The 57,671-nt window shown below is 37.2% G+C and carries 35 protein-coding genes (2 of these 35 cut by a window edge); 17 read left to right on the top strand and 18 right to left on the bottom strand.

Features of this window, described 5'->3' with window-relative positions:
* The 9 genes from MMF97_RS01965 to MMF97_RS01925 all read left to right on the top strand — a co-directional run.
* Window positions 1–1,690: the 3' portion of an NADP-dependent malic enzyme gene (locus MMF97_RS01965; protein ID WP_243358270.1), read on the top strand. Its footprint begins 608 nt before the window's first position; 1,690 of the gene's 2,298 nt are visible here — the last part of the coding sequence; its start codon lies beyond the left edge, outside the window; it ends in the stop codon at window positions 1,688–1,690.
* 13 nt (window positions 1,691–1,703) lie between these two features.
* Window positions 1,704–2,288, top strand: coding sequence for a Holliday junction branch migration protein RuvA (gene ruvA, locus MMF97_RS01960; protein WP_243358268.1), 585 nt, complete (start codon window positions 1,704–1,706; stop codon window positions 2,286–2,288).
* 11 nt (window positions 2,289–2,299) lie between these two features.
* Window positions 2,300–9,460, top strand: a complete 7,161-nt coding sequence (gene sov / locus MMF97_RS01955; protein WP_243358267.1) for a T9SS outer membrane translocon Sov/SprA — start codon at window positions 2,300–2,302, stop codon at window positions 9,458–9,460.
* A 67-nt stretch (window positions 9,461–9,527) separates the two neighbouring features.
* A complete protein-coding gene (gene gcvH / locus MMF97_RS01950) occupies window positions 9,528–9,908 on the top strand; it encodes a glycine cleavage system protein GcvH (RefSeq protein WP_243358266.1) in 381 nt (126 codons plus the stop codon).
* A gap of 7 nt (window positions 9,909–9,915) precedes the next feature.
* Window positions 9,916–10,311, top strand: coding sequence for a VanZ family protein (locus MMF97_RS01945; protein ID WP_243358255.1), 396 nt, complete (start codon window positions 9,916–9,918; stop codon window positions 10,309–10,311).
* 288 nt (window positions 10,312–10,599) lie between these two features.
* Entirely contained in the window at window positions 10,600–13,410 is a 2,811-nt protein-coding gene (locus tag MMF97_RS01940; RefSeq protein WP_243358246.1) for an outer membrane beta-barrel family protein, read from the top strand.
* A gap of 183 nt (window positions 13,411–13,593) precedes the next feature.
* Complete coding sequence (locus MMF97_RS01935) at window positions 13,594–13,809, top strand: FeoA family protein (protein ID WP_243358244.1); 216 nt, start codon at window positions 13,594–13,596, stop codon at window positions 13,807–13,809.
* A gap of 12 nt (window positions 13,810–13,821) precedes the next feature.
* Window positions 13,822–15,936 (top strand): ferrous iron transport protein B, encoded by a 2,115-nt coding sequence (gene feoB / locus MMF97_RS01930; protein WP_243358235.1) that lies wholly within the window; start codon window positions 13,822–13,824, stop codon window positions 15,934–15,936.
* Window positions 15,937–16,013: 77 nt separating this feature from the next.
* On the top strand, window positions 16,014–16,685 hold the full coding sequence (locus tag MMF97_RS01925) for a SprT-like domain-containing protein (protein ID WP_243358234.1): 672 nt from the start codon (window positions 16,014–16,016) through the stop codon (window positions 16,683–16,685).
* A gap of 61 nt (window positions 16,686–16,746) precedes the next feature.
* On the opposite strand, the gene MMF97_RS01920 is transcribed toward MMF97_RS01925, so the two are convergent.
* The 13 genes from MMF97_RS01920 to MMF97_RS01860 form a co-directional block, all read right to left on the bottom strand.
* Window positions 16,747–18,723, bottom strand: coding sequence for an alpha-ketoacid dehydrogenase subunit alpha/beta (locus MMF97_RS01920; RefSeq protein WP_243358232.1), 1,977 nt, complete (start codon window positions 18,721–18,723; stop codon window positions 16,747–16,749).
* Between the two features lie 26 nt (window positions 18,724–18,749).
* Window positions 18,750–20,147, bottom strand: coding sequence for a LutB/LldF family L-lactate oxidation iron-sulfur protein (locus MMF97_RS01915; protein WP_394801150.1), 1,398 nt, complete (start codon window positions 20,145–20,147; stop codon window positions 18,750–18,752).
* A gap of 118 nt (window positions 20,148–20,265) precedes the next feature.
* Window positions 20,266–20,760 (bottom strand): SRPBCC family protein, encoded by a 495-nt coding sequence (locus tag MMF97_RS01910; RefSeq protein ID WP_243358217.1) that lies wholly within the window; start codon window positions 20,758–20,760, stop codon window positions 20,266–20,268.
* Window positions 20,741–21,070 (bottom strand): ArsR/SmtB family transcription factor, encoded by a 330-nt coding sequence (locus MMF97_RS01905; RefSeq protein ID WP_243358215.1) that lies wholly within the window; start codon window positions 21,068–21,070, stop codon window positions 20,741–20,743. Before MMF97_RS01905 ends, MMF97_RS01910 begins: the two co-directional genes overlap by 20 nt.
* Window positions 21,071–21,241: 171 nt before the next feature.
* Window positions 21,242–22,897: a M28 family peptidase gene (locus MMF97_RS01900; RefSeq protein ID WP_243358203.1), complete on the bottom strand. Its 1,656-nt coding sequence runs from the start codon at window positions 22,895–22,897 to the stop codon at window positions 21,242–21,244.
* A 34-nt stretch (window positions 22,898–22,931) separates the two neighbouring features.
* A complete protein-coding gene (gene rpiB, locus MMF97_RS01895) occupies window positions 22,932–23,372 on the bottom strand; it encodes a ribose 5-phosphate isomerase B (RefSeq protein WP_243358185.1) in 441 nt (146 codons plus the stop codon).
* 63 nt (window positions 23,373–23,435) lie between these two features.
* Window positions 23,436–24,314 carry a twin-arginine translocase subunit TatC gene (gene tatC, locus MMF97_RS01890; RefSeq protein WP_243358183.1) on the bottom strand — a complete coding sequence of 293 codons (879 nt, stop codon included), beginning with the start codon at window positions 24,312–24,314 and terminating at the stop codon, window positions 23,436–23,438.
* A gap of 80 nt (window positions 24,315–24,394) precedes the next feature.
* Complete coding sequence (gene accC / locus MMF97_RS01885; RefSeq protein WP_243358180.1) at window positions 24,395–25,735, bottom strand: acetyl-CoA carboxylase biotin carboxylase subunit; 1,341 nt, start codon at window positions 25,733–25,735, stop codon at window positions 24,395–24,397.
* Window positions 25,736–25,863: 128 nt separating this feature from the next.
* Entirely contained in the window at window positions 25,864–26,349 is a 486-nt protein-coding gene (gene accB / locus MMF97_RS01880) for an acetyl-CoA carboxylase biotin carboxyl carrier protein (RefSeq protein WP_243358177.1), read from the bottom strand.
* Between the two features lie 99 nt (window positions 26,350–26,448).
* The gene (locus MMF97_RS01875) at window positions 26,449–27,444 is read right to left on the bottom strand and encodes a beta-ketoacyl-ACP synthase III (RefSeq protein WP_243358174.1); all 996 of its coding nucleotides are present in this window, start codon (window positions 27,442–27,444) and stop codon (window positions 26,449–26,451) included.
* Between the two features lie 15 nt (window positions 27,445–27,459).
* On the bottom strand, window positions 27,460–28,398 hold the full coding sequence (gene plsX / locus MMF97_RS01870) for a phosphate acyltransferase PlsX (protein ID WP_243358172.1): 939 nt from the start codon (window positions 28,396–28,398) through the stop codon (window positions 27,460–27,462).
* Between the two features lie 95 nt (window positions 28,399–28,493).
* Window positions 28,494–28,685, bottom strand: coding sequence for a 50S ribosomal protein L32 (gene rpmF / locus MMF97_RS01865; RefSeq protein WP_243358170.1), 192 nt, complete (start codon window positions 28,683–28,685; stop codon window positions 28,494–28,496).
* A gap of 20 nt (window positions 28,686–28,705) precedes the next feature.
* Window positions 28,706–29,233 carry a YceD family protein gene (locus tag MMF97_RS01860; RefSeq protein ID WP_243358168.1) on the bottom strand — a complete coding sequence of 176 codons (528 nt, stop codon included), beginning with the start codon at window positions 29,231–29,233 and terminating at the stop codon, window positions 28,706–28,708.
* A 176-nt stretch (window positions 29,234–29,409) separates the two neighbouring features.
* On the opposite strand from MMF97_RS01860, the gene MMF97_RS01855 reads away from it, so the two are divergent.
* The 6 genes from MMF97_RS01855 (at window position 29,410) to MMF97_RS01830 (ending at window position 46,866) form a co-directional block, all read left to right on the top strand.
* Window positions 29,410–30,279, top strand: coding sequence for an aldose 1-epimerase family protein (locus MMF97_RS01855; protein ID WP_243358166.1), 870 nt, complete (start codon window positions 29,410–29,412; stop codon window positions 30,277–30,279).
* A 27-nt stretch (window positions 30,280–30,306) separates the two neighbouring features.
* Window positions 30,307–32,646, top strand: coding sequence for a phosphocholine-specific phospholipase C (locus tag MMF97_RS01850; RefSeq protein WP_243358164.1), 2,340 nt, complete (start codon window positions 30,307–30,309; stop codon window positions 32,644–32,646).
* A 271-nt stretch (window positions 32,647–32,917) separates the two neighbouring features.
* Window positions 32,918–36,196, top strand: coding sequence for a fibronectin type III domain-containing protein (locus tag MMF97_RS01845; protein ID WP_243358162.1), 3,279 nt, complete (start codon window positions 32,918–32,920; stop codon window positions 36,194–36,196).
* A 281-nt stretch (window positions 36,197–36,477) separates the two neighbouring features.
* Window positions 36,478–40,452, top strand: coding sequence for a T9SS type A sorting domain-containing protein (locus MMF97_RS01840; RefSeq protein WP_243358160.1), 3,975 nt, complete (start codon window positions 36,478–36,480; stop codon window positions 40,450–40,452).
* Window positions 40,453–40,607: 155 nt separating this feature from the next.
* On the top strand, window positions 40,608–46,493 hold the full coding sequence (locus tag MMF97_RS01835; protein ID WP_243358158.1) for a T9SS type A sorting domain-containing protein: 5,886 nt from the start codon (window positions 40,608–40,610) through the stop codon (window positions 46,491–46,493).
* A gap of 136 nt (window positions 46,494–46,629) precedes the next feature.
* On the top strand, window positions 46,630–46,866 hold the full coding sequence (locus tag MMF97_RS01830; RefSeq protein WP_243358150.1) for a PID-CTERM protein-sorting domain-containing protein: 237 nt from the start codon (window positions 46,630–46,632) through the stop codon (window positions 46,864–46,866).
* A gap of 6 nt (window positions 46,867–46,872) precedes the next feature.
* On the opposite strand, the gene MMF97_RS01825 is transcribed toward MMF97_RS01830, so the two are convergent.
* The 4 genes from MMF97_RS01825 to MMF97_RS01810 are packed head-to-tail and all read right to left on the bottom strand — an operon-like array spanning window position 46,873 to window position 53,278.
* Window positions 46,873–47,739 (bottom strand): N-acetylglucosamine kinase, encoded by an 867-nt coding sequence (locus MMF97_RS01825; RefSeq protein ID WP_243358147.1) that lies wholly within the window; start codon window positions 47,737–47,739, stop codon window positions 46,873–46,875.
* A 17-nt stretch (window positions 47,740–47,756) separates the two neighbouring features.
* Window positions 47,757–49,073 (bottom strand): TolC family protein, encoded by a 1,317-nt coding sequence (locus tag MMF97_RS01820; protein ID WP_243358144.1) that lies wholly within the window; start codon window positions 49,071–49,073, stop codon window positions 47,757–47,759.
* Window positions 49,063–52,191, bottom strand: a complete 3,129-nt coding sequence (locus MMF97_RS01815; RefSeq protein ID WP_243358142.1) for an efflux RND transporter permease subunit — start codon at window positions 52,189–52,191, stop codon at window positions 49,063–49,065. The genes MMF97_RS01820 and MMF97_RS01815 overlap by 11 nt, the downstream gene beginning before the upstream one ends.
* A 10-nt stretch (window positions 52,192–52,201) precedes the next feature.
* On the bottom strand, window positions 52,202–53,278 hold the full coding sequence (locus MMF97_RS01810; protein ID WP_243358140.1) for an efflux RND transporter periplasmic adaptor subunit: 1,077 nt from the start codon (window positions 53,276–53,278) through the stop codon (window positions 52,202–52,204).
* A gap of 143 nt (window positions 53,279–53,421) precedes the next feature.
* Here MMF97_RS01810 and MMF97_RS01805 point away from each other — a divergent pair, with 143 nt between their 5' ends.
* Window positions 53,422–55,221, top strand: a complete 1,800-nt coding sequence (locus tag MMF97_RS01805) for a M61 family metallopeptidase (RefSeq protein WP_243358138.1) — start codon at window positions 53,422–53,424, stop codon at window positions 55,219–55,221.
* 71 nt (window positions 55,222–55,292) lie between these two features.
* Here the strand turns inward: MMF97_RS01805 and MMF97_RS01800 are convergent, their stop codons facing one another.
* The gene (locus tag MMF97_RS01800) at window positions 55,293–55,769 is read right to left on the bottom strand and encodes a hypothetical protein (RefSeq protein WP_243358121.1); all 477 of its coding nucleotides are present in this window, start codon (window positions 55,767–55,769) and stop codon (window positions 55,293–55,295) included.
* A 240-nt stretch (window positions 55,770–56,009) separates the two neighbouring features.
* On the opposite strand from MMF97_RS01800, the gene MMF97_RS01795 reads away from it, so the two are divergent.
* Window positions 56,010–57,671, top strand: the 5' portion of a protein-coding gene (locus MMF97_RS01795) for an AMP-dependent synthetase/ligase (RefSeq protein ID WP_243358100.1). 108 nt of this gene lie beyond the right edge of the window; only the first 1,662 of its 1,770 coding nucleotides appear in the window; the start codon lies at window positions 56,010–56,012; the stop codon falls past the right edge of the window.

The following is a 57,671-nucleotide window of genomic DNA, read 5'->3' as shown; positions in this document are numbered from 1 at the left end:
TTCTCGTTTATATGTTTCACTAGGCGCTAAAAAAGAAAATATTGTAATGTGCGACAGAAGCGGAGTAATTCGTGCTGATCGTGAGAATTTAGATCCTATTAAAGCAGAGTTTGTAACCAAACGCGATCTGCATACACTTGCTGATGCCATGAAAGATTCTGATGTTTTCATTGGTCTTTCTTCAGCAGATTGTGTAAGCGTTGAGATGTTAAACTCAATGGCCAAAAACCCTATTGTAATGGCCATGGCTAACCCTAATCCTGAAATTGCTTATGAAATTGCCATAAAATCACGTAAAGACATCATTATGGCAACCGGAAGATCTGATTATCCTAATCAGGTAAACAATGTTCTGGGTTTCCCTTATATTTTTAGAGGAGCTTTAGACGTACGGGCTACGGCTATTAATGAAGAAATGAAGATTGCTGCTGTTAGGGCTATTGCCGAGCTGGCTAAAAAGTCGGTTCCAGAAGCAGTAAACATGGCTTATAATGTAAAAAACCTGAAATTTGGTAAAGAATATATTATTCCTAAACCAACGGATTTCAGGCTGATGACCAATGTATCTATTGCAGTGGCTAAAGCGGCAATAGAAAGCGGTGTTGCACGTAAAGTAATTACAGACTGGGATGCTTACGCAGAAGAATTGAAAGCCCGTTTAGGCGGAGATGATGCTTTAATGCGTGCAGTAACCACTAAAGCTAAAACTGACCCTAAGCGTGTGGTTTTTGCGGAGGCTGATAATTACAAAATCTTAAAAGCAGCTCAAATTGTTAAAGATGACAATATTGCCATCCCTATTTTATTAGGTAATAAAGAAAGAATACAAAGCATTATCGATGAGAATGCCCTTGAACTTGAAGGTGTTCAAATCATAGATCCGTTGCAGGAAGCTGAGCGTATAAAAAAATATGCTCAGGCACTTTATGAAAAACGCCAGCGCAGAGGAGTTACCTTAATTGAAGCTACCAAGTTTATGCGCGATAGGAACTACTTTGGTGCATCAATGGTAGAGTTTGGTGAGGCTGATGCCATGATTTCGGGTCTTACTAAAAACTATGCATCGACCATTAAACCGGCTTTACATGTAATTGGAACCGAGCCAGGTGTAAACCGTGTTGCAGGTATGTACATGATGATGACCCAAAAAGGACCAGTATTCTTTGGTGATACCACCGTTAACGTAGATCCTACGGTTGAAGAATTGGTAGATATTACGTTGTTAATTGAGAAATCGGTTCGAAAATTCAATGTACATCCAAGAATAGCCATGCTTTCTTATTCTAACTTCGGCTCAAACCAAGGAGATATTCCAGAGAAGACCCGTAAGGCGGTAAAGATTTTGCATGAGAAATATCCTGAAATTATTGTAGATGGAGAAATGCAGGGAAATTTTGCGATTAACAATACCATGTTAAAAGACAACTTTCCTTTTAGCCGTTTAGCCGATGCGCCTGCAAATACTTTGGTATTCCCTAATCTTGAATCAGGTAACATTGCCTATAAATTGTTACAGGAATTAGGGGGAGCAGAAGCTGTTGGGCCAATCTTACTGGGAATGAAAAAACCTGTACATATTGTTCAGCTAGGCAGTTCGGTTAGAGAGATTGTGAATATGGTTACCATAGCTGTGGTTGATAGCCAGTCTAAAAGTGAGATTGATAACCAAAAGAAAAAAAGTAAACGCTAATACATAATATTATATGTACGATTATATTGATGGAAAACTAACCTTTAAAGGCCCTACTTATATTGTAATTGATGTAGGTGGCATAGGTTATCATATCAATATTTCGTTAAATACATACAGCGTTTTAGGAGATAAGGAGCGGTGTAAAATTTATACCTGGCTTCATATCAAAGAAGACGCCCATACAATTTACGGATTTGCAGATGAAGGAGAGCGCAGGCTCTTCTTACATCTGATTTCTGTATCGGGCATAGGCCCAACTACTGCAAGAATGATGTTGTCATCAATGTCGCCGGCAGAGATACAACAGGCAATAGTAAGCGCTAATGTTGCAGTTATCCAGAAAATAAAGGGTATAGGAGCAAAATCTGCACAGCGCATCATATTAGAATTACAAGATAAATTGAAAAAAGACGGCATAGAATCATTAATTTCAATGCCAATTCATAATACAATTAAAGATGAAGCGTTATCAGCTTTAGTCATGTTGGGCTTTGGTAAGCAAATTTCTGAAAAAGCATTGGATAACGTGATAAAAAAAGCTGAAGGAAGTTTGACGGTTGAGCAGATGATTAAAGAAGCATTAAAAAACCTATAAACAATTTACCTTTGATAAACCAAATTAAGCTTTGTGCGCTGTTCTTAACGCTCTTGCTATGTTCTCATTTATACGCTCAGGAGAACAAGCAGGTTAATGTTATTGATACTGCCAAGAACACCTTTAACCCTAAAGAGCTTAAGCAGATAGGCTTACCTGTACAAACCAATCCTTTTTTTATCCGGCCTCAAAATGTTAAAAAAGAAGTTCAGTACGATCCGGTTACAAATCTCTATATCATTAGTGAGCGTGTAGGAGGCAAGCTCATTTCATTGCCTCAGTATTTAACTGTAGAACAATACATGCGTTTGGTTAACAGTGAAATAAAGCGTGATAACTGGCGTATGCTGTCAAACCAGGAGGTGGCCGATATCAGGAAATCGGGTATTATTCCAGAAGTAAGAATAAATAGCAAAGCTTTCGAAAAAATATTTGGCAGTACTCTTATAGATATACAACCCAGCGGGGAAGCAGAACTTACTTTTTTAGGTAGGGTTAACAAAAACGAAAATCCTTTATTTAACGAACGACAACGCGTACAAACCAATTTTGATTTTAACCAGCGCATTCAGATGGATGTGGTAGGTAATATCGGTACAAAGATGAAAATCAAAATGAATTATAATACAGAAGCGCAGTTTGATTTTGAGAACCAGATTAAATTAGATTATACTGGCGGTGCAGACGATATTATAAAAAAGATTGAAGCCGGAAATGTGAGCTTGCCACTTAACACCTCATTGATTAAAGGAACACAGGCCCTTTTTGGGGTAAAAACCCAGTTTCAATTTGGTAAATTAGGCTTAACCACAGTTTTTTCGCAACAAAAATCGCAGTCTAAAGAAATACAGATCAGTAACGGTGCCCAGCAGAATGATTTCAGAATAAGTGGTAGCGATTACGAAGCGAATAAGCACTATTTTCTTGCACAATTTTTCAGAGATCGTTACAACCAGTCTTTGGCAAATCCGCCTACCATTTTATCAGGCATAAATATTACTAAAATAGAAGTGTGGCTTACCAATAAAACCGGAAGCACACAAGATTCAAGAGATGTTCTGGCATTTTTAGACTTAGGTGAAAATGCGCCTTACAATACTAACCTGTTAATTGGTGGAGGTTCTGTACAACCATCGGGCTTTTTAAATCCAACTTATCCTCAACAATCAAATAACTTATTAACAAGCCTATCTCCCGATGCCCGCCTTACCAATTCCAATGCAATTATAGGATTCTTTAACGGTAGTGGTGGTACAGATAACTTTGCCAAACTTACTTATGCCCGTAAGCTTACAGATCGTGATTTTACTTTACAACCTCAGTTAGGATACATCTCTCTGAATATGCAGCTCAATACCGACGAGGTTTTGGCAGTTGCTTATCGCTACACTTATAATGGCGTAGAATATCAGGTGGGCGAGTTTTCTACAGATGTACCTTTTGATCAGAATACGCCTAAGGTATTATATACCAAATTGTTGAAAAACGAAACCATCAAAACCAACTTACCTACCTGGAATTTGATGATGAAAAACATCTATAACATAGGTGGGTATCAGATCAGCAGTCAGAATTTTAAACTCGATATTTTCAGATTAGATGAAACTTCAGGGGTTGAAAGACCTATTATAACCGAAGGTGCAAATACCATTAACAAGCAATGGATCAATATAACAGGCTTAGACCGGTTAAATTTACAACGAGAACGTAAGCCAGATGGAGTATTTGATTTTATTGCAGAAAATAAACCTTTTGTAAATACCATTAACAATGCCAATGAGTTTGGAGGTGGGTTAAGCACAAACGGTAGCGGCAGTGCTGCTGTGCCAACCAATACCAGCAATGGCTATATTACTATAGAACCGGTAAATGGCAGGATTATTTTTCCAGTACTTGAGCCTTTTGGTAAAGATCTGGCTGCCCAGTTTAATCAGTCATCAGAACAAGTATTGATCAATAAATATACTTATCCGCAATTGTATGATTCGGTAAAAGTTTCTGCTCAGCAAAATTTTCCGGGCAAAGACAGGTATATTATTAAAGGAAGTTATCAGTCAGATATTTCATCTGAGTTTAACCTCAACGCTATTAATGTTCCTGAAGGATCGGTTAAAGTATTTTTAGGTACCATGCCTTTGGTAGAAGGAGCTGATTATACCGTAGATTATATGAGCGGCAGGGTTAAGATTTTAAATACTGCCTTATTGAGCTCCGGCCAGTCTATCAGGATCTCAACAGAGAATAATGAGTTGTTTGGGTTACAGCAACGGTCTTTATTTGGGGTTAGGGGCGATTACAGAGTAAACAATAAACTTAATATAGGCGGAACACTGATGAACCTTACAGAAAAACCTATTTCTGCAAAGGTAAATTTTGGTGAAGAACCTATTTCCAATACCATGTGGGGTTTTGATGTGAATTACACATCGCCTTCCAGGTTTTTAACTAAACTGGTAGATAAGATTCCCTTAATTTCTACCAAAGAAAAATCTACGGTTACTTTTTATGGTGAGTTTGCCCAGCTTATACCGGGGCATCCCTCGGCTTTAAATTTTGCCGGAACAAAAAGAGGAACCAGTTATCTGGATGATTTTGAGGCATCGAGATCTGTTATAGATCTGAAAGGCGCTATTTCGTGGCAGATATCAGGAACGCCACAATTGTTCTCTGAATCGCAATACTTGGATGATCTTCGTTATGGTTATAACCGAGCTAAAATAGCTTTCTACAATATAGATCCTACGTTCTATAATCGTGGCGGTTCATCACAAATACCGGCTTCGTTACGTAACAACAAAAACGAAATGTCTAACCATTACGTTAGAGAGATTACAGAAACCGAGGTTTTTCCTTATAAACAGATCAGTACCGGGCAACCCATTACATTACCTACTTTAGATCTGGCTTATTATCCTAATCTGCGAGGTCCTTATAATTATACCACAACAGGCGTAAATGCAGATGGTACATTGCAAAATCCTAAACAACGCTGGGGTGGTTTAATGCGTAAAATAGATATTAACGATTTTGAATCGCAGAATATAGAATATATTGAACTCTGGCTAATGGATCCATTTATCTATAAGCCAAATTCGCAAGGTGGAGATTTATATTTTAATCTGGGTAATATCTCTGAAGATATCCTGAAAGATGGCAAGAAATCGGCTGAAAATGCATTACCGGCAGATGACGACCCTTCAAAGTATGAAGAAACCAATTGGGGCAGAGTAGTTAAGCTCCAACCGGTAATTCAGGCTTTTGATAATGATCCTGAAGTACGTAAAAAGCAAGATGTAGGTTTAGATGGATTATCCAGTCAGAACGAAAGAGCAAAGTTTGCCAGTTTCCTTACCAGCATTAAAAATGTTTTAAATCCTGCAGCTGCGGCAGCTTTAGATAACGACCCTTCATCAGATGATTATAGTTATTTCAGAGGGCCTGAGTTAGACAAGATCAATGCTGGTATCTTAAAGCGTTATGAAAATTATAATGGTACCGAAGGTAACTCAAAAACACCTCAGCAGTCTATGGCCGAACTGGGCGTAGAGAACTCGGCTTCAACGTCTTTGCCTGATGGCGAAGATATTAACCGCGATAACAACATGTCGCAATCAGATGATTATTTTCAATACAAAATATCTATGCGTCCCGGAGATCTGGTTGTGGGGCAGAATTTTGTAACAGATAAGGTAGTTACTCCTGTTAAATTAGCTAACGGACAAACGCAAAATACCACCTGGTACCAGATCAGGATACCTATTGCTCAGGTTCAACAAACAGTGGGCAATATCCGTGATTTTAAGTCGATCAGATTTATCAGGATGTTCATGACCAATTTTGCTGATACGGCAGTATTGAGATTTGCTAAAATACAACTGGTGAGAGGCGAATGGAGACAGTACAATGCCAAAAATGAAAGTAACCAGGTTATTGTAGATCCATCTTTGATCCCTGCTCCGGCAGATAATTCAACAATGGAGCTATCAACTGTGAATATTGAAGAGAACGGTAAGCGTAGCCCAATACCTTATGTAGTACCGCCAGGTATAGAGCGTGAAAGAGATTTCAGTAATTACAGAGGAGATACCAGACAGAATGAGCAATCGCTGGCTATGACGGTTAAAAATCTGAAAGACGGCTATGGAAGAGCAGCCTTTAGAACAGCGCTTTCAGATTTCAGAGCATATAAAAGGTTAGAAATGTTTATTCACCTTGAAGCAGTAGGCAACAGCACTTTATCTGATAATGATTTGCAGGCTTTTATAAGAATTGGTACCGATCATAATGATAACTATTATGAATATAACCAGCCATTAAAAGTAACACTGCCTAATACCAGCGATCCCTATGCGATCTGGCCGGATGCCAATAAAATGGATTTAGATTTGGAATTGCTTCAACAGGCAAAGATTGCCAGAAATAATGCCCGTACAACAGGCGGAATGCCATGGCCTTTAAATATACCATTTACTTATGTTGTAGATGGTAAAACCATTGTAGTAAAAGGACAGCCTGATATGAGTAAGGTGAGAGTTTATATGCTGGGGGTAAAAAATCCTTTGCGTAATCCGGCTTCTCCTTCAGGCGATGACGGGTTAACAAAAGACGGAATGCTCTGGTTTAATGAATTGCGTTTAACCGGTTTTGATGAAAGAAGTGGTTGGGCTGCTACGGCTAGAATGAGTGCCAAGCTTGCCGATTTTGCCGATGTAAATATTTCGGGTACTAAATCTACTGTAGGTTTTGGTTCAATAGAAAGCAGAGTGAGTGAGCGTAAACGTACAGATGATGAAGCATTTGATATCTCATCTAATATAGAATTAGGCAAATTTTTGCCACAAAGAAGCGGCGTTAAAATACCTATGTTCGTAAGTTACTCAAAACAGATTGCCACACCACAATTTGACCCGCGGACACCAGATATCGAACTTTCAAAAGCTTTGAATAATGCCAATAAAGAGCAAAAAGATTCTATCTTAAACTTTGCTCAGGATTATACAACACGCAGTAGCATTGCTTTTACCAATGTGCATAAAGAACGTAAACAGGATGATAAGGTAAGGCTATGGGATATAGAAAACTTTAATGTTACCTATGCACAAACCAAACTTTCGCATCGTGATTTTGTAATCGAAAGAAATATTCAAAACACTTATCGGGCTTCATTGGCTTACAACTATGCCTATACGCCTAAAAGCTACCAACCTTTTGATAAAATTATCAAGTCTAACAGTCTTAAATTGCTAAAAGATTTTAATTTTAGTCTATTGCCTAACAGTATCAATTTCAGGGTAGATGTAGATCGCTATTATGCAGAAAATACCTTGCGTAATAATGATCCAAATAATTATCTCCCTATTCAGACTACTTACAGCAAGAATTTCTTAATGTCGCGTATTTATGGTATTGCATGGGATCTGACCAAATCTTTAAGTCTTGATTTTGATGCTACAAATTATTCTATAATTGATGAGCCAGATGGTAGAATAGAAGGTTTAAAACGCGATACTTTATGGAATAACCTGAAAAATTTAGGACGTACCACAGACTATAACCACAGTTTGAATGTACGCTATAGTGTACCGATAAATAAAATACCGGGTTTAGATTGGGTTAATGTAGCTACTACCTATGGAACTACTTTTAACTGGCAAACAGAACCATTGGCAACCCTGCGTGATCCGAATATCAATCTGGGAAATACCATTCAGAATTCAAGAACCATACAGGTAAATCCTACATTAAATTTTGTAAATCTCTATAATAAATTCGGTTTTTACAGGAGAGGCTCAAAAACCACAGATAGTACCTTTAACATAGGTAAACTGGCAACTGGTATTTTGACATCAATCAAAAGCATTAATGTGGCCTTTACACAAACAAAAGGTACATTCTTGCCAGGCTATTTACCACGAACAAAATTTTTTGGTATGGATGATGTAACCGGAGCACCAGGTTTAGGTTTTGTTTTCGGTAGCCAGAGAGATATCAGGATGATGGCCTTGAATAACGGCTGGTTAACCACAGATCCGTATCAGGAAAAACTTTATGTAAATACACTGCGGGAAGATTTTCAACTTACTTCAACCATAGAACCCATCAACGATTTAAAAATTACCTTGAATGCCGGCAGAAACAGGACATTAAATTATTCTACCAACTTCAGGTATGACAATGTTTCTAATTCGTTTAAAGATTTCAGCCCTAATACTACAGGTGATTATAGTATCTCTATCATCAGCTTAAGAACAGCTTTTAAAGAAAAAAACGGAAGTATTGTATCAGAAATATTTAACCAGTTTATGGCTAACCGTTCTGTGATATCTCAAAGACTGGGAAATCAGAATCCTAATTCAAATGGCGAGGCAAACGGTTACGCAGATGGTTACAATAAAGATGCGCATGATGTGGTAGTAGAAGCTTTTCTGGCAGCTTATACCGGTAAGAATGCAGGTACAATGAGGCTCAATACCCTGCCAAAAATTCCATTACCTAACTGGCGTTTAACCTATTCGGGTTTAACCAAAATTGCGTTTCTTGCCGAGCGTTTTTCCGAATTGAGCCTAAGGCATGGTTATCGCTCTACTTATAGTGTTAACGGTTTTAATACGCTGTTAAAATACCAGGAAACAGATGGATATGTAAGCAGTAGAGATGTTAACCAGAATTTCCTGCCTTATTATCAATTTGCACAGGTAAGTATCTCAGAACAGTTTGCGCCTTTAATAGGTATTGATGCCAGGTTAAAAAGTAATCTGACTGCTAATTTTGAAATTAACAGAACCCGTCTTCTTGGATTAAGTTTATCAAATAGCCAGCTGGCACATTTATCAGAGAATAACTTTGTATTTGGATTGGGTTACAGAACCAATAAATTCAGGTTTCCTTTTGGCTGGTTCAGCAATCTTCGTTTAGACAATAACATGGATTTTAAACTGGATGTAGCCGTAAGAGATAATAAGACGGTTATTTACCGGGCAGATATCAGCGAAGCAGAAGTGTCTTCAGGAGCAAAAAATATTACCCTGCGGCCAAGTGTAGATTATGTGCTAAATCAGCGGTTTAACTTAAAAATATTTTACGATTCTAATATTACTAAGCCTTATACCTCACAATCGTTCAATACATCTTTCAGCAATTTTGGGTTTAGCCTGCGTGCTACCTTAAATTAATACCATATAATTGCAACAAATGGTTAACTTTGTGGGCAAAAGAAACTTTAACTAAATTATTATAAAAATGAACTTTCCATCAGAATTAAAGTACACTAAAGACCATGAATGGGTAAAAGTAACAGGTGAAGAAGCTGTTGTGGGTATTACAGATTTCGCTCAGCGTGAGTTGGGAGATATCGTTTATGTAGATATCAACACTATTGGTAGCGATGTAAGTAAAGACGAAGTTTTTGGAACAGTAGAAGCAGTAAAAACTGTATCAGACTTGTTCATGCCAATTACTTCATCAGTACTTGAATTTAACGGTGCATTAGAAAGCAATCCTGAGCTGGTTAATACAGACCCTTACGGAGAAGGCTGGATGGTAAAAGTTAAAATCAATGATCCTTCAGAGTTGGATACTTTGTTAAGCGCTGAAGAATATAAAGCTTTAGTAGGAGCATAATCATAAGATGAGTTTCAAAGCACTAAAAAGTTATCGTTGGGCGTTTGTTTGGGCGGTATTTATTTTAGTGCTTTGTAATATTGATTTGTCTGGAGAGGGAAACTCAGGGTTTTTCTTTGCCGGATTTGATAAGCTGGTACACCTGGGCTTCTTTTTCGTATTAACCATCTTACTGTTTTACGGAAAAATAAAATACCAGCACAATTACAGCTTTCGCTCTTTAACCATATTTAAGATCATTCTTATTTCTGTTATTATTGGCGGTGGAATTGAATTGCTGCAATGGAAGGTATTTACCTACCGTTCTGCAGAGTGGTGGGATTTTGCCTGTGATATGATTGGAACCTTTATGGGCGTGTTCAGTTATGTATTGCTCCATAAATCCAATTTCAATAACAAATAATAAAATTTAGTTAACGCTTAATTAAACCAAAAACACAAGGTTTAAAATGTAAGGTATAAAATTGCTCCTGCACATTAAACCAATCTCCTTTTAACTTATCATTCCCTTTGTTTTAATTAAAATCTTTGTTTTTTGGCATGGGCTTTGGTTTATAAGTTGCTGATTTTTAGAAAGATGTTGGTTGTATTTAAAATGTTACCTGATTTTTTAAATCATCAATCAAACTTTTCTCAGACTTGCAAGTCTGATTAGGTATAAAATTTATAAGAAATATTATAATTAATAAACATGAAGAATAAGTTTTTACAAACTTCAATGATTTTTATCCTTACGTTAACCACGTTTTTTGCTTATGCGCAAAACAAAGGTTCGGTAAGTGGTAAAGTTGTGAACGCGAAAGATAAGAGCCCTGTAGATTATGCCTCTGTGGCAGTAAAAAAAATAAGTGATTCAACTACGGTTGGAGGTACAAATAGTGGCTCTAATGGAAGTTTTACCATTTCTAACCTGGCTGCAGGTAAATACAGATTATATGTTGCCTTTATAGGCTTAAAAACAGCTACCAAAGATTTTGAAATCACTGCCTCAAAAACAAGTGTAAACGTTGGCGAAATTTCAATGGAAAATACCGGGGTAAACTTAAATACCGTAGAAGTAAAAGCAGAAATACCTCCTGTGGTAGTTAAAAAAGATACTTTAGAGATCAGCGCCTCTACGCTTAAAGTAAAAGAGAATGCGGTTGTAGAAGACCTGCTTAAAAAGGTGCCTGGCGTAGAAGTATCTAAAGATGGAACAGTAACTACACAAGGCGAAACCATTAAAAAAGTACGTGTAGATGGTAAAGATTTCATGGGTAACGACCCGCTTTTAGCTACAAGAAACTTAGCTGCCGATATGGTAGATAAAATTCAGATCATCGATGATATGTCTGAGCAGTCTAAATTCTCGGGTGTAGATGATGGTAATCGTGAAAAGATCATTAACATCGTTACTAAAAACGGCGTAAAAAATAAAGGATACGTAGGAAATAACAGTGTGGGATATGGAACCGATGACAGATATGATGTAAACCTGAGTATCAGCCGTTTTGATAAAGCACAGCAATTGACCTTAATAGGCCAGTTTAACAATGTGAACAAACAAAACTTTGGCGGCGGTGTTGGTGGCGGCGGAGGCGGCATGCGTGGTATGATGGGTGGCATGGGTGGTGGTGCCCAGCAACAAGGTATCACAACTACCAATGCAGCTGGTTTTAACTTTGCCGATACTTATGATGATGGTACCCAAATCAGTGGAAGTTATTTCTTTAACAAAACCCAGTTAGATCTAAACACCAACTCATTTACGCAAAATTTTATTGGTGGTAATACCACAACCAATAGAAATGAAACGGAAAGTTTAACCAAACGTTTAAATCACCGTTTAAACTTTATGGTTGATACCAAGATAGATTCAAGTACCTCTATCAGAGTGCAGCCTAGTTTATCTTATACAGATAATACCGCTCAAAGTTTACAGAACTATACCAGAACAACTTTAGCAGGTACCTCTGTTGGTAAGCAAATACAAAATAGCAATACAACAACGCCGTCATTTAGCAATAGTATCTTAATCAGAAAGAAATTTGTGCGTCGTGGCCGTACATTATCACTAAACATCAATACAAATATTAATGATAGTGATGCAGATAATTATGTAAATAATCCTGAAACCCTTACACCTGTAACCGGACCTATAGAACAGAAAGGTTTCAATCAGCTAAATGACAACTCAACTTCGTCGTTAAGCAATACGGCACGTTTGGTTTATACTGAACCTTTGTCTAAAACCCTGAGTCTGGAGTTTAATTATCAGAATGGTTACACACGTGACAATAAAAAGCGTTTTGTTTATGATTTTAATAATGCTACAGGGCAATACGATCTTAAAAACATAGATTATAGTAATGAATTCCAAAATACTACATTGACCAATGCTTTAGGCTTTAGCTTTAATGGCAATGAGAAAAAATACAACTGGAATGTAGGTTTAGCAGTACAAAGAACCAATCGTGAGAATGATAACTTAAGTACAGGAAGAGAATTTAAACAAAACTTCACTAACCTAACACCTTCTGCACAATTCAGATATAACTTTAGCAATAGTAAACGTTTGTTCATCCGTTACGATGGCCGTACAAACCAACCTAGCATAGATCAGATACAACCAATCAGAGATAATACCAATACACAAAGTTTCCCAGTAGGTAACCCTGATTTAAAGCCATCATTCGCTAACAACTTAAGAATTATGTACAATAACTTTGATTTTGCAAGTTACAGAACATTATTCTTGGGAGCATTTATTACACAAACCTTTAACGATTTTGGCAATAGCCAACGTGTAATTACAGACTTAAGCTCGCCAGATGCGGGTAAGATAGAAAACAAATATGTTAACGTTGATGGTAACTTTAACGGTAGTGTATTTGGAACTTTAGGTCTCCCAATTATTAAAGGTAATAAGTTGAACTTACAAATTAACGCCGGAGGTTCTTACGGACAAAACACCTCTTTTACAACAGATAAAAATGATATTACAACTAAAAATATCACTACAAGTTACAGCTTAAATAATGGGTATAAATTGGTATCTAACTTAGATAAGCTGGATTTAATTGCAGGTATTTCAGGTCGCATGGACCGTTCTACAGTTACTTCTGGTAACAATACCCGTTATTATACTTTAGCGCCAAACATTGATATCAGCTATGTATTTCCTGGTAACATTCGTCTGCAAACAGATGTTACTTACAATAAATTAACCGGTGGAGGAACAGCAAATAGTAATCCTGATTACACCTTATGGAATGCTTATATCAGCCGTCAGTTCTTTAAAAACAGAGGTACATTTAAATTTGCTGTTAACGATTTATTGGATCAGAATACAGGTGTTTTACGTAACGCATCTGCTAATTCAATTTCTGAGCAAAACTTTAATGTGTTAAAACGTTATTACATGCTATCATTTACTTATTCTTTAAGCAATATTGCAGGTACACAAGGAAGAGGACAGCAAGGTCAGGGTAACTTTAGAATGGGTGGGCCAGGCAGATTTTAATAATTTCATGTTTTAATTATAACAAGAAGCGGCTGCTATATTTAGTAGTCGCTTTTTTTGTACCCGTTCTGTCATTCATTAAACTCTTATTTGGATTTGATATAAATAAGAATTAACTTGCACCTGTTTTAAAAATGGCCTCTTTAGGTTTAAACACAGATTAAAAATATACACATATACACCATGAAACTTTCGCAATTAACACCCGGGCAAAAAGGTACTATTGTTTCATTTACAGATTTAGAAATGTCTGTGAAGTTAATGGAAATGGGATGTTTACCGGGCGAAGAAGTGGAAGTAGAAAGATATGCACCTCTTGGCGATCCAATGGCTATACGCATATCAGGGTACCAGCTTTGTTTACGTAAAAGTGAGGCAGCAGTAATCGTAATACAATAAAACTCTTAGGATTTGAAAGTTGCTTTAGTTGGAAACCCAAACACTGGAAAATCTACTCTTTTTAATCTTTTAACAGGATTAAATCAAAAAATAGGAAACTTTCCGGGTATTACAGTAGATAAAAAAACAGGCTACTGTAAATTAAGTAACCATGTAACAGCAGAAATTGTTGATTTACCAGGTACTTATAGCCTATACCCAAAAAGTAAGGACGAACGGATCGTCTTTCAGGTTTTAGCTGATAAAACCAACCCGAATTATCCTGATCTTATTATACTTGTTGCAGACTCTACTAATCTTAGAAGGAACTTACTTCTTTACTCACAGGTAGCAGATTTAGGCCTGCCTATGCTGCTAGTGCTCAACATGAGCGATATGGCAAAAAAAGCGGGTTTAAAAATAAATACCGATAAACTTGCCGAGCGTTTGGGCGTACGGGTTGTGGCAATATCTGCCAGAAAAGGCGAAGGATTAAGCACCCTTAAAGAAGCTATTGCTCAATACACCCCTATAGCTACGCAAAACAGAACTATAGATGTAGATATTTTTGCGCCGGAAGCAATTAAACAGATCAGGCAAAAACTCAATACAGATAACAGTTATTACGCCCTGCAGGTGTTGCATCAGCATGAACATTTAGACCATTTTTCGCTGCAGGAACAGGAAGAAATTGAGCATATAGAGCAAGCTAACGGTTTTAAAACGCACCAGTTGCAAACTGCCGAAACCGTAGCCCGTTACAGACATCTGAATACCATCTTAAATGAGGTAGTTTTAGATACAGGTGCAGAAAAGAAATTTCAGATAACCGATAAGCTGGATTCTATACTAACACATAAATTTTGGGGTTTCCTTATCTTTTTTGCGATTCTGTTTTTCATATTTAATGCCATATTCTCCTGGTCATCGGTACCTATGGATATGATAGAAGGCAGTTTTGCCTGGCTTACAGAATATGGCCATCAGCATCTTCCGCCTGGTGTACTTACCGATTTGTTAATGGATGGTGTTGTGGCCGGATTGGGAGGCATTGTAATATTCATCCCGCAGATCGCTATTTTATTTGGTTTGATCTCCATTTTAGAAGATACAGGCTACATGGCCCGTGTTACGTTTATGATGGATAAAATTATGCGTAAATTTGGGTTAAGCGGAAAATCTGTGGTGCCTATGATTGGGGGAATTGCCTGTGCGGTTCCTTCTATTATGAGTGCCCGTAATATTGAGAACTGGAAAGACAGGATTATTACCATAATGATTACGCCTTTGGTAAGCTGTTCGGCCCGTTTACCTGTATATACCTTACTGATTTCGTTGATTATTCCTAATGAGCGGATATGGGGCATTTTTAGCCTGCAGGCTTTGGCTTTAATGACCATGTATATTATCAGTATTATTACGGCAGTTTTAGCCGCATGGGTTTTTAAATTCATTATTAAGGCCAGAGAGAAATCCTATTTCATTATGGAGCTACCGGTTTACCGTATGCCAAGATGGAAGAATGTGTTTTATACCATGTTCGAAAAATCAAAAACTTTTGTTTTTGAAGCAGGTAAGGTGATCATAGCCATTTCAATTGTATTGTGGGTAATGTCTAGTTACGGGCCTTCTAAACGATACGAGGCCATAGATCATAAATACGAAGCCTTGGAAACGAAATTAGCAGATAGCACACAAGTAGCTTCTTTGGAGAGAGATAAAGCAGCAGAACGCTTAGAAAACTCCTATGCAGGTATTCTTGGGCAAACTATTGAGCCGGTTATTAAGCCTTTAGGCTACGATTGGAAAATAGGGATAGCCCTGATTACATCTTTTGCAGCCCGTGAAGCTTTTGTAGGTACAATGGCCACAATATATAGTGTAGATAGTGCCGATGAAAATGCTGCCGAGCTCAGGTTAAGAGATAAGATTGCTGCAGCCAAAAATCCGGCTACAGGTTTACCAACGTTTACTTTTGCAACCGGCCTTTCTTTGATGTTATTTTATGCCTTTGCCATGCAATGTATGAGTACAGTAGCTGTTGTTTACAGGGAAACCAAATCATGGAAATGGCCGTTGATACAACTTACTTACATGACGGCTATGGCATATGTGGCCGCATTAATTGCCTATCAGTTGTTAAAATAAGAGCTGTGTTTAAACAGTTTTAATCGTTGTTGGTGTAAAGTGCAACTTGTAAAGCGAAAAATCGTAATTTGCAGCACATGAACAGGAATTCTGATAAAGCAGTTATTTTGGCTCAATACATGCCGCAAGAGGCAGCTCCTGTTATTTCCCGTTGGATAGATTATTTTCAGTGCGAATTCAAAATCTCTAAGAAACGAAATACAAAACTGGGAGATTATAGGCACCCATACCGAGGTGAAGGTCATAAAATATCTGTTAACAACGACCTAAACCCTTATGCTTTTTTGGTCACAACCGTTCATGAGTTTGCACACTTGCTTACGTGGAACGAGTATAAAAATAAGGTAAAGCCTCATGGCAGCGAATGGAAAAACAATTTTAAGAAAATGATGAATCCTTTTTTTGAGATGAATGTTTTTCCACCTGATGTGTATCAAAGTATAACCCGCTATTTAAATAATCCTGCAGCCTCAAGTTGTACAGACTTAATACTGGCAAGATCACTCAAGAAATATGACCAGAAAGCAGATAGAGTTCATGTAGAGCAAATCCCCTTAAAGGCTGTATTTATGTTAGAAGACGGACGCCGGTTTGAAAAAGGAGAACGTGTACGTAAACGTTACCGTTGCGTTTGTTTGGATAACCATAAAATCTATTTATTTAATCCGCTTGCAGAAGTTATGCTAATTTCAGAACATATAGATGCTGAAACAACCTGTCCCGAAGTCAATTCGGGAAGTTCGGTATAACGGATTGATTTTGCGGCTTTTTAACTTTTCCTTTCTGCAAATTTTGATACATTCTTCTCTCTTAATATTTTAATAGTTTTTCAACAGTGTCATTTAGCTTGCTTTTGGCCAAGAAACTATCTTCCAAAACCTTGCTCATAGGTATGGCAGTATCTAAACTTGCACAGCGCATGATTGGAGCATCAAGATCTTCAAAGCAATGTTCAGCTATCCATGCCGAAAGTTCTGCACCAAAGCCATTGGTAAGTGTATCTTCATGTAAGATCAGTACCCTGCCTGTTGTTTTTACTGCTTCGGCAACAGTTTCCTTGTCCCAAGGCTGTAGGCTTACCAAATCAACTAAAGTAGCTGATATTTCAGGATTTTTTTGTAGATAATCTAAAGCCCAGTGTACACCTAAACCATAGGTAATGATACTTAACTGTGTGCCTTCTTTTAAAACATGAGCTTTACCTATAGGTGTATGGTAATAACCTTCAGGCACTGGTCCGGTTAAACTGCGGTAAAGGTATTTATGTTCAAAATAGATAACTGGATTAGGGTCGTCTATAGCTGCGATCAACAAACCTTTTGCATCTTGGGGAAAAGCAGGATAAACGACTTTTAAGCCAGGAGTTTTGGTAAACCACGCTTCGTTGCTCTGAGAGTGAAAAGGTCCTGCGCCGGTCCCTGCACCCGTAGGCATACGAACCACTACATCGGCCTTTTCGCCCCAGCGGTAATGTGTTTTCGCTAAGTTATTTACAATCTGATTAAAGCCACAACTTACAAAATCTGCAAATTGCATTTCTACCACAGCTTTATACCCATTTATAGATAAACCTAAACCGGTTCCTACAATAGCAGATTCACAGATTGGTGTATTGCGAACCCTGCCTTTGCCAAATTGGTTTACAAAGCCATCGGTAATCTTAAAAGCTCCACCGTATTCTGCAATATCCTGCCCCATCAATACCAGATTATTGTGCTTTAACATGGCTTCGTTCAAGCCATCTGTAATAGCATCTAAATATCTTTTTTCGGTTTGTTCCGTACTTGGAGCAATTAAAACAGTAGGGTCTGGAGCAAACATATCCTGTATTTCAGCATTGTCGTCTGCCTGAGGTTCAGTTTCATTAAAGGCAATTTCTACATCATGGGCTATACCTTTGGTCATTTCTTCCCTAATCTGTTTAACTTCTTCTTCAGTTAAAACACCTTCTTTTAAAAGATAATCCTCATAATTCTTTACGGGATCTTTTTTGCTCCACTCTTCAAACAGTTGTTGAGGCACATATTTGGTTCCCGAGGCTTCTTCATGTCCACGCATTCTGAAGGTTAAGCATTCTACCAACACCGGACGTGGGTTTTCCCGCATATCTTCGGCCAGGTTGCTGATGGTGGCAAAAACTTCTAAAATGTTATTGCCATCAATCTGTACGCCCTGTATGCCATAGCCTTTAGCCCTGTCAACAAGATCTTTACAGTTAAACTGTTCGTTAATAGGAGTAGAGAGACCATAGCCATTATTTTCGATGAGGAAAATAACGGGCAGGTTCCATACAGAGGCCACATTAATGGCTTCATGAAAATCGCCTTCACTTGTTGCGCCTTCGCCTGTAAATACCAATGTGGCTTTATTGCGATTTTCTAAAATATCTGCTAAGGCAATACCATCAGCTAGTGCCATTTGAGGCCCTAAATGAGAAATCATGCCAATAATTTTATATTCCTGTGTGCCAAAATGGAAAGAGCGGTCACGGCCTTTGGTAAAACCACTTAACTTACCTTGCCATTGTGCCATTAAACGGGTAAGCGGCATGTCTCGGGTGGTAAAAACACCCAAATTGCGGTGCATAGGTAAGATGTACTCATCGGTCTGCATGGCCAATGTACTTCCTACAGCTATGGCTTCCTGCCCTATCCCTGAGAACCATTTACCTATACGGCCCTGACGCAAAAGGATAAGCATTTTTTCTTCAATTAATCGTGGATAGAGTAAGCGTTTATATATGCTTTTTAACTGATGATCATCTTTGCCTTTTTTATCAAATTGCATGGTATAAGTTTAGGATAGGTTCGCGATTATATGGATAGGTTGTCGTTGTTGTTTTTTTGATATTCTTCCCATTGTTTAGAGAAGGATTTATCTGCTACTTCGGGCATATTGCGGTATTTGCCCCAGCTTTTTTTGAAAAATGTTTTTAACAGGAAATTTTTGGCCTTACCTCCAAAAAAGTCCATTAAGCTGCGTTTTAACATGGCTCGTTTCCATAAATTCCAGCCGATTTTTTCGGTTGATGAATTGATGTTCTGAGTAGCAGCATCTCTGCGATTAAGCAATAACATTTTATGGATGTCTATTTTTACAGGGCAAACCTCGGTACATTTTCCGCATAAACTGGATGCGTAACTTAAATGCTTAAAATCGTTCATCCCTTTAAAATGCGGGGTAATAATAGATCCGATGGGTCCGCTGTAGGTCGTATTGTAAGAATGGCCGCCAATGTTCTTATAAACAGGACAAGCATTTAAACAGGCGCCGCAACGTATGCAGTACAAGGCCTGACGTTGTTCTTTTTGGGCAAGCAGGTTTGTACGTCCGTTATCTAACAGAATAACATACATTTCTTCGGGGCCGTCTGTTTCATTTTCCTGACGTGGTCCACTCAGAATAGTATTGTAAACGGTAAGATTTTGTCCTGTACCATGACTGGCCAACAACGGCCAGAAAAGGTCTAGATCAGCAAGAGAAGGAACAACCTTTTCTATGCCCACTATAGCAATATGTACTTTAGGAAAAGTGGTGGTAAGACGGGCATTGCCTTCATTTTCTGTAAGGGCAATACTACCCGTATCGGCTATTAAGAAATTACCTCCGGTAATGCCTATATCGGCTGTAAGGTATTTCTCACGAAGAAGCTCACGGGCCTTTTGGGTTAATTGTTCGGGTGTAGCCTCAATAGGGGTGCCGAATTTTTTGTGGAAAAGCTTGGCAATATCCTCTTTGCTAAGGTGCATGGCAGGCGTAACAATATGATAAGGGGGCTGCCCCAACAATTGTACAATATATTCACCCAGATCACTTTCAAGAGATTCAACACCATGTTCAGCTAAGAAATCGTTCAGATGCAACTCTTCAGTTGTCATCGACTTTGATTTGATCACACTTTTACCATTATGCTTTTGTATGATCGATAGAATTTCTTTTTGCGCTTCTTTAGTGTCGTTGGCCCAAATTACTTTCCCCCCTTTTTTTTGAAAATTTGCTTCAAACTCAGGTAAGAACTTATCTAGGTTCTCCATTATCCGCCATTTGGTTACATGCGCCTTACGTTTTGAAGCCTCTAAATTCTCAAACTTAGATAAACCACGGGCAACAGCAGTATTGTACTTGCCAATATTGAAGTTTATCGTATTTCTGTGTTGAGTATCAAAAGCTTTCTCGTCTGCTTTCGCCAAAAAATCCTCTGCAAAGTTCATAAGCATTCAAATATAAATAAATCGAAAACGCTTAAGAAATTAAATACGGATATTTGTTTACTAAGGCTATGTACAGGATTTTCATAGCCTTAATTTGTATGCTTAGTTGGCTACGCTTCTAACTTTTGGCTTTTAATAATGTTTCTAATTCGTTTAAGGTCATTGTGAAACCTTCTTTGAAGCCCATTTCAATCATCTTCTCCATACGCTCAAGAGAATCATTGTATATGGTTATGCTTACCTTGGTTATTCCATTTTGTTCGCTGAAATTCAAATCCCAATTAGAACCAGGTAAATTAGGGTTTTCATTTTCGTCAGCAAAAACACTTAAGAATTTAAAATTGGTTTTTGGACTGATAGAAGTGTAATCTTGTATTTGCCAGCTTTTTTGCGCTCCGTCCGGACTTACCATGGCATAAAATCTTCGTCCGCCAACTTTAAAGTCCATTGTTTTGGTTTCGGATGTCCAAGGTTTGGGTGCCCACCATTGGTCAAGGATTTCTTGTTTTGTAAATGCATCCCAAACAAGTGGAAGCTCTGCATTAAATTCTCTAATTATAGATACGGTTTTGGCTGCTTTGTCAACCGTAAAATCAAATTGTAGATTTTTCATTTTTTTTAATTGTTGATAGTAAATTATCTAATTGATTAAATCGGGTTTCCCAGATTTTTCGGAATTGTTCAATCCACAGGTCTATCTCTTTCATCTTTTCAATTTCAAGTGAGTAATAGATCTCCCTTCCTTTTTGTTCTTGTTTTACAAGTTCACATTCAGTTAAAATGCGTAAATGTTTTGAAACGGCCTGTCGTGTTGTATTGAAATTTTCGGCAATGGCATTTGGTGTCATTGCTTGTAATGCAATTAATACTATAATGGCTCGTCTTGTTGGATCTGCAACTGCTTGAAAAATATCTCGTCTCATTTTAAATTCTAATTGTGCAACTAATCGGTTGCTAATATATATGCAACTTTTCGGTTTCGCAAATATTTTCTCAATTTTTTTTAAAAAATCAGATTCCTTAAAACTTTAAAACAAAAAATCCCGGCAGGTATAAACCTTCGGGATTTTTATATTTGGTTAAAAAGATCTTAATTAATTTCTTCCTCTCGGTGGAGTTTCATCTTTTTTGTCAACAACAGGCCTGTTAGGCATGTTTGCCAGTTCCCAGGCAGTGTAATAAATTAACTGGGCACGTTTTGCCAAAAGGCTGAAATTGATTTTGCTAACCTCATCGCCAGGTTGGTGGTAATCCTGCTCTAACATACCGTCATAATAGAAAATTACAGGAATACCAAGTTTAGCAAAATTGTAGTGATCTGAACGGTAATAGATTTGCTGAGGATCTTTAGGGTCATCAAATTTATAGTCTAATTTTAATTTGGTATAAGTGTCGTTAACTTTTTCACTTAATTTACCTAAATCAGTACTTAATTTGTATGAACCGATAGAATATACATAGTTAGCGCTGTCTGGCTTACCTAAATATTCTTCGCCAATACGACCTATCATATCTGTATTTAAGTTTGCAATGGTATTTTCTACTGCAAAAACAGGGTTTTCAGAATACCACTCAGAACCTAGAAGACCTTTTTCCTCGCCACAAACGGTCATGAACAAGATGCTTCTCTTAGGACCGTTACCTGCTTTTTTAGCTTTAGAGAAAGCCTCTGCAAGCAACAGAACACCTGTGGTACCCGAACCATCATCATCTGCACCGTTGTTAACTTTATCTTTGGCATTAGGATCTTTAACTAAACCAATGTGATCGTAGTGACCTGTAACTACTAAAACTTCATTTTTTAATTTAGGGTCTGAACCTTCAAGGAAACCTAATACGTTTTCAGCACGTACTTCGTTTTCTTTCTTCTCTGCTTTAATTGTGATATTAGCTTTTACTACTTGACTTGCAGGTTTTACTGTTTCAGTGATTTTTTTCACTAAAGCATCGATGTTTGTTCCGCTAGATTTTAAAATCTCATCAGCAGTAGATTTAGAGATGGTAACAGAAGCATAAGCAGGGGATTTTTGAATAGCGGCTGCTGTAGCTTCATTTTTTAACATTAATCTTCCATTTGCTCCAGCCTCTTTCATCCATAATGGGGTTTTGTCAAAGTTAAGATCAATGATTAAAAGCGCTTTTGGTTTTCTTTTAGCAATTTCTCCCAATGCTTTTTGTCTAGCCATCATAGCCGCTCTCATAGCTGCTCTATCATTGCTTTGTGCAGTAGCCGCTTGCGGATTGGTAGGATCTCCAGCAGAGAAGATCATTACCACTTTATCTTCAAGGTTTAAGCCGTTTAATTCATCAAAGCCTTCTTTTGAAATTCCGTAGCCAGCAAATACCACCTCGTTTGCAGAGATATTTAAGCCACTTACAGGCACTGTACCGTTTGGAACATTAAAATCTTTGTAAGCTTGTAAAGCTTTTCCGTTAATGCTAAAACCACTGCTTGTTAAATCATAACTTACCAAGCCTACTTTTTGGAAATAAGGGTCTTTGCTGTTTTTAACAGGGCCCACTAATCCGAAACTCTGGAATTGTTTTTTGATGTACTCGGCAGCCATCCAAGCACCTTTTTTGCCAGTTTCACGCCCTTCATATTCATCAGAGGCTAAGATAGACAAGTGCGAATAAGCCCTGTCTTTATTAACTGGCGCACTGAACTTCATTGCGTTCTTGTCTTGCTGCGCCATTGCACCAAAACTTAGCGCAAGCGCCAAGCTGGTATAAATAAACTTTTTGTTCATTATCAGTTTTAGGTTATTTGTGTAACAATTTCTCTTAACAAGAGATTTTATTTACTCTGTTTTCATGTCGGCCACCTTCAAAAGCAGTTGTAAGGAAAGTGGTTGTCATCTCTTTTGCCAGATAGGTTGATACAAACCTGGCCGGTATGCAGATAATATTAGCGTTATTGTGTTGTCTGGCTAAAGCGGCAATTTCATTCTCCCAGCAAATAGCGGCTCTTATGTGCTGGTGCTTGTTAGCTGTAATGGCTACACCATTAGCGCTTCCACAGATTAAAATTCCAAAATCAAATTCTTTATTTTCTACAGCACTTGCTACCGGGTGTGCAAAGTCAGGATAATCAACAGAAGCAGTTGAATGTGTACCAAAATCTTTCACTTCATAATCGGTAGCTAAGAATTCTTTTAGTACTTCTTTATATTCAAACCCTGCATGATCGGCGCCTATAGCAATTTTCAATTTGTTAGATGACATATCCAAATTTAATTAAGTTAACAGAATTATACCGTAATATTTTTGTTGTGCTAATGCTTTTAACTATGCTTTATAAACAGCTAATTGGTTTTTCTTACGATTGTTCTCTATTCGTGCCGAAATAATTATACTTAACTCATATAACAGGTATAAAGGTAAAGCCACAATCATCATGGTATAAGGGTCGGCTGTAGGTGTAATTACTGCAGCTATAATTAACACCAGTACAATTGCATATCTTCTATTGGTTCGCATAAATTTAGGTGTCATGATACCCAGTTTAGATAGAATGTATATAATAACAGGTAACTGAAAAATGATACCACTACCTAAAGTTAAGGTAAAAACAGTTGACAGGTATGAAGATATAGTAAAAGTATTCACAATGCTGTCATCTACCGTAAAATTGATCAGGAAGTTAACAGATAATGGACAGATGATGTAATATCCAAATAAGATACCGATAAAGAATAGGATGGATGCAAAGAATACGAAACCGCTTGCCGATCTTCTTTCAGTTTCATGAAGTGCTGGTTTGATAAAAAGCCAAAGTTCAAAAAGCAAGTATGGAACGCCTAAAATTAAACCTGCGGTTATACATGAATTCATTTGAAGCGTAAATTGGCCAGCCATTTCTGTGTTGATGATCTTTGCATCTATCTTGGTGATACAAAAATCCTGACCGATAGAAGGAAACATCTCAACCAACTTACACATCATTCTATAGGTCCAGAAATCAGGACTTTTAGGGGCCATGATGATACTGTGCCATAAAAAATCTGTAAAATAAAAAGCCAGGATCACAAAAAGCGTAACCACCGCAAGCGTTCTTAATAAGTGTTTTCTCAAAACATCCAAATGCTCAAAAAAAGACATCTCGGCCTCAAGGCTTTTACCTTTATTTTTTATCGATTCGATTAAATCTTTACTTTTCTCACTCATGGTTAATATTTGAAAACAAAAATACCATTCTGTTTTAAATAGAATGGTATTAAGACTTTTATTATTGCTAAAAGATTATTTTACTCTGAAAAATTGAAACTTTCCATGAATTTGGTGGTAAAGTTACCAGCCCTGAAGTTAGGATCTTTCATCAGTTTCAAGTGAAATGGTATGGTGGTTTTTATACCTTCAATTACAAATTCACTTAAGGCACGTTCCATAGTGCAGATGGCTTCTTCACGTGTTTGCGCCACAGTGATTAACTTGGCGATCATAGAATCGTAGTTTGGCGGAATTTGATAACCTGCATACACATGGGTATCTACGCGTACACCATGTCCTCCTGGCGAATGGAAATTGGTAATCTTTCCAGGAGAAGGGCGGAAGTTATTAAACGGATCTTCTGCGTTGATACGGCACTCAATAGCGTGCATATCAGGAGTATAATTTTTACCAGATATTGGAACGCCAGCGGCTACTTTGATTTGCTCTTTGATTAAATCGAAGTTGATTACCTCTTCAGTAACTGGATGCTCTACTTGAATGCGGGTATTCATTTCCATGAAATAGAAATTTCTATGCTTGTCAACAAGAAACTCTATGGTTCCAGCTCCTTCATAGTTAACCGCTAAAGCGCCTTTAATTGCGGCTTCGCCCATTTTCTGGCGTAACTCATCAGTCATGAACGGAGAAGGTGATTCTTCTACCAGCTTCTGATGTCTGCGCTGAATAGAACAATCTCTTTCTGATAAGTGGCATGCTTTACCATATTGATCACCGATAATCTGGATCTCAATGTGACGTGGATCTTCAATGTATTTTTCTAAATAAAGTCCGTCGTTTCCAAATGCTGCTCCAGATTCCTGACGTGCACTATCCCAGGCATTTTCAAATTCTTCATCTTTCCAAACTACACGCATTCCACGGCCACCACCACCAGCGGTTGCTTTTAGAATAACAGGGTAACCCATTTCATTGGCTAATCTGATACCTTCTTCAACACTTTGCAATAAACCTTCAGAACCAGGTATAGTTGGTACACCTGCTTTTTTCATGGTTTCTTTGGCAGAAGATTTATCTCCCATAGAGTTGATCTGCTCAGGAGAGGCCCCAATGAATTTTATTCCGTAATCACGGCATACTGAAGAAAATTTAGCATTTTCAGATAAAAAGCCGTAACCCGGGTGGATAGCATCAGCATTGGTCAGTTCGGCAGCTGATATGATATTTGGAATATTAAGATAAGAATCTTTGCTTGGAGGCGGGCCTATACAAACAGCTTCATCCGCAAAACGTACGTGCAGGCTGTCTCTGTCTGCTGTAGAATATACAGCCACAGTTTTAATGCCCATTTCTTTACAGGTACGTATTACACGTAAAGCAATTTCGCCCCTGTTGGCAATTAATATTTTTTTAAACATAGTCTCGTTCCTTTTCGTCGGCCTTTCTAAAAAGACCGTCGTCATGCTGAATTCATTCAGCATCTAAAATGATTATTTTAAAAGAGACCCTGAAACAAGTTCAGGGTAACGTTAATAATAATAGAAGCTTAAACAGGTTCAACTAAGAACAGCGGCTGATCGTATTCAACCGGCGAAGCATTGTCTACTAAAATTTTAACGATGCGTCCTGAAACTTCACTCTCAATCTCGTTGAAAAGTTTCATAGCTTCTATGATACAAAGCACCTTTCCTGTGCCTATTTCGTCACCAACGTTTACAAATGCTGGTTTTTCAGGGCTTGAAGAACGGTAGAATGTACCAATCATAGGAGATTTTACGGTAATATATTTAGAAGTATCTTCTGCAGCCGGAGCCTGAGGTGCGGCAGGTGCAGCAGCTTGTGGTGCCGGAGCAGCAGGTGCCGGAGCTACTGCTGGTTGTGCTACAACCGGAGTAGGAATTGCTGCATTTACATAAACCGGATTTTGATTGGTCTTTATAGTGATTTTGAAGTTTTCTTGTTCAATAGCGACTTCGTTTACACCCGAACGCGAAACAAATTTAATAAGTTCCTGAATTTGTTTAATATCCATTCTTTTGCTGTTATGTTAAAAAAAATTGGTGTATTGTTTGTTTAACTAAGTTAATGTTTTTTGTTTTATTTTGTTTACGAGGGCGTTATATTTAATGGTTTAACTATTGTAAGCCCATTTTAAATATACAGAACCCCAGGTAAAACCACCTCCAAATGCAGCAAGAATTAGATTGTCGCCTTTTTTAAGTTGTTTTTCCCATTCCCATAAACAAATAGGAATAGTTCCGTTTGTGGTATTTCCGTAACGCTCAATGTTAACCATTACTTTCTCAGAGCTTACACCCATACGGGTAGCTGTAGCATCAATTATACGCTTATTGGCCTGGTGAGGCACTAACCATGCAACATCATCAGCACCTAATTGGTTACGGTCCATAATCTCTGCTGCCACATCAGCCATGTTGGTTACCGCAAATTTAAATACAGTTTGTCCTTCCTGATGTGCAAAGTGTTCTTTGGCATCAACAGTTTCATGACTTGCTGGTTTTACAGATCCACCTGCTTTCATGCCTAAGTATTTACCTCCCGAGCCATCGGTTTTTAAAATGGCATCCTGAATCCCTAAACCTTCAGCATTTGGTTCTAAAAGAACACAACCGCACCCATCTCCAAAAATGATACAGGTGGTACGGTCTTCATAATTGATAATAGACGACATTTTATCGCCACCTACAACCAATACTTTTTTATGCTTACCGGATTCTATAAACTGAGATCCGGTTGTTAAGCCAAAAATAAAACCTGAACAAGCGGCTTGCAGATCATATCCCCAAGCATTGGTAGCGCCTATTTTATCGGCAAGAACATTAGCCGTAGCAGGAAAAGTAAAATCTGGAGTAGTCGTACAGAAAATGATCAGATCAAGATCTGTAGCTTCAATTCCTCTTTTCTTTAACAATCCGTTTACAGCCTCAACAGCCATATCAGATGTACCTAAACCTTCACCTTTTAATATTCTGCGTTCCTTAATACCTGTTCTGGTCGTAATCCACTCATCAGAAGTATCAACTATGGTTTCCAATTCCTTATTGGTTAAAACATAATCGGGCACATAGGCATTAACTGCGGTAATGGCAGCGTGAATTTTACTCATTTCTTTTAAATTATTTTATTGGAAAGCGGCTTGTATTTTTTGTACCAGTTGCGTGTTTACCATATCACGCGATTGGAAAATCATATTTTTGATTGCTTCCGGACTTGATATGCCATGACCAATTAAAACGGGTGCATTTACGCCCAATACAGGGCTACCACCATAATTCTCATAATTAAAACGATCAAAGAATTCATCCTTTAATCCTTTTTTGATGGTAAGTACATAAAAAGACTCAGCCAGTTTAAGCATTATGTTTCCGGTAAATCCGTCGCAAACAATTACATCTGCTTTATCATTAAATAAATCCCGGCCTTCTACGTTTCCAACAAAGTTAAAAAGCTGTGTTTCTTTCATTAAAGGGAAAGTTGCCAGGGCTAACATATTACCTTTTTCGTCTTCTTCGCCAATGTTCATCAAAGCAATCCTAGGATGATTAATCTGTAAAACATTTTCGGCATATAAGCTACCCAGCACACCAAATTGTAAAAGTGTATCAGGCTTGCAGTCTGCATTTGCACCTACATCTAAAAGCAGGCCTACACCTCCTTTTAATTTAGGAACAATAGTACATAAACAAGGTCTTATAATACCTGGGATGGTTTTAACGCTGAAAACAGCACCAACTAACATTGCTCCAGAATTACCTGCACTGGCAAAAGAATCTATTTTACCTTCTTTTAAAAGCTGGAAGCCTACAGAAATGCTTGAATTGGGTTTTTGAAGAATAGCCTTTGTGGCATGTTCGCCCATACCAATAACTTCGGTGGTATGTACGTATTCAAAGTGATCAGGATTGAAACCCTGTTCAGAAAGTAGAGGTTTTATTTGCTCCGTATCTCCAATAAGCACTAAGTGCTCATTTGGTGATAATGATTGATGGGCTGCTATTGCTCCTAAAACCACTGCTTTAGGAGCATAGTCTCCGCCCATAATATCGAGACCTATTTTCATAGTAAAAAATCTTTTGCGTAAGGCTTTAGCCTTTTAAATTCAATTGGTCTAAGTTAAAGCTAAACGAATTGAAAACACAAAAATTTTTCAGAAAATTAACCTATTGAAGTATTTTCTACTACTAATTTACCGTTGTAGTATAAGTTACCATCAACGTTATAAGCATGGTGAGGAACATGTACCGCACCAGTAGTTTGGCATGTTGCTAAAGAAGGAGCTTCAGCTTTATAGTGAGTTCTTCTTTTATCTCTTCTTTGTTTAGAAACTTTGCGTTTTGGATGTGCCATTTCTCTGTTATTTTAATTTATTATTTTAAATTTTTTAATGCAGCCCAACGAGGGTCTTCATTTTGTTCTTTGTCTTCTTCTTCCTTGTCAGTAGCAAGCTTAGCTAATGTAGCTAACATTTCAGGGTCGCATTGCTCGCCTGCCTGCTCGCATTTGTTGATGAAAGGAACTGCAACAGTGATGAATTCATATATTAATTCTGAAACATCTATAGCAGTTTCTTTGCGGGATATCGTTATAATCTCCAGATCATCGTTGTCCCCCTCTTCTTCATCAAACTTTACAATTTGACGTTCATTTAAATCAACTGGCTGGTTAAAATCTGACAGGCATTTATCGCAGGTAAGCTGAATTATACCCCAGATATGGAAGGTTAAAATCAGCATGGTTTCCTGTTTGTCAAGATCAACCGTAGCTTTAAGCGTTCCTTTTTTTACTAAAGAATGCTCAAATGCGTCAAAAAAGCTATCGTCAATTTCGAAATCGAATTGATGCTTTCCCAATTTTAAGCCGGAAAACGGTATCGAAAATTGTTTTAACGCCTTCAATTGTACTTAAATTTTAGCCTGCAAAGGTAGGAATTATTTTTTGATTAGAAAATATTTTTAAAAAGAAACACAAAGGCTTTATGCTTTTTTGCGATTGGTTTTTAGAGTTTTAACATAAAAACCTTTTTCTTAATTTGAGCTCCACTAAATTATACGTTTACTTAAAATGATATGAGATGCCTATAACGTTAAGTAATAAATACTTAAATGCCGAATTTAAACTTAAAGGTGCAGAGTTAATCCGGTTAAAAGACATAAAAAATAACAGGGAGCTGTTGTGGAATGCCGATTCACAATATTGGGGCAAGCATAGCCCTATACTGTTTCCAATTGTTGGAGCGCTTAAAGATGACACTTATTATTATAATGATATAGTTTATAAATTGCCTCGCCATGGTTTTGCCCGTGATATGAATTTCACCTTGCTACAGCAAACAGAAACAGAAGTTTTATTGAGTCTTTCAGCAACAGAAGAAACACTTGAGCACTATCCATTTTTATTTCAGTTAAATGTTAGGTACCAGCTTTTGGAGCATACGTTGATCTGTAGTTATGAAATAGAGAATCCATCACAAACACCTTTGTTGTTTTCTATAGGTGCACATCCGGCTTTTGCTGTGCCAGTTAACGGGCAGGGAACTTATGAGGATTACTACCTCTCATTTGATGAAGATAAGCAGTTAAATTGTCTAAATATAAAAGATAACCTTATTACAGATGAACTCACAATTATTGCGCTTGAACTAGGTAAACTTCCTTTAAAGCATGAACTGTTTTACAATGATGCGCTGGTGCTTAAGGACCTGAAAAGTAAAAAAATCAGGCTTAATAACACTAAAAATGAACACGGTTTGTGCTTTTCTTTTGAGGGCTTTCCTTATTTTGGCATTTGGTCGGCTCATGATGCCAATTTTGTGTGTTTAGAGCCCTGGTGTGGTATAGCCGATGGAAAACAACATAACCAGCAATTAACAGATAAGGAAGGAATCATCAGCTTAGATGGAGGCGGTAAGTGGAAGAGATCATGGAGTGTAGGCTGTTATTGAGATAAAGAGCAAATAAATATCCATAATATGAGTAACAGGAGAGATTTTCTAAAAAAGACGGGTTTGTTATCGGGAGCAATAGCATTACAAAATGTGTTGCCCCATGCTATACAAAAAGCAGTAGCCATATCGCCCGATCCAGGCACTACTTTTTATGATGCAGAACATATTGTTTTTTTAATGCAAGAGAATCGCTCATTTGATCATATGTTTGGCAAGCTTAGAGGTGTACGTGGTTTTAACGACCCGCACCCCCACATTTTACCTAACGGCAATAAAGTTTGGTTGCAAAGCGATAAAAATGGTAATGTGTATGCTCCTTTTAGGATCGATCTAAATAAAACCTGTGTAACTTGGCAGGGAGGATTGGCCCATTCATGGCCAGATCAGACTGCTGCAAGAAATAAAGGAAAATATGATAAATGGGTTCCTGTAAAATCTGCAATGTGTCTTGCACATTATGAACGTGAAGATATTCCATTTTATTATGCCTTAGCCGATGCATTTACAGTTTGTGATCAGCATTTCTGTTCTTCGTTAACAGGTACCACGCCTAACAGATTGTTTTACTGGACAGGAAACATACGTGCAGATATCAAAGGGTCTGATAAAGCTGTGGTTAATAATTCGCAGGCAGAATCGAGAAACAATACTTTTATAGACTGGCAAACTTTCCCTGAAGTATTGGAAGATAATGGTATAGACTGGAGAGTGTACCAGAATGAGGTGTGGACTGCCAATCTGAAAGGCGAAACAGATGATTGGTTAGGTAATTATGGAGATAATGCTTTAGAATATGTAAAGCGACACCATGTAAAGCTCTCGGCATATTTCAGAAAGAATGGAGATAAAACCTCAAATCCACCTTTAACACCAGAGGAAGTGGAGGCGAAGTACCAGAAACTTAGTTCTAAAGAAAAGAATTTAGTAGATAAGGCGTTTACAACCAATATCAATAACCCCGATTATCTGGAATTGACACCTTTCAGTTATAAAGATGAAGAAGGAAAAACAGAAACCCTGAATATACCTAAAGGCGATATCTTTTACCAGTTCAGAAAAGATGTAAATGAAGGTAAATTGCCTATGGTTTCATGGTTGGTAGCACCACAGCGTTTTTCAGATCACACAAGCTCGCCTCTTTATGGAGTATGGTATGTTTCTGAAGCTTTAAATATTTTAACCCAAAACCCGGAAGTATGGAAAAAGACTATCTTCATTGTTAATTATGATGAGAATGATGGTTACTTTGACCATGTTCCTCCTTATGTGGTTCCCGAAAAAGGAGCTAATGGAAAAGTATCAGAAGGTATAGATATTGGTTCGGATCTAGAGAAGGAATCAGGTAATCCTATCGGTTTAGGTTACCGTGTACCAATGATTGTGGCTTCGCCCTGGAGCAGGGGAGGTTTTGTAAACTCACAGATTTTTGATCATACCAGTACGCTTATGTTTCTGGAAAAATTTATTGAGAGAAAAACCGGGAAGACCGTAAAAAGCGACATGATCAGTCCGTGGCGCAGAAATATTTGCGGAGATCTAACCTCTGTATTCAGACCTTATTATGGAGAAAAAACAGATAAACCTCAAGCTTTGGTAAGAGATCAGGTTCTTAACCATATACAGCAATTAAAAAGTAAGCCTAAACAAAATATTCCTGCAGGGTTAAATGCAGATCTGGTCCGCCAGATCAATACCTCTTCAGATCTGAAAAATATTCCTGTAGTAAGTAAACAGGAAAAAGGATTTAAACCAGCTTGCGCATTACCTTATCATGTAAAGGCAGATGCAGCATTAAATGAGCAAAAGAATAAACTGGTTCTAAATTTTGAGGTGTTAAAGTATAGCAATGGAGTACCTTTCAATGTATCTGCACAAAATACTTATAATGGTGAGCAGGGTGCTAACTGGTATTATGCAGTAAAGTCAGGAGATCAGCTATCTGATAGCTGGGATATGGATTTGTTTGACGAAAGCAGGTATGAACTTTCTGTGCAGAGTGCCAACGGATTTTACCGGAAATTTAAAGGTAATCATCGTGATCCGGATTTAATTGTAGTTTGTGAGCCTGTTCCAAATGATAGGATGGGTAAAGCAAAACCTAAGTTAAATGTAAGATTTTTTAACGAAGGCAAACAAGCTTTGAAAGTACAGATCTATGATGATAAATACCATACTGCTAATCATAAAACATGGTCGGTTAAGCCTAAGTCTGATCTTGATTTTGAAATGAATCTGAAACCAGGCAATGGCTGGTATAATTTTAAAATTAAAGTTGAAGGCTTTGATTCTTATCTTAGACATTATGCAGGTCATGTAGAAACCGGCAAGGATTCTATTAGTGATCCACTTATGGCAGAAGGATAAGTACAGGTGTCGTAAAAAAATACATCTGTTTCTGTGAGAAAAGCCCCTGCTTAATGCTTTAAATTACTGATGAATTAATAAGATTGTCTTTTTTTATATCTTATTGTTATTGAGGGTTATGCGTTAAAAAATATTTTGAAAGATATAGGTAAAAACGTATATTTAAATTATTGCGGGATAACAGAAAATATTTTTAACGCTTCCTTTCTTTATTCTTCTTGCTGATCCTCTTTTTCTGATTGTTTCGTAGTGCACCTATCTACCTATACCTATGAAACTACCTTTGAAAGAGACCATTGGGCTTGTTGTAGCCTTATGCGTCAGTTTCTGTTGCACGCAAAGCGCTGCGCAGCAGATCAGTAAATATGCATTTAGCAGTACTACCAGTACATTCTCAAGTATTTCAGGCCTTTCTCTCTTACAGGGAGGATCAAGTAATTATGTATTTAATGATGTAAACATAGGTTTTGATTTCTGGTATATGGGTAATCGTTATACCAAACTATCAGTAAGTACAAATGGTTTAGTGAGATTAGGCGCAAATCTTACCCAGTCTTACCCAAATAATGATTTTGTATCTGTTAATAACGAAGGGCCAGTATTAGCTCCGCTTTGGGATGATATCGTCCCTCTAGATTTGTCCCTATTAAGTTCAACTAATTATTCAACTAAGATAGAAGGGGCTTATCCTAATAGAATTTTTACCATTGAGTGGAATGGGATGAGATGGGATAAAAATGCCCAAATAATACTAGCGCTTCTAAGTGTTTCAACTATAAGTTTTCAATTAAAAGTATTTGAGAATGGAAATGTGCAGTTTAACTATAGAAGAGAGTCCACACAAACAAGTGCCAATAATAGGAGTGCCACTGTAGGTATTGGTGGCCCACCCGGAAAAGGTTTTTTATCATTAAATAATTTATCTGGTACGGCTACGGTAAGTAGTGCATCCTCTACGAATTCCATTAATGGCATGCCTTTAAGCAATCAGGTATTTGTGTTCGATCCGCAAGAAACAACCGCCCCCAGCAATCTTGCTTTTACGAGTATCAGTACAAACGTTGTTACTTTAAATTGGACAGATAATTCCAATGATGAACTGGGATTTGCCATATACCGCTCCACTACTTCAACAGGAACTTATGATTATATTGGGCAGGTAGCCCCAGATGTAACTTCTTTCAATAATACTGGGTTATCTGCCGGAACTACCTATTACTATAAAGTTTTTGCTATTAGAGAAAACCTCAGTGCATCGGTTGATGGGACGGTTAAAACCTTAGTTAGCTGTAATGGTAGTTTATGGTTGGGAAACACAAATACAGACTGGACAGAGCCCAATAATTGGTGCGGAGGAATTGTTCCAAACTCTTCGGCAGATGTACTTATTCCTGCTTCCGCTCCAAGATTTCCTGTTATTTCTTCTCTTACTGTTGCTGCTGTTCGGAATCTTAACATAGAGAATGGGGCTTCGGTTCAAAATAACGGAACCATAAAAATTGCAGGACAATTGAGTAATACCGGTCAGATTATTGCAAATAATGGCTCGGTTGAATTTAATGGAGCAACTGTGCAGACGCTTTACGGTAATGTTTTTCAGCAAGCTGTAATTTACCGTTTAGTGATCAATAACCCTGCTAATGTAACCCTTAGCGGCACTTTAAATATAACAGATTTGCTTACAGTTGAAAATGGTATATTTTATACCAACGATGGATTGGTGTTAAAATCTACCCAGACGCAAACAGCAGCAGTAGCACCTGTTCCGACCAATAATAGCATAAGAGGTAAAGTAACCGTAGAGCGTTTTATAAAAGGGGGAGTGGCTAATATTTACCGCACTTACAGAATGTTGTCTTCTGCAGTTTATAACAATAGCGATAACTTCATTAATACCGACTTGCCTGGAAACAGAACCTATATTTTGCAGGATATCAAAAATTCTACTATTGTAACCGGGACAGGAGGAGTAGCTGCCGGATTTGATTTTTCATATAATAATGATTATCCGTCTTTATATACGCACAATGGTAATTTTGTAGCGGTTACCAATATGCAGCAATCAGTGGCTTCGGGTAAAGGAATATACCTGTTTTTCAGGGGAAACAGAAATAATCCTGAAACTAAGATAAAAGCTCCTTATGCTAATCCGGAAGACGTGGTTATGGGTTTTAGAGGAAATCTTAATCAACAGGATATTACAGTTAACCTGGTTTATAATAATGCCCTAACTTTTAATCTTTTAGGCAATCCCTATGCTTCTGCTATTGATTGGGATTCTACAAACTGGGGAACAGATAAGGTAAATATAGAAGGTACAGTCTGGATTTATAATCCCGTGTTCCATAATTACTCTACTTATAAAAATGGCATAGGGGTGAATGGAGGGGCTAGATATATTGCATCAGGGCAATCGTTTTTTGTTCAGTCTAATGCAGCTTCAGCTAAAATTAAATTTAAAGAAAGCATTAAGGCTTCTTCTGTAAAACCCGTTGCTATGCTTAATACGAATGAAAACATACCTGCTGCTAAGCAGGGTAAACTTTCTTTTAATTCTGCTTTGGATCTGGTTAACGGTAGTGTTTTACGTATAAAAATGAAGGCGCTTAATTCCTACAATGAAGATGAAATTGCGCTGGTATTTAAAGATCAATCAAATGATGTATTTGATAAGGAAGATAGTTATAAATTAGCTGGTGAAACTATTGCCTTGTCCAGTCTTTCTTCAGATAAAGAGCCGTTGGGTATCAACTTTATGTCAACCACTACTAACGAAAGTAAGATAGTAGGCTTAAAAGTAACTTCAAGTGCTAACGGGCAGTATTTACTAAATTTTGATCTGAAAGAATTTGATCCTAAATACACTATTAAACTTCGTGATAAATACCTGAATACAATAAAAGAGTTAATAGATGGTGATATTTATAGCTTTGAGATCAATAAAAGCGAAACAGGCAGTCAAGGTGCAGAGAGGTTTTCTCTTTTATTTGAACCTGTACAAACCTTGTCGGCAGAACAACTTAAGCTGCTGGCCTTTAAAATAAATTACGGTATTGTTTTAAGATGGGAGTATCTAAAAGATACCCGGCAATTTATCGTTGAAAAAATGGGTGCTAATGGCATTTATCGTACGCTTAAAGAAGTAGAAGCATCGGCAGATCGGTTAAAATATGAAGTGGCAGATCTCTCTCCTGATAAAGGAGCCAATTATTACAGGCTTATACAACAAAAATCCAATGGGCAAGTCATCTCAGATCCCATTTATGTAAAGTTTGATCTGGTTGAACAAGCTAAATTTGTGGCCTGGCCTTCTCCTGTAAAAAGCACTATTAATTTTAAGTATAACGGACTGTTAGATCAGGAAAAATATGAAATAAAAGTTTCGGGAGTGGATGGGAAAAGAATTGCCGGATTTAGTGTTGCCGGAAAAGAATTGATCAACGGAATAGAAAGAAGATTAGATTTTTTGAAAGCAGGTACCTATTTGGTTGTACTTACCAGCGAGAATCATTTAGCTAAAATAGACGCCTTAAAGATTATAAAAGAGTAGTATGTTTGTGTTTGGTGTTTTATTGTAATATGTTGTTTTTCAGTTTGTTGTGATTTGTTTTTGATGTTGGTCTTAATGCTGAGATAAGTTTTCCACAAATTGGGAAAAAAGAACCTTACTCTTTTTGGGTAAAAACCAATAGGGATAAGATTATTCAAATTAAAAATCACTTGTTTTTAGCTTTAGATGCATAAAAGAGATAAATAAGTATCAGTTTTATTACAACTGGCTTATTTTTTGGTTTTCTATAAAGCCGGATGAAATTATTCGCGGTAAACCAAATGAAGATCAAATATATATTCCTCTTTATAATTTCTATATTTCTACCTGATTTTATTCATGCACAAGTGTTTAACAGTGCAGGTTATTATTATAATAATTTTAATGCACCCAGTTTAGGTATGGGAATTACTCAGGTGGGAACAAATACCGCATTAAATTTATCTTCAACAAACAATCTTACCTATAACGCTGGTTTTGGTTGGGCGAGTATTGGAAATGCACAAGCAGCTACCTATCAGTTGTCATTTATAACTGCGAATACCAATTTAGATAATGAAACTTTTGGTTATGAATGGACTTTGTTATACAGAAATAACGGAGCAAATACTGATAACTCAGATGAAGTTAGTAACGGTAAAAATGCCTGGAAATATTGGTTGCTTGCAGAAAATAGTAATTTGCTAACAGCAAAAGGTGTTTTTTTAACGCAGGTTGGTTCAACTTTATATTTAAGATCTAAATATGACAATAGTACTTCGGCAGACCATTATAATAATCTGGTTAGTGTAGATCTGTCTAAAATATCAGGAAACAATGCTACTTATGCCATTAGAGTACAACGTATAAAAAGAAGCGGGCAGTTTGTTTGGCATCTTTATGTAGATACTTATACTGCATCTAAAACGGAAGCAACTACAGATAGAGGAGAATCATACATTAATAACATCAACTATTATGGCTATTCGGCTATGCAGGTTTCATCAACAACAGCGGGTCGTTTTGTTTTTGATGAGATGAAATTATATAGCATGCAAATTAATATTAGTGGAGCTAATGATACATCTAACGGGATTTCAAAACCATTGATTGCGGGTACACAGAATGCAGTTATTTATGGGATGAGAGTTCAAACACGCGGATTTTTTGATATGTCGCAGCTTAAGTTCTCTGTTTCGGGTAATATTACCCAAATGGTTACCGGTAACATGTATCTAAACAGGTCAACAGATGATTTTTTTGGCAATTCCGATGATGTGATGGTTGCAAAACTTGATTACTATGATGGGACCATCCAGAACTATAATATTAAAGAAACTTTTTATTCTATAGGTAATGCGGATGGTTCTTTGGTAAACAGTGCTTATTATTTTATTACCGTAGGTATAAAAACCAATCCAACTCCAGGAGCTACTTTTGGTATTAATGCAATTACAGATATGGTGTCATCAGGTTCTCAGATCAATTACCCTAGTTCTGGGGATGTTGTTGAGAACGTACAAACAACACCAGCCGCTGCGGGTAAAAATCTTGACTGGGTAGGATCTTCTTCATCAGAGTGGAATTTGGCCTCGAACTGGTCGCCCGCAAGTATTCCTACTTCTAATGATCAGGCACGAATAGGAGTAAATACTTTTACCAATCAACCTCAACTTAGTTCAGCACAATCTGTAGGCGCTTTGATTTTTGGTAATGGAAAATCAGCAACTTTAACTATTAATAATGCAACATTAACGGTTACCTCATCTGCAACGGCAGAAGGTTCTGCTACAATAAGTGGAACAGGTACATTAGATATAAAAGGTAATTTTACAATTTCTCCTAAAGCTATTAATACAATCAATGCGAACGTTTCTACATTGAAAGTAGAAAAATTGTTGTTTAATGCAGCTTCTGCTACAAGTGTTGTATTTAATATCAGTTCTCCTGGTTTTTCGGTTAATCAATCTATCCAGAATTTATCAGCGGTAAAAGGTTATACGCTTAATCTTAATCAACAAGGAAGTCTGCTGTTTTATGGAACTACTCCATTACTTATAACAGGAAATGAAACGCTAAGTTTTTTAGGAAATGTACAATATCTGTCAAATGCCGCACAGAATGTTACTGGAGCAATTTCTTATAAAGATATTGTATTTGGCGGTTCCGGTAAAAAAACCATTTTAGGTAATAGTCTTAATGTTAGTGGCAACTGGATATCAGGGGGAGGTCATATAGATTTGCTTACCAATAATACCTTATTGATATTTAATGGTGTTAACCAAAATATAACAGATAATGGTTCTAATGCGGGAGCAGGGTTATCATTAAAAGAACTTAAATTTACTGGAGGTGGTAAAAAAACATTAGGAGGTAGCGGAACATTTACTGTTCAATCTAACGGTAATCTATATATAGATAATAACAGTACTTTAAATGCGGCAGGTAAGCTGGTTTTGAAATCAGATCATTACAATTCGGCCTCTGTAGCCCCTATTCCTCAAGGTTCTGCAATTACAGGAGATGTAATTGTGGAAAGATTTGTAACTGGTGGGCCAAAATCAATGTACAGAACATACCGTATGCTTTCATCTCCGGTATATGATAATACAACCAACTTTATCTCTGATCAGGGACAGGGAGTAAGAACTTATAGTGCAAAACAACTGATTGAAAACATGATTATTACCGGGCCAAAAGGACCTGAAAATGGATTTGATATTTCACCAAATAATGGGACTACTGTTTCTACCCACAATGGAAGTTTTGCATCTATAGCAAAGCTGACCTCACCAGTAGGAATTGGAAGGGGTATTTATGTGTTTTACAGGGGAGATCGTTCTAATATGGACGACAAGTTAAAAAGCCCTTATGTTGATCCTGAATCTACAACCATTAGATTTAAAGGAATCTTAAACCAACAAAGTATAACAGTTCCTTTAAATTATGTGCCTTCTGATGGTACTGATGGTTTTAGCTTAGTGGGTAATCCTTATGCTTCAAAAATAGATTGGTTAGCAGTTGAACGTAGCGGAAATATTAGAAAGATTGTACGTATTTGGAATCCTGCTACACGACAATATTCTATTTTTAATGGAGAAGATGAAGTAAATGGAGGTTCAAGATATATTGAGTCTGGTCAATCTTTCTTTGTTATGGTAAGCAATAGCAATTCACCTTCAATTACTTTTACTGAAAATGCAAAAGTTTCCAATGCAAATAGTTCGATAACAGGAAAATCATTATTAAATGTAGCTGATAACACATTAAATGCAACTTCCTCTAGTCCTTCTAAAGTTAAAATAAAACTGGCTAAAGAGAATGCATTAAATGAGGTTGAGACACTTATTGTAATGAAACAAGGTGCAGAAAGTAAAGCCACAGAAGAAGATGTTCAGAGTGCGCCAGGAGAAGAAGTTTTTTTATCAAGCTTGTCATCAGATGCGGTATCTGTAGCTATGGCTATCAACTATGTTCCTGAAATCCAGAGTGGAACCAGGATTAAGCTGTCTGCCAGTGCCGCAACTTCGGGTAATTATAGTTTGCAGTTTAATCTTAGCAATATACCTGGTCAATACGAAGTTAAATTATTGGACCGCTATTTAAATACAGAAACTGTTCTTAAAGAAGGATCTGTTTATGCCTTCAGCATAGATAAAAATATAAAAGAAACACAAGGAGATAGTCGTTTTGAAATTTCCGTTAATACCGTTTCAACCCTGCCTATAAAAGTATCGACCTTTAATGTTCAGAAAACCAATAATGGTGTGCAGCTTAAATGGGAAACGCCTGAAGATGTGCGTGAAGGTTATTTTGAGGTTGAAAGAGCAACAGATCAATCAGAATTCATTTATTTAACAAAAGAAAATGTTAAAGGAGTTGGTATCTATACTTCCATTGACAAAAATCCTGTATCTGGTATGAATTATTACAGGCTTTGGTATGTTGATGGAAATGGCGATAGAACGCAGGTATTGAATGATCAAAGTGTTAAGTACGATCTTCAGAAAAATAATTTACCAATATCTGTTTTCCCGAACCCAGTAATTACTATATTTACACTTGCATACAATGGCGAGCAATCGTCATCTACCTATACAATAAACATATATGACCTGGCAGGAAAATTAATAGATAATAAACAGGTGCAGCAACAAAAACTGCAAAGTGGATTAAATATTGATTTTAGTGCTAAAGAAAAAGGTGTTTATGTAGTTAAATTGGTGGATACGATTACCGGAAAGCATCTGAGTTCTGCTAAATTCATCAAGAACTAACTACCTGAGCACTTTTGGCGATGATAAAAGAGATACTGATAAATAAGTATTTAGCAGAAGTGTGTTGTAAATAACTATCTTTTTTTAGAAATTCGTCCACTTGATTAATTTACAACGTGTTATAGCTTTAGGGCTTATAATCTAAATAATAGCTTATGCAACTTTATACTTCTGGTTTAAGGACGATATTCCTTATCTTTTGCTTTGTTTTTGTGGGCTTTTCTGCTTTTGCAGATGTGGTGGTTACCATGCCTACGGGGGGAAGGAATATTTCTAATGATAAGTCCAGTGTGGGTCCAAATCCGACTTATACAGCTTTAGGAGATATTATGATTGCAGAAACTGCTCCAGGTGATTTTACAGCCGGGTCTAACCGAACAATATCTTTTAACAGACCTGCGGGGTGGCAATTTAACACGGGAGTAGGAACCGTTATTATTAACGGTCCTAATATTAGTAATGCTGCTGTTTCTGTGAGTGCAACTTCATTGATTGTTAGTTATACTGTAACAGGTAGCACAAATGGTGATAATTCAATTACTATATCAGGAATTGAAGTCCAATCTGTAACTAAAACAATAAGCCCCGAAATTCTTCTGACAAGAAGTGGTGGAAATGGGATAATAAAGGGTTTTGATGTAGGAGCAGCGATAGCACCTTTGTCTAAAGTACCAGGATCTTTCGTAAAATTAATAGCCCTTTTACCTACTGAAACACTGAATCCCGGATCGATAACAGGCAAATCATCTGTTGCAACTACAATAAAAAACACAGGAGAAACAGTTGATGTTACAATAAATGCTGTAGATTATGCGTGGAATTTGATTAATACTGCTACAGATGAAATAGCGATTACATCAAATGATACATATGCGGGGTTACCGACTAATGCTAATTTGGTTGGAGGTATAAAAACATTCACTGTCTCTCTTCCTACAGCTAATGCTTATAGAAATATAACAGCCACAAGTGTTACAAACCCATCTATATTACCTGCTAATACCACCAGTTTCAAAGTAAATATTGGCCCTTTTAGTAAGTTATTAATGGTTTTACCTGGGGAAACTTTTGAGCCGGGTTCTGCTATGGGTAAAACTGGATTGCCAACTGCTCCTGTAGCTGGAAGTAATTATAGAATAACAATTTATGCCGTTGATGATTATTGGAATAAGGTAAGTATTACTGATAATGTTTCTGTGAGTACGAGTGGAGTTAGTAATTATACAGATCCTGCAGCCGTTAGCCTGAGCGGAGGATCAGCCACCCGGGATCTTAACTTTAAAATTGCAGGTGAAACTCCGGTTTCAACAGTTACAGATAACACAAACAATGCAATCCTTTCTTATAATGGGGCTTTGCCAACTGTTATAGCAGGAGCTTATGTAAAAATGCAGATATTGTTGCCTAATGAAACTGCGGCTCCGGGAACATCTACTGGAAAAGTTACTTCAGGAGTGTATTCTGCTACTTCAGGAAGTAATGTAGCCATTAGAGTTAATGCTGTAGATGCTAATTGGAATGTTGTTAACTCGAATAACTTGATTGCAATTACTTCAAATGATGCTGCAGCCGTTACACCTCCTGCTTCAAACCTGGTTAATGGAACAAAGATTTTTAATATAACAGTTAATACAGCAACTACTTCATCAGTTATAACCGCATCAGATGACAGCTCACCAATTAAAACCGTTAATACATCAAACTTTACAGTTATATTAGGTAGCTTCAGAAAACTTTTGGTCGTGTACCCTGGAGAGAGTTTAGATCCTGGTTCACCTTCTGGAAAATCGGGCCTTCCTTCTGAACCAGTTGCAGGCATAGCTTATAATGTTACTGCTTATGCGATGGATGATAACTGGAATAATGTGGTTACTGCAACGGATAATGTTGCTATACAGATTGCAAACGTTGATAATTTTGTTGCCCCAGCTGGTAAAAATCTGGTTGCAGGAAAGGCATCTTTTACTTTAACATTTAACAAAGCAGGCGAGACCCCTGTAATTACAGCAAAAAATCAGACCAACCCAACAGTTACGAATTATAATGCATCTTTACCAACAGTTGTTGCTGGAGCTTTTACCAAACTTGTAATGATTTTACCAGGCGAAAGTTTTAGTCAGGGAATAGCTGCAGGGAAGACGGGAGCACCAAATAATGCAGTTGCAGGAAATTCTTTTCAGGTAGTAGTTAGAGCGGTTGATGCCGTTGGAAATTTAGTAAATTCAGCTATAGATGTAGTTGGTATCACAAGTAACGATGTAAATGCCAATATGCCATCTAATGTAGCATTGGCTAATGGAGAGGCTACTTTTAATATATCTTTAGTAACAGCAATTTCTTCAGCAACGCGTACATTGACTTCTGTAAATGTAACAGATGGATTAAAGACTTCAAGTACAAGCCCAGGTTTTTCTGTAGCGGCTGGGGAGTATGCAAAGCTATTAGTATTATTACCTAACCAGAATATTGCCCCGGGTACTGTAACAGGTAAAACGGGAAATCCTATTATTCCTGCTAGGGGTAAATCCTTTCAAATTAGAGTTAGAGCAGTAGACCAATTTTATAATCCGACAGATGCTATCACTAATTCTATCTCAACAAGCAGCTCAGATGCAGGCGCAACAATAAGTCCGGCACTTACAGATTTAGTTACTGGGGGATACAAATTTATAAATGTTAATATATTCTCTGCTGGTAACCAGACGGTTACTGTAAAAGATAATGTACATGTTCCTGTAATTCAAGAGACTATAATTGTTCCTAATCCAACAACTGCAAGCGTAGCCTCAGATTATTTCAGGTCAGTTGCTAGTGGTATTTGGAATAATTCCCAGATTTGGGAAACTTCTTCTAACGGTATTTCTAACTGGTCTCCGGCAACCTTGTCACCAACTGTTAATGCTAGTAAAATAACTATATTAAATGGACATACTGTTGCCATAACATCCAATATCTCCTCTATAGATGATGTAGAAGTACAAAGTGGAGGTACCCTAATTGTACAAACAAGTACCGCACTTTCAGGCCAGGGAATCATTATTAAGGGAACATTAATACATAAAACAGGCCTTAATATTACTAATGGTAAATTAACCATTGAGAATGGAGGTAAATATGTGCATGATATTGGTAATTCCAGTACCGCAATTCCAAGTGGGGCTAATATGATTTGGAACACCGGATCAATTTGTGAGGTAGTAGGTTATACTAGTTTTGCTTCTACTATAAATGGAACGGCTCAGACTTTCTCTGATTTTATATGGAATGACCCCGGGCAAAATGTTTCCACAGGACCAATTTTACAAAGTGGCTTTTCAGCTCGGGATTTTAAAGTTATTTCAACAGGTAGCGGAGCGCTGAACTTAACATCGCCTGGAGGCACACTTATTATTAGGCGTAACTTTGAAATACAAGGGGGAACGGTTAATATTTTAAAAGCAAATGGAGATGGTACATTATACGTAGGAGGAAACTTTAATATAAGTGGAGGCGCATTAAAAGCCGGTACGGGTACAGGTACCAGAACATTGGTGTTTAACGGAGGCAGCACCCAAAATTTTACTAAGACAGGAGGCAGTTTTGAAGGACTAAATTTCTCGGTTGCAAACAACGCTATTGTAGATTTTGGTACTTCGGTTATTGATGGTACAACTGGAAACTTTACTATGGGAACTGGTGCTACATTAATTACTGCACATGCCCGAGGATTTACTGCTACAGGAAACTTAAATGGAACTTTGCAAAATACGGGAACTAAAACTTACGGATTAGGTAACTTTATTTATAATGGAGGTGTTTCTCAACAAACAGGAGATGGTTTGCCAAGCATTATAAATAACTTAACTGTTAATAATAATCAAGGGGTGGTATTGTCTACTTCCTCCGTTAATTATACAATAAACGGCCAGATTTCAATAGGTCCCGGATCTTTGGCATCCCTGAATTTAGGAACCAATGTTTTAGCCGGTTCTTTTACAGATATTGGTGCAGGAAAATTAATCACAAGAGCTGGTACTGGTGTACCTGCTGGAAGAACATGGACTGTGGGTGTTGAATACGCCGGAACAATAGCGCAAAATATTTTATCAGGAACATATAACGGGGCTTTTATTACTTCGGGAGGTGGTGTGAAAACAGGACCTTCAGGTACACTTAACATTTCATCTAGTTGGTTATCTTCTGGAGGTCGTATTAATCTTGATAACACTGATCTTGTATTTAATGGTAATAACCAAAATATAACAGATCAGGGCTCTGATAGTGGTAATGGTCTCGCTTTTAAAAATGTAAGATTTACCAATGGGAGTATCAAAACTTTAAGTTCAGGTAATTTCTCAGTTAAAACAAATGGGATATTAACCGTTGATGCCAATACAGAATTAAAAACTAACGGATTGCTTAACCTGAAGTCAGCCGCCAGTGGTTCTGCCACTATCGCTTCTTTACCTGCTACTGCTAAAATTACCGGTTCAGTAAGAGTAGAAAGGTTTATTAGCGGAGGATCTGTTGATCCTTATCGTACTTATCGTTTACTTTCTTCACCTGTTTATGATAATACGGCTTCGTTTATAAATACCAATAGTTATGGTAACCGTACTTATAGCTTTAATCAGTATATTGATGATATGTGGTTAACTGGTATTACCAGTACCGCTGGAGGATTTGATGAACCTTTAAGTACAGCAGGTAGTATATGGAAATATACCAGTGATTTTGAACCGATAAATAATATAAACGAAAGTGAAAATATTGGTAGAGGAACTTATTTATTCTACAGAGGAGATCGGATAAATAACCTGACTAATAAAACGCAAAAGCCATTTGCAGATCCTGAAAGTATAGTGATGGATTATAAAGGGGTATTAAATCAGGGATCTATTACTGTTCCGCTTACTTATTATGCAGCAGCCGGAGGATTTAATTTGTTAGGAAATCCTTATGCGGCAACCATAGACTGGAATAGCGGAGGCTTGGATAAATCGGGGTTAATAAATAACTCGGTAAGGCATTATAATCCTGTTGAAAAGAAATATGCTGTTTATGATGGAGATACTAATACAGGTATTAATGGAGCTAGCAGATACATTCTTTCAGGAGAAGGATTTTTTGTAGAAAGTAAAACAAGTGGGGGTAATTTTACCTTTAACGAGAGCGCAAAGGTAAATTCTCACTCATCTATTCCTTTAATGATGGCTGTTGACAATCCTGTATCTATGGTTTCAGGCAGCTCGGGTAAACTCTCTGTAGCAAGTACGGGTTTATTTTCGGAAGCTTTACCAGTATTAAAGATAAAACTGTCTAATAATGATCGTACCATTGATGATGAGACAGCCGTTTTATTCATGAAAGGAAGAAAGGCAGAATATGATGGTGTAGAAGATATCAGGTTTATGCCAGGAGACAGACAAGGCTTAGCTCTTTATACCAGCTCTATTGATGGAATAGCTTTAGCTATTAATAAAATGCCTGATGTTAGTGAGTTAAATAAACCTATTCAATTGACACTTAAACAAACCTTAAAAGAAAATAATTTTGTACTTGAGCTTAACCCTTCAAATATTCCATCAGGATATGTATTGCAGTTAAATGATAAGCTCTTAAATAAAGCAGTTCCTTTACGAGGAAACACGACTTATAAATTTACTGTTGATGCTGGTACAAATGAGGAACTTATTAATGATAGATTCTCAATTTCGACTGTATATGGAGAAAGTTTGGCTGAAACAACTAAAATTCTCAATGCAGCTAAATCTAAAGTAGGGGTTGATATGAATGCCCAGAAAGGATTAAACTTATATCCAAACCCGGTACAGGCAGACTTTACTTTAAAATATAGCGGAGCATTAGTATCAGATGTTTATACTGTAAAAATAATTGGTCTTTCAGGACAAATATTGCTTACTAAAAATATTAAAGCTAAAGAATTAACAGAAGGTCATAGTATAAATATTACAGGATATACTGCCGGAACTTATATTGCCGAGATTTACGACGCTAAAGGAGGAAAAAGATTAGCTGCTTCTAAGTTTATAAAATTGTAAAACAACAGTTGCTAAAGATGTGATAACCTGTTATAAATAAAATAAGGAATAAAAATAACAGGTTGATGGGAGGGGTTTTATCAAAAAATGGTATAATTGTAATTAATTGCTACTAAGAACAATAACAAACAAAGTTTTGAAGAGTATTTATAAGAAAATTGTATATGTGTTTTTAGGGTTGTTGGTTTTAACAACAACAGTACATGCTCAGGGTTTCCCATGTCCTGATCCTGATGAACCTTGTGATCCTGATGATGTGAATGTGCCTTTTGATGGAGGAGCAAGCCTGCTTATTGCTGCGGGTGTAGCCTATGGCCTGAAAAAAATTAATGATAAGAGAAAAGAAGAAAGTCAAACTGCTGAAAAAGTTTAATAAGAATTAAACACTTTGTAGCTGACCTATTCCTTCTCTTTTTAAGATATATTCAAAGATGCCCTCAACCGGCTTTTGCAAGATTTTTCCTATTTTAATATCATTTGCTGCAAAAACAGCTTTAAGTTCATCCTGATAGTAATAAGCAATTGAACCTACAAAGCTGCATTCTAATGACCTGTAATTCTTATAGTCTTTAACATTACTATCTATGAATTCCTGGAAACCATCTTTAAGCAGGTTTTGAATAAAAGGATGAGATTTGTTAGCTGCCATGAATTTGCTAAATGCTGCTAGATATGAATTAGGGAAAGGCTTTTGATAAATATGCTCTATTACAATATCTTTGGTTACCGGATAAGTTTGCTTAAACTTCTCTCTCAATTCTGCCGGCATTGTTTTATAGAGATAAGATAAAAGCACTCTTCTGCCAAAAAAGGTGCCGGAACCTTCATCACCTAAAATATAACCTAAACCATGTTTACCGGGATAAACGTCCTTGCCATCATAATAGGCGATATTAGAGCCTGTTCCTAGAATACAGGATAATCCTTTCTTGTCTCCGCATGTTGCATAAGCAGAACCTATCAGATCATGATCTACACTAACATAAGCATTCTTAAAGAAAGAAGATAAAGCATTGGATACCACTTCCCGTTTATCAGGAGAAGAGCAACCTGCGCCAAAAAAATAGATTTCTTTTACCTCCGCAGCTATTTTTGAAAGATCTTTATTCTTACTTAAGATCTTTATGATCTCCTGCGAATTCAAAAAATACGGGTTAATGCCCTGGGTATGGAAATCTAATGTTTCTTTAGAATTATGAGCAATCCAATCTGTTTTGGAAGATCCGCTATCGGCAACTAAAATCATGCTCTAAAAATAATAAATTAATTCAAATTTAACGTTCCGCTAATTTGTTTTAAACTCAACTCTGCGAGCTTAGCCTGATATTTAGTTTCTAAGAATCTGTTATTGGCATCTAATTCATTTTTTTGTGCCTCTCTCAGTTCAAGTGGGGTGATACTTCCCAGGCGATATTTTTCTAAGGTAATGTCTAAATTCTGTTTAGCAATATCAAGGTTATTTTTTTCTAATTTGATCAGGTCTAAAAAAGTAATATAATCCTGATAGGCCGAAGCTAATTTAGTTAAGATGTCCTGCTTGGTCTTATCTATTTGTAGTTGGGATGAATTAATCTCTACTTTTGCATTACGTTCATTTTGACGCTGTACAAAGCCGTTAAATAAGTTAAGGCTTGCCGTTAATCCATAACTAAATCCGTTGGATCTAAACTGGGTATTAAACCCGGTAGGCGATTGGCTACGGTTAAAGTCATAGCCACCGTTTACACTAATTTTTGGATAGCGATTTGCGTAAACCTGCTTAAGAGATAACTCGGCAATCTTTTTGTTGATTAATGCATTTTGTAAAGCAGGGCTTAGTTGTTCAGCCTGGGTTGTTAATTCATTGTAATTTAAGGTGGCTTCTAAATCTATTTCACTGTTTACCGTAAAAGAAGTATTGGTCTCTCGGGCTAAAAGACTATTCAAAGCAATCTTATAATTGTTCAGTAGATTTTTCTGTTGTAAGTAATTAGATGTATCTGCATTGTAATCTACAGTAGCAGAAAGTACATCTAGTTTAGAGCCTTTGCCTATTTTTAATTTATTCTGAGCAATTCTAAGCCGCATGTTTGAGATATCCAAACTGCTATCGGCTACCATTACCTGCTGCTGTTGTTTTACAATGTTGTAATAGGCAGCCACAACATCGGCTATACTATTCAGTATCTGTATCTTTAGATTGGTTTCGCCCTGTTTCTCTAAAGCTTTAAATTTATCATAACTGGCAAACATCTTAAAACCATCAAATATGGTCCAATCCAAGCCAATTCCATAAGTGAGATTGCTGTTCTTAGCCCCATCTGTTACACGTTGCGTACCTGTTGATTGTGTTTGTACTGTATTCTGTATGCTTCCACCCGTACCGAAATTTCCTGTAGCCGTAGGTAACATCCCCGAATTTCCAAGTGTTGCATTATTTTTAGAGATTTCTAAATCATTCTTTACAAGTTTGATATCGTAGTTGTTCTGTAAAGTAATCTGAATGGCATCTTTTAATGAAAGAACATTTTGAGCAAATAACTTTTGCTGCATCAAGATAAAGATCAACGATACCAAAAATATAATCTGCTTATTTTTCATTTGCTAATTCTGGGTCTTTATTTGTACTATCCTGCTCGGCAGAAGCTAAAGAGGCTTTAAGCTCCTTGTTTTCTTTATGTTCCTTAGACCAGAAAGAATAAATAGCAGGTATTACAAACAGGGTTAATATTAATGAGAATAACGTACCGCCAATAATTACCGTACCCATACTCATTCTACTTTTGGCGGCCGCCCCTAATGCTAAAGCAATAGGTAATGCACCGAATGCAATAGCCAAACTGGTCATTAAAATAGGTCTTAATCTGGAAACTGCTGCTTCTCTGATCGCTTCTTGTACAGGTTTTCCTTGTTCTTTTAGCTGGTTGGCAAACTCAACAATTAAGATACCGTTTTTGGTAACCAAACCGATAAGCATGATTGTCCCAATTTGGCTGAAAATATTCCAGCTTTGGCCACATAACCATAACGATAGAAAAGCACCTGCAACAGCCATAGGTACCGTTAAAATGATAATAATAGGGTCTTTAAAACTTTCAAACTGTGCAGATAATATCAGGTAAACCAATAACAAGGCTAATCCAAAAGCAAACATAGTATTGGATGAGCTTTCTTTAAAATCTCTTGACTCACCACTTAAATCTGTTGTAAAACTGTCATCCAGTACTTTTGCCGCAATCTTATCCATCGCCTCAATACCATCACCAATGCTTTTGCCCGGAGCTAAACCAGCAGATATCGTAGCAGAGATAAATCTGTTATTATGATACAACTGCGGAGGATTGCTCTGCTCCTTAGAAATAATCAGGTTGTCCAACTGAATAAGTGCTCCTTTATTGTTACGTACATATACAGAACTTAAATCTAAAGGATCTTTTCTGTCACTAACATCAAATTGCCCAATAACCTGGTATTGCTTGCCGTTCATAAAGAAATAAGAGAAACGTTGTCCACTTAATCCTAATTGTAGTGTCTGCGCAATATCAACAGTAGAAACACCAAGATTTTTCGCCTTTTCGCGATCTATGGTAAGATTTATTTCAGGCTTATTGAACTTTAAGTTTACGTCAGAAGTTGTAAATGTAGGGTCATTAGCTACCTCATCCATAAACAACGGCAACTTTTCTCTTAGCTTATCAAAGTTTTGAGCCTGTATGATATAGCTGATAGGTAAACCGCCACGTCTCCCTACTGATATAGTAGGTTGCTGGGTAACGGTTACTTTACCCTCGGTATATTTACGGGTAATTTTGGTTAGCATCTCTGCAATGTCTTTTTGACTTCTTTCCCGGTCTTCGGGATCAACAAGACCCATGCGTACAAAACCAGAGTTGGTAGAAGAACCGCCAAATCCGGGCGAAGAGATGGTGATGTTAACGTTTTTCTCAGGAACGGAGTCTTGCACCATTTGGTTTATCTTCATGATAAACCTATCAGTATAAGCAAAAGAAGATCCTTCTGGCGTGGTAACATTCATGTTTATAGCGCTACGGTCATCGTAAGGAGCGGTTTCCTTTTTTAATAAGTTCCAGAAAAGCGCAATTAATGCTGTACAGATTACCAATATAGGAATGGCCAGCCACCGGCGTTTTAAAAACGAATTGAGGCTGTGCTTATAAGTATCGTTAAGCTTAATGAAATAAGGTTCAGTGAACTTATAAAATTTAGAAGGTGCATGCCCACCTTTTTTCATTAAATAAGCGTTTAACATTGGCGTTAATGTTAACGATACAAATGCAGAAATGAGCACTGCCGCACCAATCACCACCCCAAATTCCCTGAAAAGCCGCCCTACAAATCCCTGTAAGAATATTACAGGTAAAAACACCGCAGCTAAGGTTATAGAAATAGAGATTACAGCAAAAAATATTTCGTTAGAGCCTTTAATGGCGGCCTCAATAGGGCTGTAACCTTCTTCAATTTTTTTAAAGATGTTCTCAGTTACCACAATACCATCATCAACCACCAGGCCTGTAGCTAAAACAATAGCTAATAAAGTAAGTACATTGATGGAGAAACCAAAAATATACATGATAAAGAAAGTGGCAATTAATGAAACCGGAATATCAATCAGTGGCCTGAATGCAATTCCCCAATCTCTAAAGAACAGGTAAATAATCAGGATTACCAGCACTAAGGAGATGAGGATGGTCTCCGCCACTTCGGTAACTGATTTCTTGATGAATTTTGTTGTATCAAGCGAAACCTTCAATTGTATGTCCTGAGGTACATCTGTTTTTAGTTTTTCTAATCGTTTATAAAATTCTTTACTGATATCTAAGTAGTTTGCCCCCGGTTGCGGAATAACACCAATGGCAACCATCGGTTTACCTGATTCGCGTAAAATAGTTTCCTCGTTCTCAGAACCTATTTCGGCAACGGCTACATCTTGTAACTTGACCACGCTGTTGCTATCTGATTTTAAGATCAGGTTGTTAAACTGTTCAGCGTTGGTAAGTTTACCCATCGTTTTTACCGTAAGTTCGGTAGCGGCACCTGTAAGTTTGCCCGAAGGTAACTCAACGTTTTCACGATCGAGAGCAGATACAATATCTTGAGTAGTTAATCCATAAGAAGCAAGCTTGTTAGGATCTATACGCAAACGCATGGCATATTTACGTTGCCCCTGTATTTGCATGCTACTTACCCCAGGAATGGTTTGTATGCGGTCGGCAATTACATTTTCTGCAAAATCACTCAAATCGGTCACACCCCGCTTATCGCTTTGTATGGTCATGGATATGATCGCATCAGAGTTTGCGTCTGCTTTACTTACTGTTGGTAAACCGTCAATATCTTTCGGAAGACTTCGGGCAGCTTGCGACACTTTATCACGTACATCGTTAGCAGCCTCATTAATATCTTTTCCTAAATTAAATTCTATGGTAATATTACTTGAACCTTGGTTACTAGATGAGGTGATGTTCCTGATCCCGTCAATAGAGTTAATTGACTTTTCTAAAGGTTCGGTAATCTGCGATTCAATAATGTCTGCATTTGCCCCAGGATAAGAAGTACGAACAGATATAATAGTTGGATCTATGGATGGATATTCTCTGATACCCAAAAAATTATAACCTATTATACCAAATAGTACAATGATCAGGTTCATTACAATTGCCAGCACCGGGCGTTTTATACTGGTGGTAGAGATACTCATGGCAATTTCTTTAATTTACAACCTTAACTTTTACAGAAGAACCTTGCTTTACAGCCATAGCGCCGGTGGTTAATACCGTATCGCCAACATTTAAACCCGATTGGATCAGGATGCTGGTAGCCGTTCTGGTTCCTGCTTCTACATTTACTTTTTGGGCTTTGCCATCTTTTACCGTGTAAACCATTTTACCATCCAGAATAGGAATAATGGCTTCTGTTGGAATTAAAATGGCGTTGCTAATCGTTTGCAGATCTAAACTTACCTTGGCAAAAGAACCCGGAACAAGTTCGTTTTTGTCATTCCTGGCAAGAGCTTTAACATTTAAAGTACGGGTTTGTTGGTTAATACCCGGTTCTATAGCAAATACACGGCCCTCAAATGTTTTATGAGAAGCATCAATGGTAAATTTGATAGGTGTATTGTTCTTGATCTGTGAAGCATAACGTTCAGGTAAAGAAAAAGAGATCTTTACTGGATTAGTGCTCAATAAATTCGCTATTATCTTATTCGGTGTAAGGTATTCGCCCAAGGAAATAGAGCGTAAACCAATCTTACCACTAAAAGGAGCATAAATGGATGTTTTGGCCAATTGCGCTTTTAATACCTGTGTCTGGGCTCTTATAGATTGAAGATCTGCTAATGAAGTATCATATTCTTCCTGGCTGATAGCACCTTTTTGTAAGAGTTGTTTCGCTCTATCTTCATTTGTTGCGGCAAGCTTTTCTTTGGTGTTGATATCTTTGATCTGTGCCTGTATATCTTTATCATTGATCTTAACTAATAGTGTTCCTTTAGCTACGCTGGAACCTTCTGTAAAGTAAATTCCGGTAACTAATCCTGAAACTTCGCTCTGTAAACTTACAGCTTCATTAGGCTCTATACTACCCGTTAGTTCAAGGTTATTGGTAAAGCTCGAAGTTTTTACAATTACACCTTCAACATTTAAGGCCGGACCATCACCTTTTTTATCTTTTTTTGAGCCACCTTTACCCGGTCCCTCTATTTTTTTATTTTCGCCAATGCGGTAAAAAATCAGATAAGCAAGGCCAGCAATTAGTAGGAAGTAAATAAAATATCTTTTTTTCATAAATTGAGCTTGTTACGCTAACATACAAAAATATCTAAATGTTTTTTTACAAAGCTACTTGTAGTAAGTATGTTACAGCAGTTAAATAAAGCAGGTAGGCTGATAATTTATTTTAAATTTTAAATTTGTGGTAAACTTAAATTATGATGATAAAAAGAACTGTTTTAGGATTAGTTTTACTACTATCTATTAGCATGACAAGCAAATCGCAGGTAAAAATAGGCTTCGAGGTAAGCTTTAAAGAACCACAGGCACATTATGCAGAAGTCGAAATGAATGTTTCAGGTATTGCTGCAAAAAATTATATAGACCTTAAAATGCCAACATGGACACCAGGCTCATATCTGATTCGTGAGTTTTCTAAAAGTGTTGAAAGCTTTGGCGCAAAAGCAGGCGGAAAGGATCTTAAATTTGAAAAAATCAGTAAAAATACCTGGCGTGTACATAATGTAAAAGCCAATGCGGTTAAGGTAAATTATCGTGTATATGCTTTTGAAATCTCTGTGCGTACACCTTTCATTGATAAGGCACATGCGTTTTTATCGCCAACGGGTATATTTATGTATCCTGATGGGATGATAAAGACGCCCAGCACGGTTAAGATCATTCCTTTTAGTACATGGAGTAAAGTTAGCACCGGTTTAGAACCAGTTAAAGGTGAAAAATTCACTTATACTGCTTCGGATTTTGATATTTTGTTCGATAGTCCGATAGAAGTCGGTAATCAGGATGTGTTTGAATTTGATGCTGCGGGAGTAAAACATGAAGTGGCCATGTACGGCGGCGGCAACTACGATAAAGAACGTTTAAAAGTAGATATGGCCAAAATTGTTGAAGAAGGTACTAAGATTTATGGAGAGAACCCTAATAAACATTATACTTTCATTGTTCACAATTATGAGAGAGGTGGCGGTGGTTTAGAACACTTAAATTCAACTACTTTAGGCGCATCAAGAAATGGTTATGGTACTGAGCGTGGTTATAAGAGCTTTCTTTCGTTGGTAGCTCATGAATACTACCACCTATGGAACGTTAAACGTTTAAGACCAAAAGCTTTAGGTCCGTTTGATTATGAAAACGAGAATTATACTACTAATTTATGGGTAGCCGAAGGCTTTACCTCATACTATGGAAATAAATTAATGATCAGAGCCGGACATGTTGATCTCAATGGATTTATAAATCCTTTATTGGGTAGTGTTGGCACGGTATTGAACATGCCTGGTTCTAAGATTCAATCTGTTGCTTCATCAAGTTTTGATGCATGGATTATTGGCTATCGCCCTAATGAGAACTCTAATAATAACTCTATTTCTTATTATACCAAAGGCGAAGCAGTAGGTATGCTAATGGATCTTGAAATTATCAATGCTACAAAAGGTGCCAAAAGTTTAGACGATGTAATGAAAGCCATGTACGATCTTTATTACAAAAACTTAAAAAGAGGTTATACTGATGCAGAATTTAAAGCGATGGTAGAGAAGGTTAGCGGAATTAGCTTTGCCGGTTTTTGGGATAAATATATTAATGGTACCGATGACATAGATTATGCAAAATATCTTGCTATGGCAGGCTTTAATGTGGTAAATGAGAACGCAAACAGAGATGTACCGTTTTTAGGCGTAACAACAACGAGAAAAGATAATAAAGTAGTTATTGCTACTGTATTACGTAATTCGGGTGCGTGGATAGATGGTATCAATGTAAATGATGAGCTGGTAAGTATAGATGGTGCTCCGGCAGAGTTGGCAGTTGAACGTATGGCTCAGATTACAGGCAAGAAAGTAGGAGATGTTGTTAAGGTGGTAGTGGTTAGAGATGGCTTAAAGAAAGAACTGGATGTTAAACTTACAGCAAATAAAGCCGTAAGATTATCATACAGCGAAGTTCAGAACCCTACTCCTATGCAATTAACAGTACGCAAAAAGTGGACTGGTTTATAGTATAATAAGTTCTTTAAATAAAAAAAGCCTTCACAAACATTTGTGAAGGCTTTTTTTATGATATGTTTTTCTTAGAAAGTGAAACGTACGCCTAAACCTACATCACCAGCCCAAAAACCAGTATCAGGCGTTAATTGTAAAGCAGGAATCCAGTCTAATGACAAATTGATAGGAGCACCGTTAAATTTATAATCCAATCCTAAAACGCCATTTGCAGATAAATAAAAGTCACCGCTATAGCCTTTTACTTTTGCAGAACCAATCGTAGCACCACCTCCGTAAAACCAGTTTAAACCTGGAGCACCATTAATTGGGTTGTAAACTTCATATAATCCGGTTAAGTTAAAATACTCAACACTTTTGTTGCTTCTAAAGTTACCGATCAACTCCAGCATCGCGTTTTTCTTCAAGCTGGTTTTGAAACTCACACCGTTTGCAGAACCAAATCTACCACCTATGGCATTTTTGTAATCTTGGGCATTCGCATCTTTAGATGTTAAGGTTAATAATGTGGCAGCTGTAATAAGAGTAAATAATACTTTTTTCATAATCATAATTAAATTAAAATGTAACTTAAAGTTCAATTAGCAAGTTTTGTGCCGATATTGTGAAAATTTGACAAAAAAATTAAAATACAGAAATATTAGTGCCTTTTTATTGATTAATCTTAAGTAAACAGAAAGAAAAAATTATGCTTGCATAGTAATTCTGCGCTAAAAAATTGCTAAATTAGTATCAGCATAAACGCAATAACTTAAAATTTTGTTTGGCTCTAAATACTAAATCATATGCCAGTTACTATAACCCGTGTTTTTGATCTTATCAAACACAATCTTGAGAATTTTCCTAAAGACGAATTTATCAGCGGTAAAATTAATGGCGGCTGGAATAAATACAGTACACAATCTTTTGCCGAGACTACCGATCTGTTGAGCAAAGGATTGGCTGTAAATGGCATTAAAAAGGGATCGAGGGTAGCGCTTATGTCTGCTAACAGGCCTGAATGGAATATCTGCGATTATGCCATTATGCAGTTGGGGGCCTATCAAATTCCTTTATACCCAACGCTGGCAGAGCATGATATAAAGTTCATTATTGAAAACGCACAGATAGAAATTGTATTTGTTGGTGATGAAACGCTTTACCGTAAAATGCAAAATGTTTGCGCAACAGTAGAACATTCTGTTAAAATATATACTTTAAATGAGGTTGAAGGAGCCGTTAACTGGAATGAACTGATTGCACAGGGAAAAGAGGCTGATCATATTGATCTTGAAATGTATAGAGAGCAGGTTAATGCAGAAGATGTTTTAACCATTATTTATACCTCGGGTACAACGGGCACACCTAAAGGCGTAATGTTAACCCACGATAATCTGGTACAGAACTTTAAGAACTCCGCAATTCTGTTGCCTCCGGATATTAAAAAGACTTTAAGCTTTTTACCGCTTTCTCACATTTTTGAAAGAATGATATCCTATCTATACGCCTATTTGGGTCTTTCTATTTATTATGCAGAAAGTATGGATACCATTGTAGCCGACATTCAATCTGTAAAGCCCAATGGTTTTTCTACAGTACCAAGATTACTTGAAAAGGTCTATGATAAGATCATGGAAAAAGGTAAAGAATTAACCGGTATTAAAAGAGCCATATTTTTTTGGTCTGTAGCATTAGCAGAACGCTATGATGTAACAAATACATGGTGGTATAACGTTAAATTAGCTATAGCTCGTAAATTAGTTTTTAAGAAATGGCAAGAAGCGCTGGGTGGAGAGATTAAGGTAATTATATCGGGTGGTGCAGCATTAAATCCCAGACTGGCTAGGATATTCTGGGCAGCAGGATTACCGGTATTTGAAGGGTATGGTTTAACAGAAACTTCACCTGTGATATGTGTAAATAACTTCGATGCCATTATGTTTGGAACGGTGGGCAGGCCGATTAAAGGAGTTGAAGTTAAAATAGCTGAAGACGGAGAAATTTTAACCCGCGGGCATAATGTAATGAAAGGTTATTACAACCGTGAAGATCTTACCGCAGAGAGTATAGATCAGGAGGGATGGTTTCATACCGGTGATATTGGTGAGCTGATAGACGGTTATCTGAAGATTACCGATAGGAAAAAAGAGATATTTAAAACCGCTGGAGGTAAATATGTAGCTCCTCAAATGCTGGAGAATAAGATTAAGGAAACACCTCTTATAGAGCAGGTAATGGTGTTGGGCGAGAACCGTAAATTTCCTTCGGCTTTAATTGTACCTAATTTTGAAGCCCTGAAAAACTGGTGTGCTGTAAAAGGAATAAGTTATACCACTCATCAGGAAATGCTCAAAAATGAGCAGGTACTGGATAAGTTTAACCGACTTATAGAAGTGGCAAACAAAGACTTTGGCCGATGGGAGCAAGTGAAAAGATTTGCTCTTTTAGATAAAGAATGGAGTATAGAT

This window comes from Pedobacter montanisoli (genome assembly GCF_022809115.1).
Lineage (GTDB): Bacteria > Bacteroidota > Bacteroidia > Sphingobacteriales > Sphingobacteriaceae > Pedobacter > Pedobacter montanisoli.
The sequence above is the reverse complement of the archived record's forward strand: the minus strand, read 5'-3'. Positions and strand labels throughout refer to the sequence as shown.

Coding starts and splice junctions, on each gene's coding strand:
- ruvA (WP_243358268.1), top strand. CDS start 1,704: ATGTACGATTATATTGATGGAAAACTAACCTTTAAAGGCCCTACTTAT.
- gcvH (WP_243358266.1), top strand. CDS start 9,528: ATGAACTTTCCATCAGAATTAAAGTACACTAAAGACCATGAATGGGTA.
- MMF97_RS01945 (WP_243358255.1), top strand. CDS start 9,916: ATGAGTTTCAAAGCACTAAAAAGTTATCGTTGGGCGTTTGTTTGGGCG.
- MMF97_RS01940 (WP_243358246.1), top strand. CDS start 10,600: ATGAAGAATAAGTTTTTACAAACTTCAATGATTTTTATCCTTACGTTA.
- MMF97_RS01935 (WP_243358244.1), top strand. CDS start 13,594: ATGAAACTTTCGCAATTAACACCCGGGCAAAAAGGTACTATTGTTTCA.
- MMF97_RS01925 (WP_243358234.1), top strand. CDS start 16,014: ATGAACAGGAATTCTGATAAAGCAGTTATTTTGGCTCAATACATGCCG.
- MMF97_RS01920 (WP_243358232.1), bottom strand. CDS start 18,723: ATGCAATTTGATAAAAAAGGCAAAGATGATCATCAGTTAAAAAGCATA.
- MMF97_RS01915 (WP_394801150.1), bottom strand. CDS start 20,147: ATGAACTTTGCAGAGGATTTTTTGGCGAAAGCAGACGAGAAAGCTTTT.
- MMF97_RS01910 (WP_243358217.1), bottom strand. CDS start 20,760: ATGAAAAATCTACAATTTGATTTTACGGTTGACAAAGCAGCCAAAACC.
- MMF97_RS01905 (WP_243358215.1), bottom strand. CDS start 21,070: ATGAGACGAGATATTTTTCAAGCAGTTGCAGATCCAACAAGACGAGCC.
- MMF97_RS01900 (WP_243358203.1), bottom strand. CDS start 22,897: ATGAACAAAAAGTTTATTTATACCAGCTTGGCGCTTGCGCTAAGTTTT.
- rpiB (WP_243358185.1), bottom strand. CDS start 23,372: ATGTCATCTAACAAATTGAAAATTGCTATAGGCGCCGATCATGCAGGG.
- tatC (WP_243358183.1), bottom strand. CDS start 24,314: ATGAGTGAGAAAAGTAAAGATTTAATCGAATCGATAAAAAATAAAGGT.
- accC (WP_243358180.1), bottom strand. CDS start 25,735: ATGTTTAAAAAAATATTAATTGCCAACAGGGGCGAAATTGCTTTACGT.
- accB (WP_243358177.1), bottom strand. CDS start 26,349: ATGGATATTAAACAAATTCAGGAACTTATTAAATTTGTTTCGCGTTCG.
- MMF97_RS01875 (WP_243358174.1), bottom strand. CDS start 27,444: ATGAGTAAAATTCACGCTGCCATTACCGCAGTTAATGCCTATGTGCCC.
- plsX (WP_243358172.1), bottom strand. CDS start 28,398: ATGAAAATAGGTCTCGATATTATGGGCGGAGACTATGCTCCTAAAGCA.
- rpmF (WP_243358170.1), bottom strand. CDS start 28,685: ATGGCACATCCAAAACGCAAAGTTTCTAAACAAAGAAGAGATAAAAGA.
- MMF97_RS01855 (WP_243358166.1), top strand. CDS start 29,410: ATGCCTATAACGTTAAGTAATAAATACTTAAATGCCGAATTTAAACTT.
- MMF97_RS01850 (WP_243358164.1), top strand. CDS start 30,307: ATGAGTAACAGGAGAGATTTTCTAAAAAAGACGGGTTTGTTATCGGGA.
- MMF97_RS01845 (WP_243358162.1), top strand. CDS start 32,918: ATGAAACTACCTTTGAAAGAGACCATTGGGCTTGTTGTAGCCTTATGC.
- MMF97_RS01840 (WP_243358160.1), top strand. CDS start 36,478: ATGAAGATCAAATATATATTCCTCTTTATAATTTCTATATTTCTACCT.
- MMF97_RS01835 (WP_243358158.1), top strand. CDS start 40,608: ATGCAACTTTATACTTCTGGTTTAAGGACGATATTCCTTATCTTTTGC.
- MMF97_RS01825 (WP_243358147.1), bottom strand. CDS start 47,739: ATGATTTTAGTTGCCGATAGCGGATCTTCCAAAACAGATTGGATTGCT.
- MMF97_RS01820 (WP_243358144.1), bottom strand. CDS start 49,073: ATGAAAAATAAGCAGATTATATTTTTGGTATCGTTGATCTTTATCTTG.
- MMF97_RS01815 (WP_243358142.1), bottom strand. CDS start 52,191: ATGAGTATCTCTACCACCAGTATAAAACGCCCGGTGCTGGCAATTGTA.
- MMF97_RS01810 (WP_243358140.1), bottom strand. CDS start 53,278: ATGAAAAAAAGATATTTTATTTACTTCCTACTAATTGCTGGCCTTGCT.
- MMF97_RS01805 (WP_243358138.1), top strand. CDS start 53,422: ATGATGATAAAAAGAACTGTTTTAGGATTAGTTTTACTACTATCTATT.
- MMF97_RS01800 (WP_243358121.1), bottom strand. CDS start 55,769: ATGAAAAAAGTATTATTTACTCTTATTACAGCTGCCACATTATTAACC.